The organism is Bradyrhizobium sp. JR4.1, from assembly GCF_040548605.1.
Lineage (GTDB): Bacteria > Pseudomonadota > Alphaproteobacteria > Rhizobiales > Xanthobacteraceae > Bradyrhizobium > Bradyrhizobium canariense.
Genome location: NZ_JBEPRY010000039.1, coordinates 1 through 45,654, shown reverse-complemented (window position 1 = coordinate 45,654; position 45,654 = coordinate 1). Strand labels below are relative to the sequence as shown.

Genomic DNA, 45,654 nt, shown 5'->3' with positions numbered 1-45,654 from the left:
TAGAGACGACCGCGGAAAGAACCATGAACCCGGCAGCGGATCATTTTTGTCTATCGGGGTTGACACCGTGCCCGCGATTAAAGAACGGACGACTAACGTGATGTCCCCGATCAGTTGCGGCCACTCTCGGCATCGCCACGGCCGTTATCACCGAAAGCGTTCTGTCGTTTCTGGGCCTTGGCTTTCCGCCGGATCTCCCAACATGGGGGCGCTTGCTTTATGGCGGGATTGAAGACATGCAGGATGACCTCTACTTGTATTGTGGCCGGGATTGCGATTTCGCTTCTAGTGCTCAGTGTCAACTTCGTCGGTGACGGCCTCAGAGATGCGCTTGATCCGCGCCTGCGAGGGTAGCACCCGTGGCTGATTCTGGAGGGGCCGAAAGATCCAAGCGGAGTGAGGTCGTCTGAACGACCCACGCGCGAAGTAATATCGATGCCGTCGCGGCGCGGCGGTTCTAAACGAAGGCTTAAAGAGTCTTCCATCTGTTGCGGCGATCTTCACGTCGCCTATGGCGCCTCGACCAATCTGATTTGCCGTTCTTGTTCAATAGCTTGGAGGCGTAACCGCCCAAATGACAACACATGGAAGATCTCTAGTATTGGCATAACGATGGGGTAGGTCGCTTGCAAAAGCGAAACTATCGCCTTCACGCAAGACCACGTGCCGGTCGCCGATCCAAAGATCGAGCTTACCCGAAACGACATACCCTGCCTCTTCACCCTGATGCGTGTAGGGTTCTTTGCCGCTTTCTGACCCGGGAGGGAAAGTACAACAGAGAAGTTCGAGCTGCCGGTCAAGGTTGGGAGACAGAAGTTCGTCAGTAATGCCCCCCACGAAGGTCAGTTTCCGTCGTGAACTTGCTCGCACAACATACTCACGCAGATCACTTTCCTCGTCCCTATTCGGGGGGAAAAACCAGCTGATTGTGACGCCCAACGCCCGGCTGATACTGTGAAGAGCTTTCACGGAGGGACTCGAGACTCCGCGTTCGATTTGACTGAGATATCCCTTTGACAAGCCCGCGGCATCACTAAGTGCGTCGAGCGTGATGCCACGCGCCCTGCGTAGGCTCTTGATTTCTCCTCCGATGCGGTCGCCGAGATTGAGTAGTTCTTCCACGTTAACGAGTTGCTCAGCCTGCTCTGCCAGGCCCTCCAGATTGGAAGGGCGCAGCATCTTCGGCGGTGTCCTGATCATGGAAATCATGTGCGCTCCTCAGCTGGCCAGTGCATGCGTCCCAGAGGTCACCTCCGCCATTTTCAGTCGCAGTTTACGCAAGACCCGGAATTGATCATTCGCACGGATTCTTTTGTAAACAAACCCCAGCAAAGTGCCATTTCATCCTTGATAAATTCACTCTTGTGGATTGTAGTGGTATAAAGTTCATCAAATGAGGCGATGACAATGGCAGGACGCATCCCCCGGCAGGCCGAAGTCGTGATCATCGGCGGCGGCATAGCCGGGTGTTCAGTGACCTATCACCTGACCAAGCTCGGCGTAAGCGACGTCGTATTGCTCGAGCGCAAGCAGTTAACCTCGGGAACGACATGGCATGCCGCGGGTCTCGTGACGCAGTTGCGCGCCACCCGAAACATGACGGAGCTCGCCAAATACACCGGCGAATTGTTTCACAGTCTCGGTCCCGAGACTGGACAGCAGACAGGCTTCAAGCAGAACGGGGCTCTGCGGCTCGCGAAAACTCCCGGCCGTCTCGAGGAATTGCTGCGTGGGGCTTCGATGGGGCGGAATTTTGGCCTTGAGATGCATGCAGTCTCGCCTCCAGAGATCAAGGAGCGCTGGCCGCTCCTCAATCTTGACGGCATTATCGGTGGGATCTGGGCTCCCAAAGATGGCCAAGTGAATCCTGCCGACGTTACGCAAGCCTTTGCGAAGGGCGCGCGTATGGGCGGTGCCAAGATCATCGAGAACCTATCCGTCGACCGGATCCTAATTGAGCACGGATGTGCCACTGGCGTCTCGACCGAGGAGGGCGCCATTCGCTGCAAGAAGGTCGTCATTTGTGGCGGTATGTGGTCACGAGACCTTGCCGCAAAACATAAGATTTCCTTGCCTCTCCATGCAGCAGAGCACTTCTACGTCGTCACTGAGGCGATTCCCGACCTGCAGCGCGAACTGCCGGTACTGTTCGTGACCGATGAGGAGGCTTACTACAAGGAAGATGCTGGCAAGTTGCTAGTTGGATGCTTCGAAAAGGAGGCGAAGCCTTGGGCGCGCGATGGTATACCGGCCGACTTCTGTTTCGACTCGCTACCTGAAGATTTCGATCACTTCGAACGAATCCTCAATATGGCGATCAACCGAGTTCCGGTCCTTGCCGATACCGGCATACAGCTGTTTTTCAACGGCCCCGAGAGCTTTACACCTGACAATCGATACCTTCTTGGTGAGACGTCTGAGGTGTCGGGGCTCTTCACGGCTTCCGGATTCAATTCGGTAGGCATTCTCTCGTCCGGCGGAATCGGAAAGGCGCTCGCCTCTTGGATCAAGGAAGGCCACGCACCTCTCGATCTTGCGGATGTCGATGTTCTCCGCATGCAACCGTTCCAATCGAATAAGTCGTATCTTTACGATCGAACGAAGGAGGCCCTTGGCCTGCTCTTTGATATGCATTGGCCCTACCGTCAATACGCGACGGCCCGCGACGTTCGTCAAAGCGTCTTCCACGATCGGTTGAAAGCACTCGGTGCGGTGATGACGGAGGCTGCCGGATGGGAGAGGCCTGGATACTTCTCCCCGGACGGAAAGACGAAGAAAATCGAATATTCGTATGGTCGACAGAATTGGTTTGATATTGTCGGCCAAGAGTGCCTTAACGCAGCCGAGCACGTCGCCCTGTTCGATCAGAGTTGCTTCGTCAAGTTTATGGTGGACGGGCGGGATGCCTGTGCAGTTCTCAACCGAATTTGTGCCAACAATGTGGATGTGCCCGTTGGCAAGCTTGTTTACACGCAATGTCTGAATGAGCGTGGTGGGATCGAAGCTGACACCACAGTCACTCGGCTTGCCGAAGATTCCTACCTGGTTGTGACCGCAGCGACATCGCAAACACGCGACCTCGCTTGGTTGCGACGCAACACTCCAGACAAGGCCCATGTTTTTATCCGAGATGTGACTTCGGGATTGCCAATGCTCGGCCTTATGGGACCAAATGCGAGGGCGTTGCTTGAGCGGCTTTCTGGTTGCGACCTCTCGAATGGGACCTTCCCGTTCGCAACCAGCCAGGAAATCGAGATCGGTTACGCGAAACTACGCGCAAGCCGCGTTACTTATGTGGGCGAACTCGGGTGGGAGCTCTACGTCCCGGCCGAATTCGCGGCGCATGTCTTCGACAGGCTCGTTGAAGCTGGCGCTGACTACGGCTTGGCGCAGGCGGGCTACTTTGCTCTTGGCTCTATGCGTATGGAAAAAGGCTATCGTCACTGGGGCCATGACATCGGGCCGGAAGATACACCATATCAAGCTGGCCTCGGCTTTGCCGTGAAACTGGAGAAGCCCGGGGGATTTATTGGCCGCGAGGCATTGCTGCGACAGAAAGATCACGGTCCCGTATGCCGCCGTCTCGTCCAACTCAGAATGATCGAACCGGACGCTCCGCTTATCTACCATCAGGAGCCCATATGGGCTGATGGTCGCTTGATCGGATCTATAACATCTGGCGCTTATGGACATCGCGTCGGGGCTTCCCTCGCAATGGGCTACGTTGAGAACGACCAAGGGATCGACTCCTCGTTTCTATTAGCATCCAAATTCGAGATCGAGGTGGCGGGTCGGCGTCATCGAGCAGTAGCCCAGCTCGCTGCGCACTATGACCCATCCAATTCCAAGATCACTGCGTAGGGTCCGCGACAGAACTCGCATCAGAAACCGATATCTTGTGCGATTTCACTTCGGAGCAAAGCATCCAGAGCGAACCGCTTCATGATCAGATACAGTTGTGCCGCTTTGGCGGCATGAGCCTCAACACGACGCCGTCCGGATCAAGGTGACCCTCAATGACGTGAAACCGGAGATGATGCGATGCCGTGTCGTGCCGCTCACGCTGCGCGTTGATCGGCTGCATCTGACGCTTCAGGCGGCGTTCGGCTCGACGAATAGCCATCTCTTCGAGTTCCTGGCCGGGGAACGATGTTGGGGCATCCCTGATCCCGACGGTCATTTTGGCCGCCAGCCCATCGATGCCCGCAAGACGCGGCTCTCCAATATCGTTCAAGAGACGGGCGCCAAGACGGCGACGGCTGGGATCATATGATCAAGCTCGAAAAATGGTTCGACAACACGACGAGGATTGAGGGACTTCCCCTGCTGCTCGAGGCTGCCCTCCAGAGGAGATGTTGGAGGTGCGCCCGGGTATGCCGACTACCTCGGTGCCATCGGCGACCCTACTCATCCAGAACACGAAAATGCGCCTCTGGGGGCCTGAACAGTTCGATCCCAACGTCATCGACCGAAAGGCGCTGGAGGCCGCCGTCAACACATTGTCGGGAATATGGAACCCGCGACGGCGCACCACGCGCTCAAAATAGCCGTCAAGCGCCAATCAACGGGCCGCAGACCTACGCTTACGTGTAAGCGCTTAGGCGGGACCCTTATTGGGGCTGGCTTGACGATTTGCGGAATCGCCGGGGCATGAGGTCTTCGATCCTGCTAAGAGGATGGCCCTCGATGATCGCCTCGAGTGTTTCGGCGATGTAGGCAGCCGGGTTGACGTCGTTGAGCTTGCAGGTGGCGACGATCGACGCGAGCAAGGCCCAGTTTTCGGCTCCGACCTCATGACCGGCGAAGAGCGCATTTTTCCTGGTCAGGCAGACTGGCCGGATGGCGTTCTCGACCGGGTTGGTGTCGAGCTCGAGGCGCCCGTCTTCGAGGAAGCGGGTCAGCCCTTGCCGGTGATTGAGCGCGTAGCGGATGTCCTCCGCGAGCGTCGAACCGCTGGAGATCATCGACAGCTGCTTCTCGAACCAAGGCTTTAAGGCGGCCACCATGGGCAGCGAGTGCTCCCTGCGGGGCCAGCCGGATGTCCGGCGATGAACCGCATACCATGGCTTCGATGGCGTAAAGCTGTGCGATGTGCCGAACCGCGGCCTCGGCGATCGGCGATTTGCTGTTGCGGGCCAATTTGACGAAGCGGCGGCGCAAAAGGCTCCAGCAATGCACGAGCGTCCACGGCCCCTGCGATCGAGCAACTTCGGTCAGCCGGTCATAACCGTCATAGACATCGCATTGCAGGAAGCGTTCGCCAAAGCCATCCAGGAACTGCTCCGCGAAGACACCGCTGCGACGGGGGCATATCGGAACAGCACGATCGGAGGACTTGGGCCGCTGTGGCCGCGGTCGTCGGAGACGATCGCCCAGAAGTAGCCCTTCTTCGTTTGGCCTCGCCCGGGGTCGAGCACCGGCGACGTGGTTTCGTCCATGAACAGACGATCCGCCATGGCCAGTCGGCGGCGCATGTGGTCCGCGATCGGCTGAAGATGGAAGCAGGCGCGGCCGGACCCAGTTGCCCAGTGTCGCCCGATGAAGCCGAAACCCCTGGCGCGCATAGCTCTCGGCCTGACGGTAAAACGGCGTATGGTCGCCAAACTTGGAGACGATCACGTGCGCAATGGCCGCTTCGGTCGGCAGCCCACTGGGCACGACGTGCTCCGGTGCGTGGGCCTGCACGGCGGGGCCCGAGCGGCGGCGACAAATGTATTTCGGGCGGCGCGTGACCAGCACCCGCCATTGCGCCGGGATCACGTCGAGGCGTTTGCTGACGTCCTCGCCGATCTTCGTCATGGCGCCGCAACCGCGTGCTCGCAGGCTCGATGATCCGTTCCACCTGCGGCAAATGGGAAGGCAAGCAGCCGCGATTGCGATGAGAACCTTGATCCGGCGCGCTCCGCGATCGGCCCTTGATCACAGCCTCGGCTCTCTCCTGCGCCGCGTCCAGGATGCCCAGGAATGCGGTCCCGTTCCACGCCAGCATGCCGCAGTGCTCGGGCCGGTCAAGGCCAAGCCGTGCGGTGGCCGCAAACGCGGCCCAAGGCCGCCTGCTTTGCGCCAAAAGCGCTTTCCGTTGTTTATTTTCGTCGCGCAGCCTGAGCGGGCATCAGGCGGCGCTGGCGACGTCGGAAGAGGCGCGGCGTCGGTTGGAGGTCATTTCTCGGCGAATTGCGACGCGAGAAGTTTGTCGCGATGTCCGAGAAGCTGCGGCCAGATCAGTATCACTTACCGCTGGAAAACGTGGAGATCGCGCAAGCGCCGCAATGCTCATGCGCTATTTCGAGCACATCGCCACTGCGCCTGCCACGTTCAAAATAGCTCCCGAGTCATTCTGCCGCAGTTATCCAGCCGCCTGGGGACGCCGCGCTTCTTCCGGGCGGACTAACATCCAATCCAGTCCTTCGAACAGGGCTGCGAACATCGCTGGCGATATGCGCATGACGCCCTCTGCGATCGTTGGCCAAACGAACTTGCAGCCTTCGAGGCGCTTGTGAACTAACACCAGGCCCGTTCGATCCCAGACCAAAATCTTGATCCGGTCCGCTCGTTTCGATCGGAACACGAAAGCTGCGCCGCTGAACGGGTCGAGGCGACGCATCTCCTGCACCTTCGCCGCAAGTCCATCGTGGCCACAGCGGAAGTCGATCGGCCCCGTCGCGATGTAAATCTTCAGATCCGCACCAGCCGCGATCATCGTGACGCTCGTACCGCGCGGATCACCCGGGACAGCTGCTCGGCATCAATGGTCATATCCGTTCGCAGCACGACATCGCCGATCGCGATCTCAAGCTTGATCCGGAACCTGACGCTCCTTCAACGCACCTTCCACGACCAGCGGCGCGAATGTCGGCTGCGACGCCTCGCACGGCGGCAACATGCCTTGCTGTCGAAACCGCGGTCGCCAATCGTAGATCTGCCAGCGCGTCGCTCCGTGCTTGCGCGCCACCTCGGACACCTGGGCACCGGGTAACAGACTCTCGGCGACGACCCGAGCGCTCTCAGTTTCCGCCGTACGCGGCGCCCCGATGGTCCTTCAAGAACCTCCAGCAGGCTCACCGACCCCGTCGTTGAGCCGTCCAAATGGACGTCCTTTTTGCTGTCCAATCTCATTCCCAACCTCCGTCCAAGCCGGAGGCTTCTTTCGCACAGCTATGCCGATCCCGAAGCAAGGGTTCCGGCTAAGCGCTTACATCTGGGTGAGCAGATTGCGGAATGTATCGCCGCCTAGAAACCGCTACTTGCGGGCCTGCCGCCCCAGAGCTTAAGCTCAACTACGCTTCATAGCGCGCACATCGCTCTGGTGCTTGGAAACGACCATCAAGCTCGGAATCGAGGGCTGATGCCGTCGCGAGGCTGAACATACCGAGCCTGATTCCACGTCTCCCGTCGGCCGGCTCCGGTGAAGAACTCCAGCCGCTGCACCGGGGCGTGATAACACACTGTCAATCGTGTGTGAAACAGACGTTGGCGAACAGAAGGGGCCTTTGGAAGCGCTTACCCGAACGTCCGTAAGCATTCTTGAGGACTTTATTCGCAGCACCGCATGTGGGGATCCGGAAGATTGGCTATCAGAGATGATAGCTGGCCAGGCCAGGAGCAACACGCTTTAGATTGGCTCATCATGCGGGCTACGATGCGAACAGCGGTGCGGCAGCAAACACTGGTGATGGCGCAACGATCTCGCCGTCTGTCAGGAGACAAGGAGACTTTCGATATGCCTCAGGATGACTACGGCTATGAGAAAAGTGATTGGCTTTTCATTGGCCCTTCCGAGATCAACGGATTTGGTCTGTTTTCGAGGAAAACAATAGCGAGCGGCGGTGTCGTGGGGAGACTCGGCGGCGCGATTCGACGGACGGCCAACAAGAGAACCATACAGATCGACCGTGATCGGCACCTTTGTAGTGATTTTATCGACTTCGTTAATCATAATTGTCGCCCGAGCGCTTATGTCCGAGTCGAATCCGAAACCATTGTTCTGAACGCCATCTCGGAGATTAGTAGTGAGACCAGCGAAATATCGATTGATTATAATTGCTCGGAGTACTCTCTCGCCGAGAGCTTCATGTGTCGATGCTGCCGAAAAGCAAATCACGTCGCTGGATACAGATATTTGATCGAGACAAATCAAAAGGACTATTTGCTTCGCATACGCCGTTTTACACTGTCGCATCTCTTGCAAATGGCAGAGGAGGTTGGGACCACGTTGCCCAAAGCAAAATCCCACTAAGACGGCCACCAAAGAATCCAATGTGCCACCGTGACCTTGCCCCGCATTGGAGGCAATAGCTTCACTCGTTTCGGGATTTCGTCCCATGGGTTCATCGCCTTGCCCTCTGCCGGCCTGCGCCGGTCAAATCGTTTTGGCGGTCACTGCGTCACTGCGGCATCGCCAATGGCGGCGGGACGCCGATAAAATGTGAGCGTCACGATAGGATCACCGGTGCCCGGGCTTGACTTGCGCGGAATGCTCTGGATAGCGCGGTTCGCAGCTGCGCGAGAAGCTGCGGAAGATCGAGGCGTTGTTCGTGGGGGCCGGAACTGCTGGTGAGCGCCTTGCGGCGGAAGTTGCGCTGCAGCGGGTGCGGGCCCGGGTCGAGGAACTCGCTCGCCACGATCCACCGATCGAACAGTAATTCTCACTTCCCGACCAGTGGTCTCGGCACCCTTTTTCTGGCGCTTTGCCGCCGATATGGGCTGCGGCCGTTTCGTTATCGCCGGCAGCGACGCAACACGGTGATGGTCCGTGCGTCACGGGGCTTCGTCGATCGAGTCCTGCTGCCGGAGTTCACCGAGCTGGAGGGCGCGCTGCAAGGAGGTGACGCTGCGCGTGATCCGCGAAGAGATCTACGACGACGCGAGCGATGCGCAGGAAGTTCCAGACCGTCGAACTGATCAGGCGGCGAGCTTTGCCTGCGAACTATCGCGCTCGGCCTTCCAATTCCACGGCAACAGCATGTGCAGCTGATTGATCGTTGTACGTCCGGAGACGATGCGCTCGAGAACATCGGTCAGATAGTGCCGCGGGTCGATGTCGTGCAGCTTTCCCGTGCTGATGAGCGATGCGAGGGTGGTCCAGGTTTCGGCGCCGCCCTCACTGCCGGCGAACAAGTAATTCTTCTTTCCCAGGCCTATCGGCTTGATGCTGCGTTCGACCGTATGCTGTCGATCTCGATGCGCCTATCATCATGAAGCGCGTCAGGCCTTCTCATGGTTGAGGGTGTAGCGGGTCGCCTTGCCAAGGCCGGATTTCTTCGAGACTTCCAGTACCCGCGCCTCGAGCCAGGGTTTGAAGTCCTCGATCAACGGCCCGTTGTCGGTCTGCCGCACTGCAGCCCGATGCGCCGCCGGCAGACCGCGGATGCGATCCTCGATGGCGTAGAACATCGTAATCCGTTGCAGCGCTTCCGCAGCAATCGGCGACTTCGTCGCGACGTGAACGTCCCAGAACTTCCGCCGCGCATGCGCGAAGCAGAACGCCAACTGCACCAGATGGCCGCCGTTCTTGATCAGGCCCTTGTAGTCGGCATAGCCGTCGACCTGCAGGATGCCGTGGTAGCCCCCGAACAGCTGCTTGGCGCGGATCGCCTTGCGATCCTCAGCAAACATGTAGATTACCGCCGGCGGTGCCGGGCCGCCCCACGGACGGTCATCGGTGGCGATCGCCCAGAACGGGCAGACTTTGGTCCTGCCACGGCCGGGATCGAGAACTGGCAGCGGCGTCTCGTCCCTGTATCGCGCAACAGCGTGTGAAGCGGCTTCGGCCACCAGGCGGCGCGGCCCATCCACGAGGCCAGCGTCTGCCGATCGAGCGTGATGCCTTGCGCGGCGAACATCTGTTCCTGCCGATACAGCGTCAACTGGTAGCCGTATTTCATCACGGCGATGTGGGCCAGCAAGGCTTCCGTCACCATCCCGCCATCGATCGCCTGCGCCGGCGCAGGTGCCTGCATCACACCCTGGCGGCATCCCCGGCAGCCATACCGCGGACGCACAATGCGCTTGACCCGGTACTGCATCGAAACTACGTCGAAGGCTTCCTTGACGGTCTCCCCGATCTTGTGCAGCCGCTCGCCGCAGCAAGGGCAGATGCGGCTCTCGACATCGATTACGACATCGATGCGCGGCAAATGCTCCGGAAGCTTCACCCGCTTGCGTCGCGCCGGCCTCTTTCCAGGGCCCTCCGCTCCATCAGGCAGCCTGCCTCCGGTTACGTCGTCGTTGATCGCGGCACGAGCCGCCTGTGCCGTGATGGTGAAGAGAGGCAGCTGTCCGGGATCCAGTGTCTCGGAGCGGGGACCGAAGATCGTGCGCTTGAACTGGGACAGGATCATCAGGAGCTTGTCGTTCTCCTGAACCGCAGCGTCGCGTTGGGCGATCGCCGCATCACGCTCGGCCGAAAGCGTGCTGCATTCCGCCGACAACGCCGCAAGCCTTGACGACAGCGCCATCACGGTGTGTCGGAGCAATGCTGGATCGGAAGGCAAATCACTCATGCAGAGTGATTTTACAACAACTCCGCATGAGTGACGAGCTACTCTTGATACGGATCAACCAGCTCGCGCTGGCTGATCCACAAACCCGCATCGGCACACGCTTCCAGTCTGAGCCATCGAGCAGCACCGAGAGTTGAGCATGAGATAGCGGCATGACACCGTCCTTGATCGGCGGCCAGGTGAACTGCCCTCGATTTTTTTGTAGTAAAGGACAAGGCCGCTTCCGTCCCAGGTCAGGATCTTCACGCGATCTCGGCGCTTGGCCCGGAAGACATAAAGTCCGCCGTCGTACGGATTGGCCCCAAACGCCTCGCTGACCAGCATCGCCAGTGAGTCCAACCCCCGACGGAAATCGATCGGCTGCGTCGCGATCCAGATCGACAACCCAGGTCGGAGCCCGATCATCGGCCAGCCGTCCCGACTGCCGCAAGCACCTTGCACAGCGCCCGCCGGTCGACCGTCCCTCTGACACGGATGCAAACCGCGCCGACTTGGATCTCAATTGCAGCCTGCTCTTCGCGCGACGACAATTCGCCGCCGCAGCCAGTGATCGCGACCGGCACAAAGCCAGGTGGCACATCTCCGTCCCGGCGCTCCGCGAGCTTCACCCGCGTGGTCTGACGACGCCACAGAAACAACAGGCTTGGGCTGATGAGGTGTCCTCGTGCCACCGCGGACACGCTTGCACCCGGCGCGAAACTCTCCGCGACAATTGCCGCCTTCGCATCGGTCGACCAGCGCCGACGCCGGCCCGTCCCGGTGATGATTTCGACACGCCGCAGCGTGTCGGCGCCGTGTTCGAGATAGACGTATGCCTATCCTTATCGCAATCCTTACGACTATCCTTCGACATTGTGACCTCGTGACAAACCATTCCGCGAGATCTTCTAGCCGACCAGATCAGCCCTTAGCGCGTGGTCCCTGCATGACGCTCACGATAAAGTTCCGCCCCTGTTCAGCAGCGCCCAGATGATCCGCGCCGTCTTATTGGCCTGCGCGACGGTGGTAACCTTGAAGGGGCGTCTGGCGAGAAGCGCCTTCAGCCACGGCGGCGCTCGAACGTCGTTTCCGACAACCCACAAGTCGGCCGTTGCCCCGAGAACGAGGAGAGAGCGGAGTTCTGGAGTACGCATACGCTTGACGGATGCACGCAGCGGCGGCGAGCTCTATGTTGGGCTGCATGACGGGCGGCCTGATCGGCGGGCTTGCCGGCTTGGCGCAGGCGCTTCCATTCCCAAGGCAGCAATTCGTGCAGACGTGATGCGGGAAGATCGGCGATACGGGCGAGGACCGGCCAGCCAGACCTTGGGATCGACGTCGTTGAGACGACAGGCCGTGATCATCGTCAGCATGATGGCGGCACGTCGGCGCCATGCTGGCTTCCGGCGAAGGTCCAGTTGCGCCTTCCCAACGCGATGCTTCAATGCGCCTCGGCGCAATTGTTGGTCAAACAGATTCTGCCATCGTCGAGGAAGCGGGGCGAAGTCGTCCCAGCGCCTGGGCATGTAGTTGATCGGCTTCAGGACCTCAGAGGAGCGCAAGAGCGTTTCACGCTCACGCAGCAACCGAGCGTGCATATCCTCGAGGAGCGGCTTGCTCTTTTCCTGGCGCACGGCGCGTCGGTCGTCGGCGCCGCGGCCGTTGATGGCGCGCTCGATCTCGAACTGTCAATCGGCCCTTTAATTGCGGTTTGTTGTCAAGCTACCATTCTTCCTCTCTCCAGTGACACGCCGGTAGCAATTGCTCCGTCGGAGCTGGTCAGGTTGCGGAGACGGAGCGATCGCGGATGGCGAGACGATTGCCTAGCGGGCTTGGCAATCGTCGTCGTTGGCGGCTTCGTCGGGTTGGGTTGATGTCGTAGCTGGGGTCATGGTCCTTTCCGAGGTCGCGAGCGCCTCATGATGATGTCCGGATCGGGCGCCTCAACGTTTGCAGCGGAGTGCGGGCGAACCGCCACCAGCCGATTGACCGAGGTCACCACGACCACCGTCCCAGCGGGACATCGCCAGTCCGGCGGACCGGACCAGGAACTTGCGAGCAAATATCAGATTGGCTTCGGCTGGCCCCAGTCGAACGACGTGCCATCGACCCAGATGCAGTGGAGAATCACGGCGAGCTTTCGGGCGATGGCGACCTTTGCCTTCTTCATGCCGATCCGCTTGGCGAGCTTCATGCCCCAGGCCTTTAGGGAACACCACTTTTGGGTTCGATAAAGAAGGACAGTGGCGGCCTCGAACAAGTAAGTTCGGAGAAGCCGGTCGCCCCATCGAGATATCTTTCCGTTGGTGTCGGTTTTCGCCGGATTGGCTGCGCCTCGGCGTAAGGCCGAGGTAGGCGCCGACCGTCGAAGCCGATCGGAAGCGCGAGGGGTCATCGATCGTGTGGCGGAACGTTAGGGCCGTCACGACACCGACCCCGGGACCGTCATCAGGCGACGCGCCGTGTCGTCCAGCTTTGCCAACCGGCGGACCTCGTTGTCGAACTTACCTTGTTGTTGACAAACGTTCTCATGGATCGAGAGCAGCGGGACCACCGGAAGCTCAACCCTGCGGAGTTCATGCCATAGCCAACTCGCCATCGCACCGGTCTCGAAGCCGATACGTCTCGATCAACGTCGCATCGACCTGGATGCGGTGTCCGCTACCAAGATCGGTCTCGATGATGACCTGGCGAAGCGCCGGCGACGTCGTCAATGGCGCTTCGGCCACATCCCGCGGCGGCACAGAGGGCCCAATCTCGACCGACGCTAAAAACGGCGCTATACTCGTCTCACTCTGCTTGCAAAGCTCTTTGCGCCCCCTGAACAGCTGGTTCACATGAAGGCTGGCCTTGCGAGCCACCTCGGAAATTACCCTAAGACCTGCAGCGCTCGCGTCCGTCAAACAAGGCGGCCCTCAACGGCTTTCAATTACATAGGGAAATCGCGCGGGTTACGAACGCCGGCGCGGTTGTAATGCGTTGGAGTAAGGTGGTAGCTCACCGACACGATGAAGTACGGGCTCTCGACTCGACGCCGGACCCAGCATCAAACGGGAGACAACCATGCAGCAGTTTATCGGCCTCGACGTGTCATTGAAAGATAGTCTCGGTGCGCAACGGAGGCAAGCGGATCTGGCGCGGAAAATGCCCATACGATCCCAGGCCGATAGCCGAGGTCATACGCAAGCTGCACCGAACGCGGAAACGCGCCGTGCTTGAGACGCGGCGGCCCTTGTCAGTCTGGTTTTATCACGCGCTGACACAGGAAGGATTGCCAGCGGTTTGCATAAAACCCCCGCACGCCAACGCGGCGCTAGATATGGCGCCGAACAAGACCGACGCAAATGACGCGGATGGGCTCTCGCATCTTGCCGAGGTCGGCTTTTACCGCGAGTTGCGGGTGAAGAGCTTTGATAGCACCCTGGTCGCAGCGCGCAACCAACTGCTCAAGACGACAACCCGGCCTGTCCAACCAGATCTGCGGTCTGATGAAGACGTTCGGCCTCGTCGTTCCCAAGGGGGCAGGACACGTGTTTGAGGGCCATGTGGGCAGCCTGCTGGCGAATAATACCGGGCTCAAGCAGATTATTAAGCCGTTGCTCGATGCCTGGAGGGGGCATGCGCGCCCGTGCTGCCGAATTGAGCAAACAACTTGTTGCTTCAGCCCGCGGGTGAGCAATGCCAGTTGCTTGCGTCGATCCCTGGTGTCGGCGCGCTTGGCTTCCTCCTTCAGTGCAGCAATCGAGGATCCGGCAAAGTTCAGAACATCGCGCTCGGTGGGCGCCTGGATCGGTTCGACATGAACCTTCAGACTCTCGCAGGTCAACGCAGAAATGCAGCAATATGAACGGACACATCGATGGATTTCAGCTTAGCTCAGTGGTACTATCCTGACGAAACACGAAACTTAGTTCGCCAGCTCAATACGGGACGAAATGCTTTGGCGGGTCAACCGCAGAGCCTCCTTTTCGGACATGAGCTCGACCTCCTGAATCCATCAACAACGAACATAGTGGTCTGATAGTCGGCAGCGCGGCCAGAGCGGGCGCGGGGGAGGTAGCAAAGCCGATGCAGACACCACGATGCTTTCGTGAAGTTTTGTGCGCGCGCGTTCTCGAGTCAAGCTGTGCGGCCATTGTGATGTTGTAACCGAGCTGCTCCAAAGTTGCGCCGGCGCTTTACTAGGCAGCACGCAAATTAAGGCCAAGGCAGGAATGGTGCGGAGGGCCCGTCCTCCGCGCCGTCTATGGTATTTACTGAAGTGGGCAGACCTCGCCCAAGATAACAGTGCACACACCGTCGCTCGATCCGATGATCGCGGCTCCAACGTTTGCTGGCAAAGAGACCGTGGAATTGTATGGCTGACACGAAGATCAAAAAGGGTTCATTCTCGGGCAAGCTCCCGGGCCGCAAGTTGGCAGTGGGTTTTGTCCTATTAAAGAACTTCACTTTAATCGCCTTCTCCTCGATCATCGATCTGCTACGGTTGGCTGCAGATGAGGGAGACCGGAGTCGTCCCGAACGCTGCTCCTGGAGCATTCTCGCACCGGAGCTTAGTCCCATCTCGGCAAGTTGTGGGCTGCAGGTGGCGCCGTGGGAGACGTTCGACCGGCCAGAACGGTTCGACTACATCGTGGTCATCGGCGGATTAGTGGATCCCGACCTCATCTACGATTCCAGGACGTTGCAGTTCCTTCGCAAAGCAGCCGATCGTGGCGTATCGATTGCGGGGGTGTGCACTGGAAGCTTCGCACTAGCGGAGGCGCAGCTTTTGTGCGGGCGCAAATGTTGCGTGAGCTGGTATCATTTTACGGATTTTGTTGAGCGTTACGCCGATATCACCCCTGTTGCGAACCAATTATTTATCGAAGATGGCAAGTTCATCACCTGTGCTGGCGGACTTGCAGCGCTCGATCTTGCGGCTTGGATAGTCGAACGGCACTTGGGCCCGGGTCGCGCCCAAAAGGGCCTGCATATCATGATCACCGACAAGGCCCGCCTTGCGGCCAACGCGCAGCCTCAACCACCGAGCATGGCAACCGTCGACGAGATGCGGGTTCGGCGTGCCATGCTGGTCATTGAGCAAAACCTGAGTACGCCGCCTAAAACTCAAGACATAGCCTCCAAGGTTGATCTGTCGAAAAGACAACTCGAGCGGCTCTTTCGAAATGCAACCGGAAAGAGCATTCAAGAATTCTCGCGCGATCTGCGCATATTCTACGGCCTCTGGCTTCTTGCACAGTCGGACAAGTCTATCACATCGATCGCGACTGAGAGCGGCTTTTCGGATATTTCGCACTTCAATCGAATCTTTCGAGCAGCATTTGGCTGCACACCGTCGATTGCTCGCCGCAACGGCATCGCTTCCATGAATGGTCTTATTCGCAGTTGGCAGGACAAGCATGCCGGAAGTCCCGGCGCGCGGTTTGGTCCCATTGGATTATCCGCGGCAGATCCGTTGATTACATCCTCTGGCCGAAACAAAGACGGTGATATGATCCGAGAGATAAAGATAGATGCGGCGGGCTTCCTACAACGTGAGCGCCGGCCGTACCTCTGATTGTCAGCCCGAATCAAGAAGGGTCAGCTTGTCGCGGGCGTAGCGAGGGCTGGCGGGTTACGCCTTCCGAACGCCAACGCGTCAAAGTTCGCAAAATCGTGCGACCTATGCAACGTTACGGTTACGGCGTCCAACCCGGCATGCGAGGAAGAAGCCCATCTTGGGCGTGTACGACCGATCTCCGGACAGGGCTCTCGACACTCCTTAGCGGCGCGCCTGCCGATCCGACAGAATATCCTCAGTTATACCTTCCCTAGGAGCAACCGCCTTCGAGGGGGAGGTCTTCAGCCATGCTGACCAGCATGTGCGCCCAAAATCTGCCGTCTCTGTGCGGCACCCACTGAGCTCAGATGGAACCGGCATCCCTGTCGAGTGTCGCGAACATCCAAGATTGTTGGCGCTCTTATCCCTGTGTGCCGGACCGTCACAAGGTAGGCTTGGTTTCAAGGAGCGAGCCAGATGCAACGGTTCTCATTATTCTCTATTTTGCGCGGAGGATCTACGGGCCAGCTCCATTGGCAGGCCCAATGGCACTCGCCCGAGCCCCGGCCTGAATATGACGTTGTGATCATCGGCGGAGGCGGCCATGGGCTTGCCACCGCGTTCTATCTAGCCAAGGAACATGGTATTAACAACGTTGCGGTTCTCGAGAAGGGGTGGCTTGGCGGCGGCAACACCGCACGAAATACCACAATCATCCGATCGAACTACCTGTTTGACGAGAGTGCGCGGCTCTATGACCATGCGCTAACTCTGTGGGATGGACTATCGCGTGAGCTGAATTACAACGTGATGTATTCCCCGCGTGGCGTGTTGATGCTTGCGCACAACATTCACGATGTCCAGGTCTTCAAACGGCATGTCCATTCCAACCGACTGAACGGCGTCGAGAACGAATGGCTCTCGCCCGAGCAATGCAAGGCGTTCTGTCCACCGCTCAACGTTGGCGGTGCCATGCGTTATCCGATCCTTGGCGGTGCATTGCAGCGCAAAGGCGGAACCGCGCGACACGATGCCGTGGCTTGGGGCTACGCGCGAGCGGCGGCCGCTCTTGGGGTCTCCCTCATTGAGAACTGCGAAGTGACGGGCATTCGCCGGGGGCCATCTGGGGCCATAGCGGGGGTGGAGACCACGCGCGGCTCGGTTCAAGCAAAGAAGGTCGGAATCGTAGCGGCAGGCAATAGCAGTGTCGTCGCCAGTATCGCGGGCCTACGCCTGCCGCTCGAAAGTTTTCCGCTGCAGGCGCTGGTGTCTGAGCCGGTCAAACCAATATTCCCGTGCGTCGTTATGTCGAATACAATTCATGCGTATCTCTCCCAATCTGACAAGGGCGAGCTTGTTATCGGTGCCGGCACAGACGCGTACATCTCGTATACCCAGCGAGGTGGTCTTCACATCGCCAATCATACCTTGGATGCCATATGCGAACTGGTACCGATGTTCCGCAGGCTGCGCATGCTCCGAAACTGGGGCGGCATCGTCGACGTAACCCCCGATCGATCGCCGATCATTGCCAAGACTCCGATACCAGGTCTCTTTCTAAATTGCGGCTGGGGGACCGGCGGCTTCAAGGCAACGCCGGGGTCGGGTAATCTGTTTGCGTGGACCATCGCGAAGAACGAGCCGCATCCATTCAATGCCCCATTCACGCTTGAACGATTCCGGGACGGTTTCCTGATCGATGAGGCGGCCGCAGCAGCCGTGGCTCATTAACCGAGAGATCAAGCATCATGCTTTTGATCAATTGCCCACATTGCGGTCCCAGGCCGGAACTTGAATTCATCTATGGTGGCGAGGCGCATGTCAGCCGACCTGCGGATCCAATGAGCCTCGATGATGAGGCGTGGAGCGCGTATCTCTATTTGCGAAGCAATCCGAGAGGGATGCATGCCGAACGCTGGCGGCACATCCACGGCTGCGGCCGGTTCTTCAATGTGAGCAGGGATACCGCTAGCGACAAGATCGTCTCCACCTACCTGCCGAACTCTCCACTCGATCAGGGTGGAGCGACCTCATGAAGAACCGTTACCGTTCGGCGACCGGAGGGCGCGTCGACCGCAGCAGGCCTGTCCGTTTCACTTTCGATGGAAAAGCCTATCAGGGATTCGTCGGAGACACGCTGGCGTCGGCATTGATCGCAAACGGCGTGCACCTCGTTGGCCGATCATTTAAGTACCACCGTCCACGGGGCATCATGACGGTCGGCGCCGAGGAGCCGAACGCACTTGTTGGCGTGGGCCGCGATAAGGCTCACTACACCCCGAACTTGAGGGCGACCCAAGTGGAAATCTACGAAGGTCTGGTCGCCGAAAGTCAGAATCGCTGGCCGACTTTGGCTTTCGACGTCGGCGCAGTAATCGACGGGCTTTCGGCATTTCTCCCCGCAGGCTTCTACTACAAGACGTTCATGTGGCCCAAAGCGGGTTGGAAGCATGTCTACGAGCCCTTGCTCCGCCGCGCCGCAGGTCTGGGTCGGGTTCCCAGCAGGGACGACCCCGATCGTTATACGCAGGTCTATGCGCATTGCGATGTGTTGGTGGTAGGAGCCGGTCCGGCCGGGATTGCGGCCGCGATCGCTGCGGCTCAAACCGGCCTGAGGGTGATCCTCTGCGACGAGCAGGCCGAAATGGGCGGCTCTCTTCTGGCCGAAACCGTAGCAAAGATCGATGGGCGACCGGCCGCCGATTGGTGCGGAGCCATGCTGGCCAAACTCGCCTCATTGCCGAACGTCACCATGATGGCGCGTACGACCGCATTTGGCTGGTATCCACATAATTTCATCGGCCTCAACGAGCGCGTTACCGATCATTTGGTGGCCGCAGGGAAGTTGCCGCGCGAGCGCTTGTGGCAAGTGAGGGCCGGGGAGGTCGTGCTTGCGACAGGCGCAATCGAGCAACCGATCGTGTTTCCCGAAAACGACCGGCCAGGCGTCATGATGGCTGAGGCCGCTCGTACATATGTCAACCGCTTCGGTGTGCTCCCGGGAACGCGCGCTGTCGTGGTGACAGCCACCGACAGCGCCTACCGGGCAGCTTTCGATCTCAAGGTTGCGGGAATAGTAATCCCGGCCATTGCCGATGTTCGCAGCAGCCCGAGCGGATATTGGGTGAATCTCGCCAGGGAAGCCGGCATCGATGTTCTGCCGCAGACGTCGCTCGCCAGAACGAGCGGCCGTCTGCGCGTGTCTTCGGCAACGCTCGTGTCTACCGATGCAAGAGCGCGTGAGCGACGAAAGATCGATTGCGACCTGGTCCTGATGTCGGGCGGGTTTACGCCGAGCGTACATCTGTTCTCGCAATCCCGCGGCCAGCTGAAGTACGACAATGGTCTGCAGGCCTACCTCCCCAACGTGTCCATCGAGCGGGAGAGGTCTGTTGGCGCGTGTCGCGGTGTCTATGATCTCGCGGCCGCACTGAATGACGGTTTTTCAGGTGGTTCAGCCGCCGCTGCCCGGGCTGGTGCCGGCGAGGTCCCGGTCGGGCATGCGTTTTCGGTCGAAGCGCGAAGCGTAGCATCGGGTGGTTTGATGGGCGTGCCGGCGACGAGCCGAGAGCGTAAGGCGCGCGCGTGGGTCGATTTCCAGAACGACGTAACAAAGGCGGACATTGCTCTGGCGGTGCGCGAGGGATTCAGGGGGATCGAGCACGTCAAGCGCTACACGACGGCGGGGATGGGGACTGATCAAGGCAAAACCTCAAACATGAATGCGTTGGGGATTGTCGCCGGGCTGCGGAACGTGTCACCTCCTCAGATCGGTCTTACGACCTTCCGGCCTCCGTACACGCCCATGACTTTTGGCATCTTTGCCGGCCAGTCTCGCGGTGCGTTGTTTGAGCCGGAGCGTAGAACGCCCATTCATTCTTGGGCTGAAAAAAGCGGTGCCATCTTCGAAGACGTCGGCCAATGGAAGCGTGCTCGCTACTTCGCGAACCCCGGCGAGACGATGCATGCTGCTGTCGCGCGCGAATGTCGGGCGACGCGACACTCGATCGGCATCTTCGATGCCTCGACGCTCGGCAAGATCGAGATCACCGGCACGGACGCTGGCAGCTTCATGAACCGGATGTACACCAACGCGTGGGACAGACTTGAGCCGGGCAGAGCCCGCTATGGCCTCATGCTTCGTGAGGATGGCTTTATTCTCGACGACGGCATCATTGGCCGTCTCGCGCCGGATCGCTTCCATGTCACGACGACCACGGGCGGGGCGGCTCGAGTCCTGAACAAGATGGAGGACTACCTGCAAACTGAATGGCCTGATCTCGAGGTCTGGCTGACCTCGACGACCGAGCAGTGGGCGGTGATCGCGGTCCAGGGGCCTAATGCGCGGAAGCCGCTCGTCCAACTCGTCAAAGGAATCGATCTCTCCGACGAAGCAATGCCTCATATGAGCGTACGCGAGGGCTGGATCTGCGGCGTCCCGACCCGGCTGTTTCGGGTCTCTTTTACGGGCGAACTAGGCTTCGAAGTCAATGTGCCGAGCGGATACGCTTTGGCCGTCTGGGAAGCGATCATGGCAGAGGGACAGGTCTACGGCATCACGCCTTACGGGACTGAGACAATGCATGTTCTCCGCGCAGAGAAAGGCTATATCATGGTGGGGCAGGAGACTGACGGCACAGTAACACCTGACGACGTGGGGCTGAGCTGGGCTGTGGGTAAGGGCAAGCGGGACTTCGTCGGCAAGCGCTCGCTCTCAAAATTGGCAATGATACAGGACGACCGCAAACAACTGGTTGGACTATTGACTATCGATACTACTACCCTGCTCGAAGAGGGCGCACAGGTGGCCGCGGATCCGAATCAACGCATTCCCATGACCGTGCTTGGTCACGTAACGTCATCTTACTGGAGCGAAGCGCTTGGGAGGCCGATTGCGCTTGCCCTCGTCCGTGGTGGAAGGGACCGCACCGGCACGCGCTTGTCAGTGCCAACCCAGGCCGGAGTCGTCGACGTCGACGTCGTCTCACCCATCTTCTACGACCCGAAGGGAGTGCGGCTCCATGCTTGACTCACGGTTATTGCATTCCAATGTGCTGACCGGGCTCGCATTGAATGCGAGTGCAATACCTGACGCAATGATGGCAGTGCTTCCCGGCGCGGCGAAGGTCGCGTTCCGCGGTCGCCCTGTGGCAGTAGCGGCTGTAAGCGAAACCTTCGGCATCAAGCTGCCTGGAGAACCATGCCGTTTTGCAAGAAACGGAGGTAGGTCTGCCGTCTGGCTGGGACCGGATGAATGGCTGCTGCAGGCTGTCGGCGAGATGCCGGAGGCATTGCTTGGTCTTCTGCACGAGGGTCTGTTGAAACACTCCTATGCGCTGGTGGACGTTAGCCATCGTTCATTGGCGTTCTCAGTATCGGGCCCGAAGAGCGAATATATTCTCAAGCACGGCTGCCCGCTCGATCTGTCACTCGGGACTTTTCCAGTCGGCATGTGCACTCGGACCGTGATCGGCAAGGCGCCAGTCATGCTCTTACGGCAGGATCCTTCCACTTTTCACGTTGATATCTGGCGGTCGTTTGTTCCTTATGTATGGCAATTGCTAGACGAGGCCCGAAGTGAGCTCGCGGTGTAGCATGATCAAAGCGTGGGAGGCCTAAGTTGATTTCTGTTTTCGAGCTGTTCAAAGTTGGAATTAGGCCCATCCTCGTCGGACACGGTCGGGTCCATGAAGGCTGCTTTAGCTCCTATCGAAGCTCTACTGGCTGCTGGCCACTTGGCACGCGTTGCTGCGGTTCGCCTCATGAGACGAACTCACTGATGTGTCATTAGAGATGGACGTTGCGGAGATAGATCTCCGAGATCTATAGATTGGAAATGCGGTGTCTCGGTAGATAATCGCGCCTCGAAGTCTGATCAGTAACGGGATCGGCAAGCCGGGGAGTAGTAGCTAATTGCTGCCGCTCGCACGCGGCGATATTCCCATTTTTTTTCAATTGCCGAGCCCGCCCGATCAGCCCGCCGTGTCTCATCTGGAACTTACAAACGCTGCGTCATCGCTCGCGGGATCGGAGGGCCTGGGAACGTCGCGGAGTGCCCATCACAAGCAGCGGCGGCCCCGGTCGCGGAATCACCGGCCCGTCGGCATCAGCCGATCGACGGTTGGCGAGTATCTGAGCGCCAAAGCTCATATAGGCGAGCACGTCGGCCTCGGCTTCATCCATGAATGCGGCGAGCTTGGGCAGTTTGGGACGGAGCTGGTCGGTCGACCTTGCGCCACTGCGTCCTGGTCGCTTCGGCATCGTCCTGGGAGAAGGCGGAGACGACGCGCCGGCCGCTCTTGCGGCCATCAGCCAGAACATTGCGCATGAAGTGCACGGGGGGCGTTGAAAAAGCTGCAATTGGCTGATTCCGTTCTCGTCGGCGATTCGCGATCGGCGGAGCAAACGAGATGCTGGGGCGCAAAGGAGCGGGATCAGTTAGAGCTCTTCATCACTGGCTCGCTCAAACAGCTCGTCCCGGATGAGCATGTGCTGGTGCGGTCGATCGTGTGCTCGACCTGTTCTGGCTAAGGGAGGAGGTCTCCGACTGCTACTGCGCGAACGACGGTCGGCCAGGCATCGATCCGGAAGGCGCGGTACGGCTGAAGCTCGCGGGTCTGCTGACCGGCATCGTACACGATCGCAAGCTGATACGTGAGGCTCAGGTCAACATCGCCATTTCCTGGTTTGCTGGTTGTGGCCTCCACGAGCACCTACCGCACCATTCCAGCCTCGCGCATCCCCCAGCACTGGGCGAAGAACGATTCTGTAGGATCTTCAAACGCGCGGTCGAGGCCTGCCTGAATGCCAACATCGCAACAGCCGAAGTGGTTCACATAGACGCGTCGCTGATCCGCGCCAACGTGAGTTGGGACAGGCTCACAGAGCAGCATGTGATCGATGTGCCGAGCGAGAAGCAAAGCGAGGATGAAGACAAACTCAAGAAAAAGGGACCGCAGAGCGGCAAGTACAAGAAGATTTGCACCACCGAAGGCCACCATGCCCGAAACCGGCGGCTGGAGCGCGCTTACAAGCAGCACACGGCCGTCGTGACAAGGTCGGGGTCATTCTGGACGTATGCCATGCTAAAGTCTACGGTGCGCTCGAGCGGCGCGGCATCGACGCCCCGATCCCAGGTAAAACCAATCAAGAGCGGCATACTGCGGGTACCGACGAAGCCGACCATGCATTCCAATTTGAAGCCGGCCAGGTATTCCAATCGGAAGCCGGCCACCCTTGGCGTCAATCGCATGGGTCGATTTGATGATGTCGTTGAGGGACGAGAAGGTCAAGTGACCTATAGCGCGACATATGTGGAACGGCCCCGCGGGCAAGTGCTTTTTAAGACATTTCGTCCTCCGGGACCGGTGCGTTCATATGTCCGGCCTTTCAGCGCGGTCGTGGACCGCTGGCCTCGATGAAATTCGCGACGCGAGGGGCTGATCAATCTGACGCGCTTTAAGCGCATTGTCGCGCCGGCCTCTCTCGCCTCGGGATTTCGTCCCGTGGGGTCATCGTCTATTATGCACCTCGCCTCTGTCCGGCTACGCGCCGGGCAGTCTGTTCTGGTCGTCGTTCGGCTCAGGCACGTGCTGCGCCGCTTGCTGCGCCAGTATTTCGATAGCTCCCGCCCTTGGTGAGGAGCGCCCAGATGATCCTCGCGATCTTGTTGGCAAGCGCGACCGCGACTACCTTGAAAGGCCGTCGCGCCAAAAGCGCGATTAGCCACTGCGGCGCTTTCTCGTTGCCCTTCACGCGTCGCAGGATCGACGTCGCGCCACAAACAAGCAGCGAGCGGAGCGTCGGATTGCCCATTTTCGATATGCCGCCGAGCCGTTCCTTGCCGCCGCTAGAATGAGGCTTTGGCGTCAGTCCCAGCCAGGCGGCGAAGTGACGGCCGGATTTGAATCCTTCGGGATCCGGGACCAGCGCCTTGACGGAAGCCGCCGTGATCGCTCCAACGCCCGGAATTGTGATCAGCCGCCGCATGTCCTCGTCACGCTTCACCTCGCCGACGATCCCTCGTTCGAGCTTATCGATCTGGCCCGTCAATGCCTCGATCTGATCGGCGATTTCGGCCAAAGCCAAGCGGGCGGCTTTTGGCAGGCAAACGTCCTCATCGTCACGCACGATCTCGATCAACTCTGCTACTTTCGCCGTGCCGATGGCGGCTATAATGCCCAACTCCGACAAATGCCCGCGAAGCGCGTTGATCGCCTGAGTTTGCTGGCGGAATAAAAGAGCGCGCGTCTTCAGAACCATGGCCGCCGCCTGCTGATCGGCCGATTTGATCGGAACGAAACGCATGGTCTTGCGGGTCACAGCTTCGCTGATCGCCTCGGCGTCGGCAGCGTCCGTCTTGCCCGTTTCACAAACGGCTTTACGTAGACCGGCGGGATCAAGCGCACGTCGTGACCGAGCGCCGCAATCTCGCGCGCCCAATAATGGGCACTGCCGCACGCCTCCAAGCCGACCAGACACGGCGGAAGCTTTTCGAAAAAGCGCAGCACTTCGGCCCGACGCAGTTTTCGATTTAAGATCCGCGCGCCCTCGGCGTCGGCGCCGTGTATTTGAAAAACGTTCTTGGCCAAATCCAGGCCGATGGTGCTAATCTGATTCACGGAACGGCTCCCTACCTTGTGGCGTTGCCAGCAACGACCACGTTTTAGCACTTTGATGCTGTCGGTTACGGGGCCGTTCCACACCATCAATCTGGATGGGAAGCGCGCGACAATCAGGATGGCGAGTCTGTGTCGCGGCGAGGTGATGATTGCCGCATGATTGTCGCGCGCAAGAGTTTTGTTCGCTCTGATTGTCGCGGAGCGTCAATCAGCGAGTGTTTTTGGTGTCGCGTGCGAGGATGGTCGCCCTGGACCACGCTTCCGCTCGAGCGCGGTGCGCCTGCGATAGCTTTCGACGTTCATCTCGACGATGGTGGCGTGGTGAACGAGGCGATCGACGTTGTCGGTGACGATTATCCTGCACTGCTCCGCGCCCGCCGCGGCTCAGGTGCATAGCTCTTGGGCGGAAATCCTGGCTGTTCCCCGCTCGGCGGCATTGTTGGAGAGGCGCACGCGTCCGCCTCCAGGGAACAGCGTGAAGCTCGCCCAGCGCTTCAGGATGTAGTTGAAGGCCTTGGCCAGATCATGTCCACGGGAGAGCTTGGCAAGCTGCTCCCGCATATAGACCTGAAGATCCTCAAACCAGGGCGGCTCAGCATCTGGCGCACCTGTAGGTGCTCCAAATCCAGCTTTGTCACATGTTGGAGAGATACCCGGCGCGTTTGTTCGACTATGCGAGATTGTGCAACTGTATTGTTGCCTTCGAGAGCAGCAAGCTCGAGAAGATCCGTGATGCTTTGTCGTGAAACACGATCTTGCTGCGGGTGTTGCGATAATGACAGGAGCAGTATGCGATCAGTCCCGCTCAGACCGCCGATTTTCCAGCCGAATGCGTATGCCAAGCGCCGATGTAGGTTTCGCGGCGGCCTGATTGTGCATAATGCCCTGCGATCTGCTCGACTTAATGTTGATCCGGTTCGAAGCTGTAACGTTGATGAAGCGCTCCGGGACGGTTATCCCCGCCTTGTCACCGTACCAGTTTGCATCGGTGGCGCAATGACTAAAGAGGCGCACGGGCAGCCAGATCACGCTGCGTTAGATCTAAGATTGCCTTCCAAACAATGCCGACCGAATCGTTCTGGAACAATGTACGCCTCACAGCAGCGCTTCTATGCTGGCTACGGAAACGCTTGCGTTTCTGGTCTTTCGGCTTGTGACCCTCAAGCCACTACTTTCCCTGGTTGAACATTTTGGCCACATCGTCTGGAACTCGCTCGGAAATACGCGAGTCGAGTCTGTCGACTGATAGAGGATTTCCGTCGAGATCAGTTCGCCACACTCCCGCCCGATCAGGTTGTCGCCGTCCATAGTGATCGTTCTAGGGCCTGGATATCCGCCCGGGCTTACGTCAAGGCCAATTGGCACGCTCGCCAGCCGGCCGCCGGAGGTTACGTGATGCTGATTTCACCCACTGAGCCCGCGACCAAACGCAAGCGCGGTACTTCTCGCCAGAACAGGTAGTGTTCCGATGATTCTTAATAATGCATGATCAGTGCTAACTCGCCGCACATCCAACGACGCAGCTCGTCGCGATAGCATTCAAAATCGAATGCGGGTGAACAATTGCACGTTGCTGGGCTTCGAGTTCGCCGTCGACCGCGCCGTGCGCTGTCCATAAGCAAGCTAAAGAGGCTGTCAAATCAAATGATTGCGCCGGTTAGCCGAGTTTCGTCTATTGTAGCTTGAACCCGAGGTTTGTTCCGATGACCGCTACCAACCCGACATTAAACCAATTGCATGACCTCATAACGAGTGCCTTGCGCAAGGATGAGGCCCTGGAGGCGGCGTATCAATCCACAACACTAGGCCAGCTTGTTTCGACGCGCGCGCGCACGCATGGGTCCACAATCGCGATCGACATCTTCCAGCGCAGCGAGCGCGCGACGTACTCTGAGATGCACCGCAGGTCCAACTGCTATGCACATGCGCTGCGCGCGTTCGGAGTGCGAAAGGGCGATCGCGTCGGGTTGATGCTGCCCAATCGCATCGAAATGCCGACCCTGTGGTTCGCGCTTGCAAAGCTCGGTGCGGTGATGGTCCCGATCGACATAAACTACACGCCGAGAGAGGTCGAATACATTATCAGCGATACCCAGGCCAAGTTCGCCATTGTCGACGTATCTGCATCGCCCGTGTTCTGCGCAATGGATCCTTGGCCGCAAGAACTTGCTAAAGAGCGAATAATTATTGTCGGACAGCCTTCGGACGGAATAGCTGTGGGTCTCCAACAACTTCTCGACGGTATCGACGAATCGCCCGTGAATGAAGACGTCCGCCCCGAGGACCTGCTGACGATCCAATACACCTCGGGGACGACGGGCTTTCCGAAGGGATGTATGTTAACGCACGATTATTGGGCCGTGTACTGTTACGTAGCTGCCTACATGATTCCGTATAAGAAGTATCTGAGTTGGGCATCGTCCGCCTATGCCCTTCTGCCATTTTCTCTTATGAACTCGTATGGACAGGGCGGCACGCTATACGTGGCTCAGCAACTGGACTCTTCACAATTAATGAATTGGGTGAAGAAGTACAGCATCGATTCGTGTGCCTTGCCGAGGCTGATAGCAGAAGACGCCTATGACGTACCAAGATGTCTGAAGCATGTTTGGCAATACGACGGCTGGAGTGCTGAAACGGTACGCCGATTTACCGGGCAGTTTGGTGTGCGCGCCAACTATACCTGGGGAATGACGGAAATCGGAAACGGCACGCAAATGCCTCGCGAGATCCAAGAGATGAATGGCGCCGGTTCGCTCGGGTTTCGCGCCCCGTTTCGGGAACTGCGCTTGGTCAACGATGACGGCGGCCTCACGTCGATGGGTGAAGTCGGCGAGCTGTGGGTGAAGGGGCGCGGGATCTTCAAGGGTTATTGGAATAGAGCGAAGGCGAATGCAGGTTGCTTCGACGGCGAATGGTTCAAGACGGGTGATCTGATGCGCCGCAACGAATTGGGCTTGTATTGGTTCGTTGGACGGAAGAAGGACATAATTCGTCGCTTTGGCGACAATATCTCGGCGCGCGAGATAGAGGCCATCATCCGTGAGATTCCCGAGATCTCGGATGTAGCCGCGGTACCTGTTCCTGATGATAAACGTGGAGAGGAAGTCAAAATTTATGTTGAACTGAAAGAGGGGCTCACGCCAGCCGACCTGCAGGTGGAGCGAATTCTCGAGCATGCTTGTGCGCGCCTGGCCGTGTTCAAGGTGCCACGTTATATCGCCTTCACTCCGATGCTTCCTAGAACCGTCGCCAGCAATAAAGTCCTCAAACGTGAACTGACAGCCATCAGCGATCCGTTATCAAACACCTATGATGGTGAGGAGAAACGCTGGCGCTGAAGCGGCTGTTCGGTCAGTTTGCGGACATGAGCACCTGGTTCATCTCGCGGCCTTTGAGTAGGCTGATGTCGGGTTCGATGGCTGAGCGGCGCTTGAGCTCGCGTTTATCACCCCGAAGACGGCACGCTTATGGCCCGTAGATTCTCTGCTTTGTGGCGGTTAGCTTCTCGTCGACATACGCGCTCGATCGCCGGTAAGCTTCTCGCTACCGTCGCTCGCCATAAGTCGCCCCGGTCAGACTCTCGACCTCCAGCTCCATCGGCCGGTGGGCCGCAAAGCCGAGCCGCGGCGCCGATCTGATACTTGAACCGTTCGTAACTCCGCGGCTGCGTTGTGCAAATAGAGGAGTACAGGCAATACTGCAGTGCCGATCGAAGCAAGAGCAACTGAGGACGCGGGCCTTGCTGTCAGCTTCACAAACGCTCATCCTGAGCAGATCGAGCGAGCGTCACGCACGAGCGTATTCTCCACCTTCCGCGATCGGACGAGGCGATGTCCCCCGGGTTCTGTTCGATTTCTGAAGAGGTCGACGCTGCCCACCTTGGAACGCTATGTCAAGAGATATCACACCGGCTGGTTGGCCGGCGAGCGGGGCTGGGACGAATCGTTTGCGGAAGTGCGAGCGAGCTTCGGTCGGTTCTGCCTTGCGGCAGGAAGCGAGGCGCTCGGCGCGATGATGGAGGCGGATGTGACGGCAGCCTGGGGCCGCGCCACGGTCGCGATGCGGCGCGGCGGGCGCACCGTTGGGGCCGAACAAGGGGACGGATCGGTTTCCACGGCGGCAAGATCGACGTCGAGCGCCCGCGGGTCCGGGACGTGGACGCCGCGAGGTCATGATGCCGAGCTGGGAAACGGCGGCGCAGGAGGACGGGCTCGATCGCTGGGCGATGAAACTGATGCTGATCGATGTGTCGACGCGCCGGTTCGGCCGCGCTGGGTGACGCCCGGATCGGGGGTTTCGAAGTCGGTGGCCTCGCGGAGGTTCGTCGCGCTGTCGGCGGCGCGGCTGGCCGACTTCATGGCTACCGATCTGTCCGCGCTCGAGCGACGAAGACCGCCTGGTTGACGCAGGACAGTAAGGTCTTCTCAACACCATTCACGCCGCCTCAACCAGCATCTTACGGGCGTCACGGTTGCCCCGCTCCGAGATCCGGCCATGCCGTGCCGGGTGCTCGCCTGTCTGAACAGAGTTCCGCGTCGATAGGCGAATGGTGCCCATCATGTTCTCGGCTAAGTAGGCCTGCTCGACGCGTGTGACTAACCAGCTTCCCGTTCGCGGATTTCCTTGATCCAATAGTCTCGGCCCCGGGCCAGCCTTGCCGTAGGCACGGGGAGACCAGCCTTCAGAGCCACGTTCCGGAGTTTCATCGTCAGCCAGCGTCGCGCCGACCGTGCCGCCATCATGTCCATTGAAGTCGCAGAAGCAATTATCGGTTCTTCGTGCGGCCCTTCAAGCTCACACGATCGCATGACGATCAAGCCCGTCAGGGCCGCGTAACATTCATTCCGGCAATGTCTCGGCCCGACGTAGTTCAACAGCGATCGCGACATCTCTCCGAACGAGCGTGTATCGCGGTAATCAGGTTCGGCCTCGATGAAGGACTAGGGTCTGTACCTAATTAGGAGGTTCTGATTCCCTCGTACCGAGTTGATTCGGCGTGGGGGACTTCGATGCGCAAAGGACTGTTCTGGCCCAACGACAAGCAGTGGGCTCAGATCGAGCCGCACCTGCCAACGAACCAGACGGGCCCGGCGCGCGATGACGATCGACGCATCATCAGCGGTATCATTCACATACTCCAGTGCGGCGCACGCTGGCGCGATTGCCCGCCCGACTATGGCCCTTACACGACAATCTACAATCGGTTCAATCGCTGGGCTAAGCGCGGGTATTGGCAGGCGATCTTTGAAGCGCTCGCCCGCTGCGGCAAGGACGGCGTGACTTTGTCGATCGACTCCACCTCGATCAAAGCGCATCGCTCGGCGAGCGGCGGAAAAGGGGGGAGCATGAACAGGCGATCGGCCGCTCACGCGGCGGGCGGAGCACGAAAATCCACGCGCTGAGCGACCCTGATTGCAAACCTTGCGCATTTCATCTCACTCCGGGACAAGACGCAGATATTGCCGAAGGGCCGGCCCTTTTGAAACTCGCGCCGCCCATGTCTTCCCTCATTGGGGACAAAGGCTACGATGGCGACGGCTTTCGCGCCGAAATCGTCAATCGCGGCGCGAAACCCGTCATTCCAAACAAGTCCAACAGGGTGACCCTCCACAGCTTCAGCAAACGCGCCTATAAAGAGCGCAATGTGATCGAGCGCTGTTTCTGCCGACTCAAGGATTTCGGGCGTGTCGCTACTCGCTACGACAAACTTGCCAGAAATTTCTTTGCTACCGTCCACCTCGCCGCCGTCGTCGCCTATTGGATCAATTGAGTCTGAACCCTAGGCACCCGAAATCTATCGCATGCGCCGTCTTCGGCAGAGTTGACGCCAGCTTACGCAATTCCGTCAGCGCGGTGCTCAGCAGGGTCTGCGTAGTGGGCTTGGCCTTGACGCCGAGTACGGATCAGGCACACGCTTTCCTACATTACGGGCGGTATGTGTTCACGAAGGTTCAACCCTGATACACCGAAACTCTCGGTATTCATGACCTTCGACAGAGTGTCTTGCGAGAATCGGGAAGCTAGCGATGGACCAATTCGCTGTGATGGCGAGCTATGTCCAGGCGACGCGGGAAGCTTGTCCACAGCAGCTAGCCCCTCTTGTTCGTGAGAGTGCGGTTTTTGGTCGGATTGATGCGGCCGCACATCTCCTCTGACGAGGCGCACAGGACTGCCTTCGGCTTTTCACCGCCTGACGACCCGTACTTTGCAACGCGCTTGAGGGATGGGTTGGGCGAACGGGGCGCACGCCCCGCCGGTCAAGGACCGAGCGGCAGCAGCGCGCCTGGCAAGCAGCGGATCAGGTCGGCTTCGGGACATGCCGCGGCGAACGCAAGGCGAATGCGGCTCGTGGTCTCGACGACCCGGGCGGCGATTTTCAGGAGACGAAGACGCAGCGTCGCGAACTCGGCTGTGGCCAATTCCCGGACTTTGGGAATGGCGTCGCGCACGGTCAGCATCAGCCAATAAGCGGCCGTATGGAGCACGAGACGGACCTGGTTGGCGAGCGCCGAACGGCAACTGGTGCGATCGGAGGCAAGCTGCGTCTTATGCAGCTTGATCAGATTCTCAGCTTGGCCGCGCGTGCAATACAGGCTGTCGTAGATCCACTCGGCCGAGCCGACATCGAGGCTGGTGACGACGAAGCGGATGTCGAGACCGAGCATCGTCGCCTCTATACGGGCGACGGTGCGCCGTTCGCGATCCCAGGACTTTGCCTTTTGGCGCGTCTCGGTATAGCCGCGCAGAACAGGCAGGTTCTCGATGGCGCGTCGCGTGCGGATGTCGTCAGCAACCTCGTCGACTTTTCTGGCGAGAGGCTTGGTACCGGACAGACCGAAGATGTAGTCGATGCCGTTGTTCTCGCACCAATTCATCGCCTCCGGCCGAGCATAGTGCCCGTCGCCACGGAACGTAATTCGCGTCTTGTGCCATCGCGTGCGGATGTGCCGTACCAGGCGTCGAAGATGGGCACGCACCTCGACGCCGCCCGGCGTCTTGCCGGGCCGCAGCACGACCGCCACGGGCCGGCTCGTCTCCGTGTCGTAGACGTGGATCGGCAGGAAGCAGCGTTCGTCATAATGAGCGTTGAACAGCGAGAGCTGCTGATGGCCGTGGACGACATCGCAGGTGTCGTCGATGTCCAGGGTGATGGATGCAGGCTCGCACGGATAGCTATCCATCCATGCGTCGACCAAGGTGTAGGTCAGGCGGATCACGTCGCGCAGTCGCGGCGAATTCTCCAGCCGCGACAGCGTCGGTTGGGAACACAAATCCCGGCCGGTGTCCGGCAGGCGACCGCAGGCGAGCTTGAACGCCGGATCGGACCGCAGATGATCGAGGTCGTCGGCGTCCTCGTAGCCGCAGCAGATCGCGAACATGCGAGCGCGGAACATATCGACAAGGCTGTGCACGACCCGCGTCGGATCGCGCCGATCCGGGAACACCCGGCCAAATTGTCGGCCAAACCGAGACGCCGCTCGGCCATCCCAGAAGCATCACGCCCCCGTTCGAGGTCAGGCGCCCACCATCGAAGGCAGCTGTGACTTCCTTGGCGTGAACGGCTGGAAACGAGAATGGCAGAATCGTATCATCGGTCATGGCGGGCGTGGCGTTCGCGGCTGAAGGTGATGGGGTTGGCTTCGCAACCGAACCCTACGCCACATCAGCGCTTTACACCACGCTCGCCAGCCTCTCAGGACTGGCGAATAAGACGGGCTAGATAATCTAAGGCGCTCCGCCGCACAAGACTTCCGTCACCATCCAAACGTCGATCGCCTGGGCCGGCGTGGGCGCCTGCAGCACACCCTGGCGGCATCCCAAGCAGCCGTACCGCGGACGCACAATGCGCCTGACCCGATGCTGCATCAGAATGAGTCGAAGGCTTCCTTGGCGGTCTCCCGATCTTCCGCAACGGCTCGTCGCAGCAATAGCCTGAAGTACCTCCTGTATAACTCAGTCTCTCGGCCGCAAAGAGAAGTACGCTCGGGATGGCTATTGCATCATTCCAGACGTCTTTCGCCGATTGAAGTTGCGTAAGTTCGCCAGCTCATTATCGAGCAGGCCGTAGCCGAAAAAGTTCTCGGCTGGGCACGCGAAGATGCCGGCCCGGCCCACTCAAAAAGCTGTTGGAAGACCAGCGTGGCGCGCTGACGGAGAACATTCCGATGCACCGTGATCTGGTTGCTAACGGACTTCACGGAGGAGAATGGAGACACGCGCCTCTTACCGGGCTCCCACCTACTGCCGGAAAGTCCAGTCAGTTCCGTGCCTTGCAATGTGCCGACCATTGCGGCGACCGCAAGGCCGGCAGCATCGTCTTCTCCTTCGATGGAAGGTCAGAACCTCGGACGGACCGCGGATCGGATTGTTGACCTTTTACGTCGGTTCGCAATTCAGGCAGAGACAACTTCTTCTCGGCCTAGCAGGCTGTTGAAGAGCTCAGCCGCGTTCGCAAACGAAGGCTGAATCGTCGCCAATGTGGATGTAGAAGTAAGGGACGAGCCTGCCCGCGGTGCCGATCATAGCCCATCCGTGATCACAGGTCGTATCATTCTCGTCGTGCCCTTCCCATGAGAACTCGGCGGAGACCGATCCGCCGCGAGTGCCATAGCGCACGTCCAGGAGGCCCTTGAGAGCCCCAAAGGCGATTTCGCCATCGACTTGCCCTGGAAGGTGAGATGCACCTCTTTGACAAGATCGAGGAAGGCGGTGTCCCAGTTGTCCATTTCGACGATGCGCCAGCGGCCGGCAAAAGTCTTGGCGAAGCTGGGCACTCTGGCCATCAGCCGGCCTCCGCGATCAGCTTAGGCGATCGCACCAGGTTGTAGGCGGCGGCAGCGGAAGCAAACGCCCACGCGACGCGATCACGGCCACGGTACCTGGTCTTCTCTTGCCCGGCGACCGTCTTGATTCAGCCGAATGCCTCCTCGATCGGCTTGCGGATGCGCTGGCTGACGGCATAACCGCCGTGCCGCGCCGTTCGCCCGTCGCTCGCAGAGCTGCAGCCGCTGGTAGTCTGTGCAACATGTGACCTCACGTTCATCGAGCGCAGCTCGTTCACGAAGTCTTCTGCATCGTAGGCTTTGTCGGCGCCAAGCGTGATCGCTATCGGTCGATCGGCGCGAGGCTCGATCATGTGCAGCGCGGTCACCCGCTCGGCATGCCCGTCGGCCTGCGTCAGGCAGGCCTCGACCAGCACGCCGTGGTGGTTCTCCATCAGTCTGTGCTCGATGGAGCACAGCTTCGTCTCCTTGCCTTCGCCCTTGCGGTAAAGCCTGGCGTCCGGATCGGTGGTCAAAGCATGGGTGTCGCTCGAGGCTTTCTGGCCATGGTTGTCCGCATCGGTATTGCGCCCGCCGCCTGACGCCGGCGGCTCGCCGGAGCCGTCCTTCGGCTTGACACTCTGATCGGGGCCCAGGCCTCGATCAGCGTGCCATCGACCGAGAAATGATCGCTCGACAGAAGCTTTCTCGCCTTGGGTTGCGCCAGCAGCACCGCCAGGAACTTCGCCGCGACGTCGCCTTCCAGCAGCCGATTGCGGTTCTTCGAGAACACCGAATGATACCAAGCGGCGTCGTTAACGCCAATTCCGACGGACCAACGGAACAGCAGGTCGTACTCCAGTCCCTCCATCAAAGCCGCTCCGAGCGGATCGAATAAAATGCCTGCGACCGCATCGCCCTTAGCAGCTTCTCCGGCGGGATCGACGGCCGCCCATTTGGCGAATAGACCGCGGCCAACTCGCGCTCCAGCGCCGACAGTGCCTCATTCACAATCGTCCGGATCGCTCGTAGCGGATGATCGCGCCGCACCCGCGCCTCCAGATCAACGTAGCGGGACAGCTCGCTTGGCCGATTGTCGCCGCCGCGCACGTACCATCTCCGGATCTCGTCGGAGCCAATGAATCACGATCGCCCCTCGGCGGCGACCGCCTTTTTCAACGGCCTGCTAGATTTTCCGACGGCCGCTCTCAGGTGAAAGTTGAGAAGGTAAAAACTTCGCTTCGGGGCAGCCAAGCGCAGCATTACTGCGTGGCGACCTGCGATATTGCTTAAATGCAGAGCCCTCCGGCCGCTACTTATTCGAGAAGCGAACTTATCACTGATCCGTCCCGCTTGAGGCCGGTTCAGGCTTTCAGTGACAGGAGACGGTGGAATGATTTCCGAGGTGTTCATCACGTGTGCGATTACAGGCGGAGGGGACGCGCCGAGGCAGAAGAACGTGCCGGTGACTCCAGAGCAGATCGCTGAATCAGCGATTGAGGCTACGCGTGCAGGAGCGGCAGCAGTGCACCTCCACGTGCGTGATCTCAAGACTCAGGAGGGGTCGCTGGACCCGGCGCTGTGGCGGGATGTGGTGCAGCGCATTCGGCGGTCGGATGTAAATCCGGTCCTCAATCTGACCACGGGTGAGGGCTGCGGCATCGTGCTGGGTGGTCCGGAAGCTCCGCTGCCGCTGGCATCGGGAACGTGGATGGCAACCGCGAGTGAGCGGCTGGTACACATCGAGGAGCTCCGCCCCGAGATCTGCACGCTGGATTGTGGCTCGAAGAGCGGCAAGGGCCACGTGGAGGGCGTCATGATCAACACCGTGGGTATGCTGCGCGCGATGGCTGCGCGTTGCAAAGAGATCGGAGTGAAGCCTGAACTTGAGGTGTTCGATACCGGTCATGTGGTGTTGGCGAACGATCTCGTGAAAGATGGGCTGATTGACGGTATCCCGTTGTACCAGTTCTGTATGGGTACGGGTAACGGCGCGCCGACCGATTTGACCACGCTGATGGCAATGGTGCACCTGCTCCCGAAGCAGGCCATTTATTCAGCCTTCTCAATCGGGCCGATGCAGCTCCCGTATGCTGCGTTGTCGCCTTTGGCCGGCGCTAACGTGCGGGTGGGGTTGGAGGACAATCTGTATCTCTCTCGTGGAAGGCTGGCGACCAACGCCGAGCTCGTACGGCGCGCAGTAGAGATTCTCGAGCGGATGGGGGTGCGGGTCCTGAGTCCGGATGAGATGCGCGAGAAGCTCAAGCTCAAATTTCATGCCTGAGAGATCAAAGAGGATGATCGGGAAAATGGAGCCCGTCCAGAAGTTTCCCAGGCAAGTCGGGCTCCTCGGGGGCGGTGTCATCGGCGGCGGGTGGGCGGCGCGCTTCATTCTTAATGGGGTTGACGTGCGGCTATACGACCCGGCGTCAAATGCCGTCGAGCATGTGCAGAAGGTGCTGGCCAACGCGCGGCGGGCATATCGACAATTGACGCTTGTCACGCTGCCGCCGGAGGGCGCGCTGACGGTGGTCGAGTCGGTGGCGGACGCGGTGCGTGGCGTGGGGCTCGTGCAGGAATCCGTGCCGGAGCGCCTGGAACTTAAGCAGCAGCTGCTCGCGGCCGCTAGCCGGTCGACAGCGCCTGGGACCCTAATCTGTTCCTCGACCTCGGGGCTCAGGCCGTCTCTGCTGCAGGCGAAAATGGACCGTCCCGAGTGCCTGCTCGTCGCGCACCCATTCCATCCTGTGTACATGCTGCCTCTTGTTGAACTGTGCGCCGGTGAGCGCACCGCACCCGAGGCGTTGGAGCAGGCAGCGGCCATCTACCGGGCGATTGGGATGCACCCGCTCGTGGTACGCAAAGAAGTGGACGGATTTATCGCGAACCGGCTGCAGGACGCGATCTCGCGCGAGGCGCTGTGGCTGGTGCACGACAATCTTGCGACTTTGCAGGACATTGACGATGCGGTCCGCTTCTCGTGGGCGCTGATCCGAGCCGGCATCGGTTCCAACCGCATGGCTGGCGGCGGGACCGGTATGCGCCAGTCTATGGAGCAATGGGCATTTAAGTTGCCATGGTCGTGGCTCACCGAAAAGCCCGAAATGGACGCCGCCTTCCTTGACAAAGTGGTCGAGCAGGCAAACGCGCAAGCAGAGGCCGACCCGCTGCCCGTGCCCCTCGAACATAAGCGGGACGACTTGCTTGTGGCACTGCTGCACGGGATGCGCTCACAGGGCTACGGACCAGGCGAGACGCTCGCGCGCTGGGAACAGGGGCTTCGCGCTCGCGCTCCTGAGTCCATGCATGATTCCGGCCCGTTGCGGACGTTGCGAGAGATCCCGTCTAGTTGGATAGACGGCAACGGACACGCCGCTGAGAGCACTTATCTCCAGCTCTGCAGCGACGCCACCGGCACGGTGGGGCGCTACATCCGGGCGAATGGCGAAGCCCTGGAGGACGGGGGAACTTACTACACTGTCGAGACGCACCTGTCCCATCTGGGTGAACTTCACGCCGGCGACCGGGTTGAGGTGTTTACGCAGGTTCTCGGCGCCGACGACAAGCGGCTGCATCTCTTCCACGTAATGAAGCGCGAGGGTGGCGACAAGCCGGCTGCGGTGGGCGAGCAGATGCTGATTCACGTCGACGCTAAAAGCAGACGCAGCGCACCGGTGCAGGGGCCAATGCGCGAGCGGTTGCTAGAACTGGCGCGGCTGCATGCGAGCCTGCCACGACCGGACCGTGCGGGCGCAAGCATCCGGATGCGCTGAGCACGAGCGCACTTAATCTTAGAAAGAAGTAGATTTCCATGAGCCATGTGAACAAAAATGCGTCGCCACTGCATTACCAAAAGCAGTCGTACGAACCTAGCTGGTCGCTTGAGGGGCGAGTTGCGCTTGTAACTGGAGCAGCGGGCGGGCTTGGAAGGGCCATCGTTAACGATCTTCGGGAGCGCGGCGCTGACGTGCACGGTGTCGATATCGCCGGAGAGGATGTCTTGCGCGTGGACCTCTCAACCGCGGAAGGCAATCGGCAGATGGTGTCCCATGTCGTTAAAACCGCTGGACGCCTTGACATTCTCGTATTGAATGCAGGATGTCAGTTCGTTGCCCCACTCCATGAGTTTCCCGACGCAGATTGGAATCGGCTCCGGTCAGTGATGCTGGATGGACCCTTCTTCGCACTCAAAGCTGCATGGCAGGCTTTGACGAGATCCCCCGGCGGCCGCGTCGTGGTCACAGCATCCGTGTCGAGCTACAGCGGAGCGGCCGGGAAGGTCGCTTACACCGCCGCTAAGCACGGCGTTCTCGGACTGGTGCGTGTTGCCGCGCGGGAGGGCGCTGCGCATGGTCTGACTGTCAACGCAGTTGCGCCGGGCTGGATGGAAACCGGGATTATGCGTGACCAGGTAGAGGCTCAAGCAACACGCCGAGGCATCAGCACCGACGAGGTCATCGCACAATTCCGCGCGTGGCAACCAGGTGATCGCTTCGTCGACGTTCGGGAGGTCGCGGCAACAATTAGTTTCCTTGCAAGTCCTGGCGCTTCCGCGATCAATGGCGTTTGCCTCCCGATCGATCTTGGCGCAACTGCTTAGTATGTTATCGCCGGAATTGGTTGCATTGTTCTTAGCGGCGCGGACCGGTGCAGGCAATTCGATCTCGATGAAAACGTGGTAGGCGCGGGCACACGGGCCTTTTGACAATACTCGCCGTAACCCAACAAAGGCTCGTGAAAGCATCGAAGGTCGCTTTTGTGTCTATTCCGATTGAGTGGTCGAGACCACCTGTATGACCAATCGATCTCATCGCCCCGTGTGGCGTCGGTAGGTGCTCAATCATCGCCGGGCTTGAGTTCGACTCATGCCCGACTGCGGCCGCAGGACTATCGACTCGGTAATCGCACGAGGTTTATCGATCATATCGGTCAAGAAATTCGACACCGGTACCTTACGTCTAACTCGGCCAATAAGGAACGGCGGGAAGGATTTTCGCTTTGCTGGCCGCCCCGACCACGATCTAAGAGATGGAAAACAGCGAGAGAGGAGCCGTGGCGATGAGGTGGTAAATCGTCGGGATGCCGTTTCGGAATAAGCTGCGGCGGTCGAGTGATTGCATTGGGTTATTTCTTAGCCTTTCCTAATTCCGGCCTACAAAGCTAGAATTCCTTGCAAAGTAACGGCGCCGTATCATTGAAGGAGGTGCTCGACACTGTTGAGGTCGAACGCATCCAGATAGACCGATTCCGCGGCCGCGGTCTGGGCCTGAAATGGGCTACGTGTTGGGTGCACAGTTCGTAGCTCAAGCGCTCGCCGCAACCCAGTAGACCGTTCGCGAGGACCAAGTCTCACATTCGGTGCACGGGTCTTTTCTCCAATCCGGCGACGACCGCAACCCCCGTCAATTGGCCAAGTTGAGCAGATCCGCGGCGACAAGAGCTTCGCGACGCGGCGCGTAACGCGATCCAAGACGACGCACCGTCTTCACATTGGACGGCCTCGTTCCAAGTCGAAGAGGCGGGGCCCCGAGAAATCATATGATTGACAGCCACGCAGGTCTGACCCGATTCTCGAATTGCGCGAACGGCAACTTTCGCCGTACCGCTCGAAATACATGGCTGCGACATGAGACCTTCGGGGCCGGACGTCTTCGGCATTCTTGATGCTCGAGCCCTTTGCGGCGGAAAAGACGCAATCGCCACCTCAAGCGATCGCACGAGCACTCATATGAGATCGTCCATGCGTCGCTGGCTTCATTGCCCCAAGGCCACGGTTGTAGATGAACACAAATCATCGCGCTGTGCCGGATCACTGCAGGATTTCTGCTGTTTGAGGGGCGATATCAATGAAATTCAGCCTTCGCGACTCAGTAATATTTCGGTGAAAATACAAATCTTCTGGCGACCCTAAGGTCGCAGGTCTAAGTGCGAGTAGGGAAGGAATGCTCCATTTGATTAATCGTAGACGTCTCATGCAGGCCTGCCCCTCCGGTCTCCACCGCGCGCTCGGCAGCATGCAAGCCTTCAATAGTAATCGTGGTCTGGCAGTCACTGGCGGCACATTAGCGAAACAGTCGCCGGGAGCTGGGAGAGGGGAAATGCCGGACGCGAACAATGCTTTTGTGAAGTTTTCCGACATCCAGAAAACTTACGACGGCGAAACACTGGTCGTTAAGAATCTGAATTTGGACATCGCGAGAGGTGAGTTCTTGACTTTGCTAGGGCCCTCCGGCTCCGGCAAGACGACGACTCTCATGATGCTTGCAGGCTTCGAGATGCCCACCCAGGGCTCTATCCTTCTTGGAGGGCGCTCGATCGACAACATGCCTCCGCATAAGCGCGACATCGGCATGGTGTTCCAAAACTACGCGCTTTTCCCTCACATGACCGTGGAGGAGAATCTCGCCTTCCCGCTCAAGGTCCGCAGGCTCGGCAGGGCCGACGTTGAGAGCAAAATCAAGCGCGCGCTCGATATGGTTCAGCTTGGTGCGCACGGTAAGCGCCGGCCAAGCCAGCTGTCCGGGGGGCAGCAGCAACGTGTCGCGCTTGCGCGCGCGCTCGTCTTCGATCCCAAGCTCGTTCTGATGGACGAGCCGCTCGGTGCGCTGGATAAGCAGCTGCGCGAGCAGATGCAGCTTGAGATCAAGCATATCCACCAGGATCTCGGCGTCACTCTGGGTTATGTGACGCATGACCAGAGCGAGGCGCTGACCATGTCCGACCGCATAGCGGTGTTTAATGATGGGGCCATTCAGCAGCTCGCCGCGCCCAGCGAACTGTACGAACGGCCGCAGAACGCTTTCGTGGCCCAATTCATCGGCGAAAACAACCGACTGGAAGGCAAGGTCGTCGCAATGAACGGCGCCATGTGCGAAGTGGAAGTTCCAGGCGCGGGCAACGTGCGAGCGACGGCTGTCAATGTCGAGGGAGTCGGTCGGTCGGCCGTGCTGTCGTTGCGTCCTGAACGAGTGAAGCTGAGCCCTGCACCGGGCTCTTTGCCCAATGTCTTCGGCGCGCAGATTGCGGAGGTGATCTATCTCGGCGACCACGTGCGTGCGCGGATCTCGGTCTGTGACCAAAACGACTTTGTGATCAAGCTGCCGAATTCGGATGGTGTGGTGCAGCTCGAGCCCGGTGCGGCGATCACCATCGGTTGGAAAACGGAGGATTGTCGGGCGTTCGACGCGTCATGAAGATGGTTCGAGGCTTCGCCGCGAGGGCGATGGTCAGGTGTTCGGCAAAGCCGTCCCCATTCTGGGGGGCGCCTAACAGGGGAAGCAGACGATGAGGAAAATATTGATGGTTACCGGTGCCTTGGCCGCGGCAGGCTTCGCGGCGAGCGCGTTGTTGCCGGCAAGGCCTGCTTTCGCGAGCGAGCAACTAACGATCATCTCCTGGGGGGGGAGCTACCAGGACGTGCAACTGCGTAAGTCTTTTTTCGAGCCCTTTACAAAGGCGACCGGTATCAAAATCACCGAGGACCAGTGGAACGGCGAGGTCTCGAAAGTCCGCGCCATGGTCCAGACCAACACCGTCAACTGGGATGTGCTCGACGTGGGTGTCGGCATCGGGGAGCTTTGCTCTCACGGACTCGTCGAGACGCTCAACTGGAATAGGCTGGGCCTTGACCGGACGAAATTCTTGGGGGACGACAAGACGCTCGAATGCGGGGTGCCGCATCATGCATCTTCCACAGTCGTCGCCTATGACAGAACTAAGCTAAAGAATGGCCCGAAGACCATTGCCGACTTCTTCGACTTACAAAAATTCCCAGGGAAGCGCGCAATGCGAAAGGGGCCTGGTTCCAATCTGGAATGGGCACTAGTCGCCGATGGCGTGCTCATCAAGGATGTCTACAAGGTTCTCGCTACGCCAGCAGGCGTCGATCGTGCTTTCAAGAAGCTCGACACTATCAAAAAGGATGTCATCTGGTGGACGGCCGGTTCGCAGCCCGCGCAGTTGCTGGGGAACGGCCAGGTCGTCATGTCCACCGCGTGGTCTGGTAGCATCGAGAACGCCGTGAAGGAATCTCGCCTACCTTTGGAGATTATGTGGGACGCCCAGATGTTGAGCTTGGACTTCTGGGTGATTCCCAAGGGGGCTCCGCATCTGGACGAGGCCTATAAATTCCTCGCCTTCGGCGGTTCGCCCAAACCGCAGGCTGACATGACGCGCTACGGAAACAATGGTCCCGCTAACAAGGATGGAATGGTCCTCGTCGATCCGGCGGTCAGGCCCAACCTTACCACCGCGCCCGACCATATGACTAACAGTTTGGAGTTTGACTACTCTTTCTGGGGCGACAAAACTGATGAACTGAACCAGCGGTTTACGGCCTGGGTAGCTCAGTAATAGCAAGGAGCGGCGAGGCGGACTTCAGTTCTCCTTGCCAGTTCGAACGGACATTCTGAGAGAGGCAATAGAGGAGTCGATGGTGACGATGGCCGTCCAAGTCGCCGGCAGCGACGAAGTCCATATTCCGTTGCGAATCAAACTGCAGCGGGTCGAGGCTCGGCGCAAGCTGAGGGCATTCACCCTCGCGGTGCCGCTCCTGCTGTTTACCTTGATCACCTTCATCTTTCCGATCGCCCGGATGATGTTCGACGCGGTTCATGACAATACGCTGTTGAGGCTGATGCCGCAAACCGCGGCAGCGCTCAGCGCTTGGGACGGTAAGGATCTCCCCAGCGAGGGCGCCTATGCCGCTCTCGCTGCAGATCTCAAGCACGCCTGGGCGCAAAAAACGGCGGGCACTATCGGAAAGCGGATTAACTTCGAACTGCCGGGCGCAGCCAGCCAAGTAGCGTCGAGCGCTCGAGAGGCGAGCACGCTTTCCTCCGGCCCCTACAAAGCGGCGCTGATCGAAATCAATCCGTTCTGGGCTCAGCACGAGGTTTGGACCGTGCTGAAGCGCGAAGGCTCGTCCTACACGGCCTCTTATCTGCTGCGTTCGGTCGATTATCAATATGGCCCCGACAGCCAGATCGTCGCCTTGCCGACGGATAACGCGATCTTCCGTGACGTATTCCTGCGCACGTTCGGCATCAGCATCGGCGTGACGGCCGTCACGTTGTTGCTGGGCTTCCCATTAGCCTATCTCCTGGCGACGTTGCCATCTAGAATCAGCAATTTGCTGATGATGCTTGTGGTGCTGCCGTTCTGGACCTCCCTGCTGGTGCGCACCACGGCCTGGGTTGTGCTGCTTCAGTCCAACGGGGTAGTCAACGATGTGCTAATGACGTTGCATATCATATCGCAACCCGCTGAGCTCATTTTCAATCGGATCGGCACGGTAGTAGCCATGACGCATATTCAACTGCCGCTCACGTTGCTGCCAATCTACAGCGTGATGAAAACGATCTCGCCCAACTATGTCCGCGCTGCCCGCTCGCTTGGTGCCGGCCCATTCTACGCATTTTGGAAGGTTTATTTTCCTCAGACGATGCCTGGGATCGCCGCCGGCTGCCTCCTAACCTTCATCCTTTGTCTGGGCTACTACCTCACGCCTGCGCTGGTTGGCGGGCCGTCCGACCAGATGATCAGCTACTTCATCGCCCGATACACGAACGAGGAGCTCAACTGGGGTATGGCGTCTGCCCTTGGCGCCATCCTGCTCACCGCGACTCTGCTGCTCTACTATGTGTTCAATAAGCTGGTCGGTGTCGACCGGCTCAAGATGGAGTGAGAATCATGGCCGCTTTCCCCTATGCTTCTCCGATCGAAAAGGGCTGGCACTATCTGCATCGGCTGATCTGCGGGATGGTGCTGCTGTTTCTGATCGGGCCAATCCTGACGGTACTTCCACTCTCCTTCAATTCTATCCCCTTCTTCGCATATCCGATGCAAGGGTTCACGCTGCGCTGGTACCAGGAGTTCTTCCTAGCTGAACGTTGGCAGGCCGGGCTGCACAACTCGGTCTTCATCGCCATATCGGTCACGCTGCTCTCGACCATTCTGGGCACGCTTGCCGCGCTTGGACTCAGCCGCCCGAACTTCCCTTGGCGCGCGGCGGTCACGAGCTTATTGATCTCGCCCATGATCGTCCCGGTCGTAATCACCGCGGTGGCCGTGTATTTCTTCTATGCCGATGTCGGGCTGCTCAATAGCTACATTGGATTGATCCTAGCCCACACCACGCTGGCGACTCCGTTCGTGGTGATCACAGTGACAGCAACTCTCATGGGGTTCGACCACTCACTCACTCGCGCGGCTGCTGGGCTCGGCGCGCCGCCGATCACGGTTTTCTTCAAGATCACTCTGCCGCTGATATTTCCGGGCATGATCTCCGGTGCGCTCTTGGCGTTCCTCACCTCGTTTGACGAGGTAGTGGTCGCCCTTTTCGTCGCTGGCCCCGAGCAGCGTACCCTGCCGAAGGTCATGTTCGCGGGCGTCCGCGAGTATTTGAGTCCGACCATTATTGCCGCTGCCACTGTGCTCATGGTGTTCTCCATCGCCATGCTGGCTATGATCGAACTGCTGCGCCGACGCTCGGAACGGCTGCGCGGCATCCGCAACACCTGACCGTCCCTGTCGCATGTGAGACCTTTCGCCACCGAACCAAATCTCGTGAATTTGCCTACCGGCGAGATGCATCCGAACTTTTGTCCAGCAAGGCCATGCGGAAGAGGCGCGCCGACGCGGGCGAATCGCAGTCGACCGGATACCCCCGCGGCCATCGCATTCGACCGTTGCATCGAGCGCACCAAGGCTAGCCTGTTTCGGCAGCGTCGCGACGCGCACAACAAGGATCAGCCGGCAGTGGTGCCGAACACCGGCTGTCTTAAGGGCGTGGAACAATCCATCGCGTGCGATCACTATGGAGAGCGCACAGGTCTGCCATCGGGATCGCGCGGGCGATCCATTGGCCGACACCGAGAAAGCGCACCTCCCGAACTGGCATGGAGCGCGGACTACAAGGAGACGGAGATTATGAAGAACATGACGCCTGCCACCGGCCGCAGCGAATTGCCAGATCCGGCCACGTCGCGCCGTCCGCGCAATCCCGGCGCACCATTAATTCCACGAGAGGATTGGATTAACGAACCTTGGAGCAGCTGGACTTACCTCCACACTAGCGAAATGATGCCAACGGCGCCGATATGGCGGGGACCAGGCCCGGTGCGGCCGCTGCCAGAGTCAGTTCAGCCTCTTGGACAGGTGATGATCAATCTTGAAGACGGCAAAGTTTCCGTCGACGACTTCCTTACGCGAAGTGCCACAGACGGCTTCTTGGTCCTACATAGGGGACAGATTGTCTTTGAGCGCTATTTCAATCACTTCACCCCTCATACACAGCATCTTGTGATGTCGGTGACGAAATCGTTCACAGGAACGCTCGCCGGCATCCTTGCAGACAAAGGTTTGATTGATGTTCAGCGACCGGTTACATACTATCTGCCGGAGCTTCAGGCGACCGCCTACAAAGGAGCAACGGTGCAGCAGCTTCTCGACATGGCAAGTGGTGTCGCTTTTGATGCTACGCCCCTATGGAATTCGGTCTGGCACCATCAGCAGAAGCCGGGGTGGCCGCGGACCTATTGGGAGGCGATCCTGTCCCTTGACAAATTAGAGCGGCCACACGGCGCCGCCTTCAAGTACCGCGATATCGAAACGGACGTAGTGGCTTTCACATTGCAGCGGGCATCCGGAACGTCGCTCGCCGATTTGATCAGCGACGAGATCTGGGCGCCAATGGGCGCTGAACGTGACGCCTATATCGTCGTTGACGAAAGCGGCTTCGGAACTTCCGCGAGTGGATTGTGCGCGACGATGCGTGACTTAGCACGGTTCGCCCAATTATTGGTCGACGGCGGTGCTTTTGCAGGGCGCCAGATTATTCCGCGCAACTGGATAGAGGAAACTCGGCACGGCAGAGGTTGGCGCTTTGGAAATTATGAGGAATGCGGGCAGGTGGGCTACCACAACTTTTGGTGGATCGACAATGCTCGCCGCGGCGCCTTTTTGGCGCACGGCTATGGAGGGCAAGTCATTTATGTCGATCCGAATGCTGAACTCGCGGCAGTCAAGCTTTCGTATCATCGCGGCAGGCCACGTAGTGAAGTTGGGAGTGTCGTGATGCCTGCGATCCGTGCCGCGTTAGGTCGGAGCTGATCATTCGGAACGCGGCATTGCTCACCTTGCAAAGTCAAATAGTCGTCCGTTCTTTAATCGCGGGCACGGTGTCAACCCCGATAGACAAAAATGATCCGCTGCCGGGTTCATGGTTCTTTCCGCGGTCGTCTCTA

Annotated in this window: 27 protein-coding genes and 17 pseudogenes; 24 read left to right on the top strand and 20 right to left on the bottom strand. The window is 59.3% G+C overall.

Translation table 11 applies throughout. From position 1 onward, the window contains the following. Positions 1 to 113 precede the first annotated feature (113 nt). Positions 114 to 354: pseudogene (locus ABIB90_RS38635) on the top strand (ABC transporter permease subunit); the annotation flags it as partial. 192 nt (positions 355 to 546) lie between these two features. Here the strand turns inward: ABIB90_RS38635 and ABIB90_RS38630 are convergent. Next, positions 547 to 1,209, bottom strand: a complete 663-nt coding sequence (locus tag ABIB90_RS38630) for a helix-turn-helix domain-containing protein (RefSeq protein ID WP_354202661.1) — start codon at positions 1,207 to 1,209, stop codon at positions 547 to 549. Between the two features lie 198 nt (positions 1,210 to 1,407). Here ABIB90_RS38630 and ABIB90_RS38625 point away from each other — a divergent pair, with 198 nt between their 5' ends. Together ABIB90_RS38625 and ABIB90_RS38620 are read left to right on the top strand one after the other, a co-directional pair. Then, positions 1,408 to 3,861 carry a GcvT family protein gene (locus ABIB90_RS38625; protein ID WP_354202660.1) on the top strand — a complete coding sequence of 818 codons (2,454 nt, stop codon included), beginning with the start codon at positions 1,408 to 1,410 and terminating at the stop codon, positions 3,859 to 3,861. 145 nt (positions 3,862 to 4,006) lie between these two features. Next, positions 4,007 to 4,273 (top strand): IS1096 element passenger TnpR family protein, encoded by a 267-nt coding sequence (locus tag ABIB90_RS38620; RefSeq protein ID WP_354202659.1) that lies wholly within the window; start codon positions 4,007 to 4,009, stop codon positions 4,271 to 4,273. Positions 4,274 to 4,610: 337 nt separating this feature from the next. Here ABIB90_RS38620 and ABIB90_RS38615 read toward each other — a convergent pair whose 3' ends face one another. The 5 genes and pseudogenes from ABIB90_RS38615 to ABIB90_RS38595 form a co-directional block, all read right to left on the bottom strand. Then, positions 4,611 to 5,006, bottom strand: coding sequence for an IS66 family transposase (locus tag ABIB90_RS38615; RefSeq protein WP_354202658.1), 396 nt, complete (start codon positions 5,004 to 5,006; stop codon positions 4,611 to 4,613). A gap of 109 nt (positions 5,007 to 5,115) precedes the next feature. Next, a pseudogene (locus ABIB90_RS38610) lies at positions 5,116 to 5,456 on the bottom strand (IS66 family transposase); the annotation flags it as partial. A 121-nt stretch (positions 5,457 to 5,577) separates the two neighbouring features. Next, positions 5,578 to 5,799, bottom strand: a pseudogene (locus tag ABIB90_RS38605) (IS66 family transposase zinc-finger binding domain-containing protein); the annotation flags it as partial. A gap of 547 nt (positions 5,800 to 6,346) precedes the next feature. Beyond that, entirely contained in the window at positions 6,347 to 6,700 is a 354-nt protein-coding gene (gene tnpB, locus ABIB90_RS38600; RefSeq protein ID WP_354202657.1) for an IS66 family insertion sequence element accessory protein TnpB, read from the bottom strand. 90 nt (positions 6,701 to 6,790) lie between these two features. Next, positions 6,791 to 6,952: a hypothetical protein gene (locus ABIB90_RS38595; RefSeq protein ID WP_354202656.1), complete on the bottom strand. Its 162-nt coding sequence runs from the start codon at positions 6,950 to 6,952 to the stop codon at positions 6,791 to 6,793. Positions 6,953 to 7,567: 615 nt separating this feature from the next. Between ABIB90_RS38595 and ABIB90_RS38590 the strand changes: the two genes are divergently transcribed. Continuing rightward, on the top strand, positions 7,568 to 8,236 hold the full coding sequence (locus ABIB90_RS38590; protein ID WP_354202655.1) for an SET domain-containing protein: 669 nt from the start codon (positions 7,568 to 7,570) through the stop codon (positions 8,234 to 8,236). Between the two features lie 665 nt (positions 8,237 to 8,901). On the opposite strand, the gene ABIB90_RS38585 is transcribed toward ABIB90_RS38590, so the two are convergent. From ABIB90_RS38585 to ABIB90_RS38550, 8 genes and pseudogenes are all read right to left on the bottom strand, one after another. Next, positions 8,902 to 9,117 carry a transposase domain-containing protein gene (locus tag ABIB90_RS38585; RefSeq protein ID WP_354202654.1) on the bottom strand — a complete coding sequence of 72 codons (216 nt, stop codon included), beginning with the start codon at positions 9,115 to 9,117 and terminating at the stop codon, positions 8,902 to 8,904. Positions 9,118 to 9,204: 87 nt separating this feature from the next. Next, a pseudogene (tnpC, locus tag ABIB90_RS38580) lies at positions 9,205 to 10,340 on the bottom strand (IS66 family transposase). Between the two features lie 216 nt (positions 10,341 to 10,556). Then, positions 10,557 to 10,907, bottom strand: a pseudogene (gene tnpB / locus ABIB90_RS38575) (IS66 family insertion sequence element accessory protein TnpB). Then, positions 10,904 to 11,266 (bottom strand): IS66-like element accessory protein TnpA, encoded by a 363-nt coding sequence (tnpA, locus tag ABIB90_RS38570; RefSeq protein WP_354202662.1) that lies wholly within the window; start codon positions 11,264 to 11,266, stop codon positions 10,904 to 10,906. The pseudogene tnpB (ABIB90_RS38575) and the gene tnpA overlap by 4 nt, the downstream one beginning before the upstream one ends. A gap of 168 nt (positions 11,267 to 11,434) precedes the next feature. After that, positions 11,435 to 11,635 (bottom strand): annotated as a pseudogene (locus tag ABIB90_RS41745) (IS110 family transposase); the annotation flags it as partial. Between the two features lie 77 nt (positions 11,636 to 11,712). Next, positions 11,713 to 12,166, bottom strand: a pseudogene (locus ABIB90_RS38560) (IS66 family transposase); the annotation flags it as partial. A gap of 380 nt (positions 12,167 to 12,546) precedes the next feature. After that, a pseudogene (locus ABIB90_RS38555) lies at positions 12,547 to 12,951 on the bottom strand (transposase); the annotation flags it as partial. A gap of 106 nt (positions 12,952 to 13,057) precedes the next feature. Next, positions 13,058 to 13,318, bottom strand: a complete 261-nt coding sequence (locus ABIB90_RS38550; RefSeq protein WP_354202652.1) for a hypothetical protein — start codon at positions 13,316 to 13,318, stop codon at positions 13,058 to 13,060. Between the two features lie 226 nt (positions 13,319 to 13,544). Between ABIB90_RS38550 and ABIB90_RS38545 the strand changes: the two are divergent. The 7 genes and pseudogenes from ABIB90_RS38545 to ABIB90_RS38515 form a co-directional block, all read left to right on the top strand. After that, positions 13,545 to 14,281 (top strand): annotated as a pseudogene (locus tag ABIB90_RS38545) (IS110 family transposase); the annotation flags it as partial. A 557-nt stretch (positions 14,282 to 14,838) separates the two neighbouring features. Further along, entirely contained in the window at positions 14,839 to 16,041 is a 1,203-nt protein-coding gene (locus tag ABIB90_RS38540) for a GlxA family transcriptional regulator (RefSeq protein ID WP_354202651.1), read from the top strand. Between the two features lie 459 nt (positions 16,042 to 16,500). Further along, on the top strand, positions 16,501 to 17,754 hold the full coding sequence (locus ABIB90_RS38535) for a sarcosine oxidase subunit beta family protein (protein ID WP_354202650.1): 1,254 nt from the start codon (positions 16,501 to 16,503) through the stop codon (positions 17,752 to 17,754). A gap of 17 nt (positions 17,755 to 17,771) precedes the next feature. Beyond that, positions 17,772 to 18,059, top strand: a complete 288-nt coding sequence (locus ABIB90_RS38530; RefSeq protein WP_354202649.1) for a sarcosine oxidase subunit delta — start codon at positions 17,772 to 17,774, stop codon at positions 18,057 to 18,059. Next, entirely contained in the window at positions 18,056 to 21,052 is a 2,997-nt protein-coding gene (locus ABIB90_RS38525) for a sarcosine oxidase subunit alpha family protein (protein ID WP_354202646.1), read from the top strand. The genes ABIB90_RS38530 and ABIB90_RS38525 overlap by 4 nt, the downstream gene beginning before the upstream one ends. Further along, positions 21,045 to 21,617 (top strand): sarcosine oxidase subunit gamma, encoded by a 573-nt coding sequence (locus tag ABIB90_RS38520; RefSeq protein WP_354202645.1) that lies wholly within the window; start codon positions 21,045 to 21,047, stop codon positions 21,615 to 21,617. Before ABIB90_RS38525 ends, ABIB90_RS38520 begins: the two co-directional genes overlap by 8 nt. Positions 21,618 to 21,671: 54 nt before the next feature. Then, on the top strand, positions 21,672 to 21,803 hold the full coding sequence (locus ABIB90_RS38515; protein WP_502918258.1) for a serine dehydratase beta chain: 132 nt from the start codon (positions 21,672 to 21,674) through the stop codon (positions 21,801 to 21,803). A gap of 355 nt (positions 21,804 to 22,158) precedes the next feature. On the opposite strand, the pseudogene ABIB90_RS38510 reads toward ABIB90_RS38515, so the two are convergent. Further along, a pseudogene (locus ABIB90_RS38510) lies at positions 22,159 to 22,360 on the bottom strand (transposase); the annotation flags it as partial. A 23-nt stretch (positions 22,361 to 22,383) separates the two neighbouring features. On the opposite strand from ABIB90_RS38510, the pseudogene ABIB90_RS38505 reads away from it, so the two are divergent. Next, positions 22,384 to 22,899, top strand: a pseudogene (locus ABIB90_RS38505) (transposase); the annotation flags it as partial. 705 nt (positions 22,900 to 23,604) lie between these two features. On the opposite strand, the pseudogene ABIB90_RS38500 reads toward ABIB90_RS38505, so the two are convergent. Continuing rightward, positions 23,605 to 24,644 (bottom strand): annotated as a pseudogene (locus ABIB90_RS38500) (IS110 family RNA-guided transposase). Between the two features lie 405 nt (positions 24,645 to 25,049). After that, positions 25,050 to 25,258, bottom strand: a pseudogene (locus tag ABIB90_RS38495) (IS66 family transposase); the annotation flags it as partial. A 1,089-nt stretch (positions 25,259 to 26,347) separates the two neighbouring features. Here ABIB90_RS38495 and ABIB90_RS38490 point away from each other — a divergent pair. The 3 genes and pseudogenes from ABIB90_RS38490 (at position 26,348) to ABIB90_RS38480 (ending at position 30,417) form a co-directional block, all read left to right on the top strand. Next, positions 26,348 to 27,985 (top strand): class I adenylate-forming enzyme family protein, encoded by a 1,638-nt coding sequence (locus ABIB90_RS38490; RefSeq protein ID WP_354202643.1) that lies wholly within the window; start codon positions 26,348 to 26,350, stop codon positions 27,983 to 27,985. Between the two features lie 551 nt (positions 27,986 to 28,536). Continuing rightward, positions 28,537 to 29,030 (top strand): annotated as a pseudogene (locus ABIB90_RS38485) (IS256 family transposase); the annotation flags it as partial. Positions 29,031 to 29,656: 626 nt separating this feature from the next. Beyond that, positions 29,657 to 30,417 (top strand): IS5 family transposase gene (locus tag ABIB90_RS38480; RefSeq protein WP_354202642.1). Its coding sequence is split into 2 segments (ribosomal slippage): positions 29,657 to 29,990 and positions 29,990 to 30,417, totalling 762 coding nucleotides; the frame shifts between segments, so codons are not numbered across the junction. A gap of 487 nt (positions 30,418 to 30,904) precedes the next feature. Here ABIB90_RS38480 and ABIB90_RS38475 read toward each other — a convergent pair. Then, positions 30,905 to 32,246: pseudogene (locus ABIB90_RS38475) on the bottom strand (IS1380 family transposase). A gap of 573 nt (positions 32,247 to 32,819) precedes the next feature. Here ABIB90_RS38475 and ABIB90_RS38470 point away from each other — a divergent pair. Beyond that, positions 32,820 to 33,113: a hypothetical protein gene (locus ABIB90_RS38470; protein WP_354202641.1), complete on the top strand. Its 294-nt coding sequence runs from the start codon at positions 32,820 to 32,822 to the stop codon at positions 33,111 to 33,113. Here ABIB90_RS38470 and ABIB90_RS38465 read toward each other — a convergent pair. Both ABIB90_RS38465 and ABIB90_RS38460 read right to left on the bottom strand, forming a co-directional pair. Next, positions 33,087 to 33,430: pseudogene (locus ABIB90_RS38465) on the bottom strand (hypothetical protein). The gene ABIB90_RS38470 and the pseudogene ABIB90_RS38465 sit on opposite strands and share 27 nt — an antisense overlap. Further along, positions 33,430 to 34,519: pseudogene (locus tag ABIB90_RS38460) on the bottom strand (IS5 family transposase). Before ABIB90_RS38460 ends, ABIB90_RS38465 begins: the two co-directional pseudogenes overlap by 1 nt. 283 nt (positions 34,520 to 34,802) lie before the next feature. Here ABIB90_RS38460 and ABIB90_RS38455 point away from each other — a divergent pair. From ABIB90_RS38455 to ABIB90_RS38420, 8 genes are all read left to right on the top strand, one after another. Next, positions 34,803 to 35,693 carry a beta-keto acid cleavage family enzyme gene (locus tag ABIB90_RS38455; RefSeq protein WP_354202640.1) on the top strand — a complete coding sequence of 297 codons (891 nt, stop codon included), beginning with the start codon at positions 34,803 to 34,805 and terminating at the stop codon, positions 35,691 to 35,693. A 13-nt stretch (positions 35,694 to 35,706) separates the two neighbouring features. Continuing rightward, positions 35,707 to 37,182, top strand: a complete 1,476-nt coding sequence (locus ABIB90_RS38450) for a 3-hydroxyacyl-CoA dehydrogenase NAD-binding domain-containing protein (protein ID WP_354202639.1) — start codon at positions 35,707 to 35,709, stop codon at positions 37,180 to 37,182. Positions 37,183 to 37,220: 38 nt separating this feature from the next. Next, positions 37,221 to 38,009, top strand: coding sequence for an SDR family NAD(P)-dependent oxidoreductase (locus tag ABIB90_RS38445; protein WP_354202637.1), 789 nt, complete (start codon positions 37,221 to 37,223; stop codon positions 38,007 to 38,009). Between the two features lie 1,498 nt (positions 38,010 to 39,507). Further along, positions 39,508 to 40,602 carry an ABC transporter ATP-binding protein gene (locus tag ABIB90_RS38440; RefSeq protein ID WP_354202636.1) on the top strand — a complete coding sequence of 365 codons (1,095 nt, stop codon included), beginning with the start codon at positions 39,508 to 39,510 and terminating at the stop codon, positions 40,600 to 40,602. A 106-nt stretch (positions 40,603 to 40,708) separates the two neighbouring features. After that, positions 40,709 to 41,761: an ABC transporter substrate-binding protein gene (locus tag ABIB90_RS38435; protein WP_354202635.1), complete on the top strand. Its 1,053-nt coding sequence runs from the start codon at positions 40,709 to 40,711 to the stop codon at positions 41,759 to 41,761. A gap of 79 nt (positions 41,762 to 41,840) precedes the next feature. After that, positions 41,841 to 43,094: an ABC transporter permease gene (locus ABIB90_RS38430; protein WP_354202634.1), complete on the top strand. Its 1,254-nt coding sequence runs from the start codon at positions 41,841 to 41,843 to the stop codon at positions 43,092 to 43,094. A gap of 5 nt (positions 43,095 to 43,099) precedes the next feature. After that, on the top strand, positions 43,100 to 43,930 hold the full coding sequence (locus ABIB90_RS38425; protein WP_354202633.1) for an ABC transporter permease: 831 nt from the start codon (positions 43,100 to 43,102) through the stop codon (positions 43,928 to 43,930). 408 nt (positions 43,931 to 44,338) lie between these two features. Further along, positions 44,339 to 45,520, top strand: a complete 1,182-nt coding sequence (locus ABIB90_RS38420; protein WP_354202632.1) for a serine hydrolase domain-containing protein — start codon at positions 44,339 to 44,341, stop codon at positions 45,518 to 45,520. Positions 45,521 to 45,654 lie beyond the last annotated feature (134 nt).

Bases quoted from the DNA above. Each gene is read 5' to 3' on its own strand.
- ABIB90_RS38430 (WP_354202634.1), top strand. From the start codon at position 41,841: ATGGTGACGATGGCCGTCCAAGTCGCCGGCAGCGACGAAGTCCATATT.
- ABIB90_RS38425 (WP_354202633.1), top strand. From the start codon at position 43,100: ATGGCCGCTTTCCCCTATGCTTCTCCGATCGAAAAGGGCTGGCACTAT.
- ABIB90_RS38630 (WP_354202661.1), bottom strand. From the start codon at position 1,209: ATGATTTCCATGATCAGGACACCGCCGAAGATGCTGCGCCCTTCCAAT.
- ABIB90_RS38420 (WP_354202632.1), top strand. From the start codon at position 44,339: ATGAAGAACATGACGCCTGCCACCGGCCGCAGCGAATTGCCAGATCCG.
- ABIB90_RS38445 (WP_354202637.1), top strand. From the start codon at position 37,221: ATGAGCCATGTGAACAAAAATGCGTCGCCACTGCATTACCAAAAGCAG.
- ABIB90_RS38535 (WP_354202650.1), top strand. From the start codon at position 16,501: ATGCAACGGTTCTCATTATTCTCTATTTTGCGCGGAGGATCTACGGGC.
- ABIB90_RS38625 (WP_354202660.1), top strand. From the start codon at position 1,408: ATGGCAGGACGCATCCCCCGGCAGGCCGAAGTCGTGATCATCGGCGGC.
- tnpB (WP_354202657.1), bottom strand. From the start codon at position 6,700: ATGATCGCGGCTGGTGCGGATCTGAAGATTTACATCGCGACGGGGCCG.
- ABIB90_RS38490 (WP_354202643.1), top strand. From the start codon at position 26,348: ATGACCGCTACCAACCCGACATTAAACCAATTGCATGACCTCATAACG.
- ABIB90_RS38455 (WP_354202640.1), top strand. From the start codon at position 34,803: ATGATTTCCGAGGTGTTCATCACGTGTGCGATTACAGGCGGAGGGGAC.
- ABIB90_RS38540 (WP_354202651.1), top strand. From the start codon at position 14,839: ATGGCTGACACGAAGATCAAAAAGGGTTCATTCTCGGGCAAGCTCCCG.
- ABIB90_RS38435 (WP_354202635.1), top strand. From the start codon at position 40,709: ATGGTTACCGGTGCCTTGGCCGCGGCAGGCTTCGCGGCGAGCGCGTTG.
- ABIB90_RS38520 (WP_354202645.1), top strand. From the start codon at position 21,045: ATGCTTGACTCACGGTTATTGCATTCCAATGTGCTGACCGGGCTCGCA.
- ABIB90_RS38530 (WP_354202649.1), top strand. From the start codon at position 17,772: ATGCTTTTGATCAATTGCCCACATTGCGGTCCCAGGCCGGAACTTGAA.
- ABIB90_RS38525 (WP_354202646.1), top strand. From the start codon at position 18,056: ATGAAGAACCGTTACCGTTCGGCGACCGGAGGGCGCGTCGACCGCAGC.
- ABIB90_RS38450 (WP_354202639.1), top strand. From the start codon at position 35,707: ATGATCGGGAAAATGGAGCCCGTCCAGAAGTTTCCCAGGCAAGTCGGG.
- ABIB90_RS38615 (WP_354202658.1), bottom strand. From the start codon at position 5,006: ATGGTGGCCGCCTTAAAGCCTTGGTTCGAGAAGCAGCTGTCGATGATC.
- ABIB90_RS38440 (WP_354202636.1), top strand. From the start codon at position 39,508: ATGCCGGACGCGAACAATGCTTTTGTGAAGTTTTCCGACATCCAGAAA.